The following is a 43811-nucleotide window of genomic DNA, read 5'->3' as shown; positions in this document are numbered from 1 at the left end:
GTGCGGTGCAGTCCTAGACAGCTCCACCACACCGGAGGTCTTCGCCATGATCAAGCCCTGGCGGCGTTAACAACGCTCGTGATCAATACAGCTAGGGCCTCGCACCGGCGCGGTTGCGGGAGAATGGCGATCATGTCCCGACGTGCCTCGAAGCCCCGGCCGCGTGCCGCCTCCTCCTGCCCCTGCGGTCTCGCGGGGACCTACGACGCCTGCTGCGGCCGCTTCCACCGGGGTGAGGCCGCGGCGCCGACCGCCGAGGCGCTGATGCGGTCGCGCTACAGCGCCTTCGTGAAGCTGGAGCGGGAGTACCTGCTGCGGACCTGGCACCCCCGGTCCCGTCCCGGCGCGCTGGATCTCGACGCGGGTATGCGCTGGACCGGGCTCGAGATCCTGGACACGACCGACGGCTCGGCCTTCCACACCACCGGCACGGTGACCTTCCGGGCGTCGTTCGAGGGCGGCTCCCTGCACGAGCGCAGCCGTTTCGAACGGGTCGACGGGGCCTGGGTGTACCTGGACGGGGAGTTCCTGGACTAGGGAGCGAGGATGTCCAGCTCCTGGAGGGCGCCCTCCGCGATCTCGCGGGTCAGCGCCTCGGCATGGCCCGCGTCGCCCGCGCGGACGGCCTCGGCGAGCCGGACGTGGAGGGTGACGGCGGCCGGGTCGGGGTCCTCGAACATGACCTCGTGGCGGGTGCGGCCGGTGAGGACCTCGGCGACGACGTCCCCGAGGCGGGCGAACATCTCGTTGCCGGAGGCGTTGAGGATCACCCGGTGGAAGGCGATGTCGTGCAGGAGGTAGCCCTCCAGGCGGTGGCCCTTGGAGTTGGCGACCATGCCGAGCGCGCACTCGGTGAGTTCGGCGCACTGCTCGGCGGTCGCGTGCTTGGCGGCCAGGCCCGCCGCCACCGGCTCGATCGCCGAGCGCAGCACGGTCAGTGAGCGCAACTGCTGGGGGCGGTCGGCGCCGGCCAGCCGCCAGCGGATGACCTGGGGGTCGTAGACGTTCCACTCGGCCTTCGGGCGGACCGTCACGCCCACGCGGCGGCGGGACTCGACCAGGTGCATGGACTCCAGGACCCGGACCGCCTCACGCATCACGGACCGTGAGACGTCGAAACGCTGGGCGAGTTCGTCGGTGCGCAGAACACTGCCCGGCGGGTACTCGCCCGCTGTGATCGCGGGTCCGAGGGCGTCCAGTACGCGTCCGTGCAGCCCCCGGCCCAATGTGCTCATGCACTCAGCGTACGGGGCGCGTCACGCCCAGAAAAAGTCAGATTTATTTGTCACAGAGTCTTGAATTAGTCCTACCTAATGGGTTTCAGTTGCTCGGCATCGAAGGTGTCGACGAGGACAGCAGACAGTGAGGCAGCGATGAGTACCCCGAAAGTCGTCGTGGTCATGGGCGTCGCGGGCACCGGCAAGACCACCATCGGTCCCCTGCTCGCCGCCCGGCTCGGCGTCCCCTACGCCGAGGGCGACGACTTCCACCCGCCGGCCAACATCGCCAAGATGTCGGCCGGCACCCCGCTCACCGACGACGACCGGTGGCCGTGGCTGGACGCCATCGGCTCCTGGGCGCACGGGCGGGCGGGACTGGGCGGCGTGGTCAGCTGCTCGGCGCTGAAGCGGTCGTACCGCGACCGGCTGCGGGCCGAGGCGCCCGGGGTCGTCTTCGTGCACCTGGCCGGCGACCGCTCCCTCATCGAGGACCGGATGTCGCACCGGCAGGGGCACTTCATGCCCACCGCACTGCTGGACTCGCAGTTCGCCACGCTCCAGCCCCTCCAGGAGGACGAGGCCGGCGTCGTGGTGGACGTCTCCGGCAGCCCGGAGGACATCACCGGGCGGGCCGCGAAGGCGCTCGCCGAACTCCCGTAACACCCCTTTCCGAAGAACGTCCCCGTACCTGCAAGGGAACCCCCCGTGACCAGACTCAGCGTCGAGTTGCTGGCAGCGGACGCACCCGAGCCGATCACCTCGGCCGGTCACGCCCAGCTGGGCATCGCCGTCCTGGCGGGCATCGCCGTCATCGTGCTGCTCATCACCAAGTTCAAGCTCCACGCCTTCCTGTCGCTGACCCTGGGCACGCTCGTGCTCGGCGCGGTCGCCGGAGCGCCGCTCGACAAGGCCATCGCCAGCTTCACCACCGGGCTCGGCACCACGGTCGCCGGTGTCGGCGTGCTGATCGCCCTCGGCGCGATCCTCGGCAAGATGCTCGCCGACTCGGGCGGCGCCGACCAGATCGTCGACACGATCCTCGCGAAGGCGGGCGGCCGTTCGATGCCGTGGGCGATGGTCCTGATCGCCTCCGTCATCGGTCTGCCGCTGTTCTTCGAGGTCGGCGTCGTCCTGCTGATCCCGGTCGTGCTGATGGTCGCCAAGCGCGGCAACTACTCCCTGATGCGCATCGGCATCCCGGCCCTCGCCGGCCTGTCCGTGATGCACGGCCTGGTCCCGCCGCACCCCGGCCCGCTGGTCGCGATCGACGCGGTCGGCGCCAACCTCGGCGTCACGCTGGCACTCGGCGTCCTGGTCGCCGTCCCGACGGTGATCATCGCCGGTCCGCTGTTCTCGCGGTACGCGGCCCGCTGGGTGGACGTGCCGGCCCCCGACCGGATGATCCCGCAGCGCGCCTCGGAGGAACTGGAGAAGCGCCCCGCCTTCGGCCCCACGCTGGCGACCATCCTCCTCCCGGTCGTCATGATGCTGTCCAAGGCACTGGTCGACATCGTGATCGACGACCCCGACAACCTCACCCAGCGGGTCTTCGACGTCATCGGCTCCCCGATGATCGCCCTGCTGGCCGCGGTGCTCGTGGGCATCTTCACGCTGCTGCGCCCGGCCGGCTTCGGCAAGGAGCGGCTCTCCCCGCTCGTCGAGAAGGGCCTCGCGCCCATCGCCGGCATCCTGCTGATCGTCGGGGCGGGCGGCGGCTTCAAGCAGACCCTGATCGACAGCGGTGTGGGTCAGATGGTCCTGGACATATCCAAGGACTGGTCGATCCCGGCCCTCCTGCTGGCCTGGCTGATCGCGGTGGCGATCCGGCTCGCGACCGGCTCGGCCACGGTGGCGACGATCTCCGCGGCCGGTCTGGTCGCCCCGCTCGCGGAAGGCATGTCGACCGGGGAGACGGCCCTGCTGGTCCTCGCCATCGGCGCCGGCTCGCTCTTCTTCAGCCATGTCAACGACGCCGGGTTCTGGCTGGTCAAGGAGTACTTCGGTCTGGAGGTCGGCCAGACGATCAAGACCTGGTCGATCATGGAGACGATCATCTCGGTGGTCGCGGGCGGTCTGGTGCTGCTGCTGTCACTGGTCATCTAGGTACGGCCACGAGGGCACCCGGGGCGGGCGAGGCGCGGTTTCCGGCCTCGCCCGTCGCCGTTGCCGCCGGGGCCTGGGGAACCGGTACCGAGGTGCTCTAGAGTCCCCGCATGCGGCGAAGGACGGGACTGGTGGTGGCCGGGGCCGCGGCTCTGGCCTGGGGCGAGTGGCTGAACCGGCGCTGGTCCCGCGCACTCGTGGGCGACGGCAGGGGCTCCTCCTCGGCCGTGGTGGTGCTCGGGTACCGCAACCCCGGGGACACGGCGAACCTGATCAACCGCTGGCGCGTCCGCGCGGGAGTCCGCTCCCTCACCGCCGACGGTACGCACGAGGGCCGCCTGATTCTCAGCGGCGGGACGACCGGCAGGGGCGCGACGGAGGCCCGTCTGATGGCCGACTACGCGAAGGGGGCGCTCGGGTACGACGGCCCGGTGCTCCTGGAGGACCGGTCCACGACGACGTGGGAGAACATCACGAACGTGATCCCGCTGCTCGAGGACGTGGACCGCATCAAGATCGTCTCCCAGCCGGCCCACGCGCTCAAGGCCCGCGCCTACCTGCGGCGGCAGCGCCCGGATCTGGCGGAGCGGCTGGTGCGCGCGGACGACTACCGCCCCGGCGAGTGGATCGCCGTCAAACCGCTGCTGGCGCTGTACGGACTGTGGTCCCTGCGCGGCCTGCGGGCCGACGAACGGAAGGCCACGCCGTAGGGACCCCGTGCCGGGACGTCACGCTACGGCCGCCACAGCGGATGCTCCCGCTCCGCCCACTCCCGGCTCACCGAGCCCGTCCGCAGGCCGCGTCGGGCCTCCGGGTCGGCCAGCGCCATGCCGATGTGGCCCGCGAGGACGATGCCGATGGTGAGGGCCAGCCAGTCGTGGACGAAGGTCGCGCTGGTGCGCCACTGGATGGGGGTGAGGTGGGTGAACCACATCAGCAGGCCCGTGCCGAGCATCACCAGGGTCGCACCGGCGATCCAGGAGGCGTAGACCTTCTGACCCGCGTTGAACTTGCCCGCGGGACGGGACGTCCGGCGTCGGTCGCGGCGCAGGGCGGCGCGCAGCCAGACGCGGTCGTGGGGGCCGAAGCGGTTGAGGAAACCCAGGTCGGCGCGGAAGGCGCGAGAGACCAGACCCACGAGGGCCGGGACCGGCAGGGCCAGGCCCGCCCACTCGTGAACGCGGACCACCAGCTCGCGGCGGCCGACGAGTTCGGCGAACTGGGGGATGTACAGACAGGCGGCCGTGGCCACGCAGACACCCATCAGGGCGGCCGTCGCGCGGTGCACCCACTTCTGGGAGCGGCCGAAGCGCCGGATCCGTGCCTGGGGCGGGGCGTCAACTCGTAGGTTCATCGTCCCGCCCGTTCGAACGGCCGACCCAGGCGTCCACGTCGTAGCCGCGGTCCTCCCAGTAGCCCGGCTCCACGTCCTCGGTGACGGTGATGCCGGACAGCCACTTGGCCGACTTGTAGAAGTACATGGGGGCCACGTAGAGGCGGACCGGGCCGCCGTGGGAGTGGCCGATGTCCTTGTCCTGCATGCGCAGGGCGACCAGGACGTCCGGGCGGCGGGCCTGCTCGAGGGTGAGGCTCTCGGAGTACGCCCCGTCGAAGCAGGTGAAGCGGACGGCGCCCGCCTTGGCGGTCACCCCGGCGGCGTCCAGCAGCGCGGACAGTCGTACGCCTTCGAACGGCGTGTCCGGGACCCGCCAGCCCGTCACGCACTGCACGTCCTTGACCATCCGGGTCTGGGGCAGCGCCCGCAGGTCGGCCAGGGTGTAGGTGCGGGGGCGGGAGACCAGGCCGTCGATCTTCAGGCGGTAGTTCCCGGCGTTCTTGTGCGGCACCGACGAGGTGACCGAGTAGTAGCGGAAGCCGCCCCCGTTGGGGAGCAGCCCGGTCAGGCCGGTGGGGTCCTTGTCGGCGGCGCTGCCGAGGAAGGCCTCCAGGCCGCGTTGCAGGGTGGGCGCGGCGACGACGCCGAGCGCGCCCAGGCCGAGGGTGCCGAGGAGGACCCGGCGGCCGATCGGCGTACCGCGCTGTTCCTCGGGCTGTTCGGAGTTCACCTCACCATTCGAGCACCCGCGACGCCCGTGGAGCCAGGAGTCGCGGGTGCTCGTCAGACTTCCGTAACCACTTCTCACGGCGCTCTCAACGAGTCACGACGCCTCTTCGGCCGCCTTCTCCAACTGGAACGCCTCGTTGCCGAGCCCGATCCGCGCGTGCGCCTCGGGCCTGCGGGCGCGCATCAGCAGTCCCTGCGCCAGGCCCACCAGCACGGCGAGGCCGACGATGCCCGGCAGCACCCAGCTCAGTGAGGAGCCGGGGCCCGCGCCGACCAGGACGTCGAAGTCCTTCACCGTGTACACGGCGATGACCAGCAGGGCGAGCCCCGCGAGGGCCGAGGTGACCAGCCGCCAGGCCTGGGCGGCCGCCGCGCCGCGCCGGACGAAGAAGACGACGACGGACGCGGAGGCCGCCGCCATCAGCACGATCACGCCGAGCGAGCCGATGTTGCCGAACCAGGTGAACAGGTGCAGGACCGGCACGGTCGGGTCGCCGGTGGGCCTGTCGTCGGCGATCGCGAAGACGGCCACGACCACCACCGACACGGCGGTCTGGAGCAGAGAGCCGGTGCCGGGCGCACCGCTCGCGCTGTTGGTACGGCCGAAGGCGGCGGGCAGCAGGCCCTCACGGCCCATGGCGAAGGCGTAGCGGGCGACGACGTTGTGGAAGCTGAGCATGGCCGCGAACATGCCGGTCACGAACAGGATGTGCAGGACGTCGGTGAACGTGCCGCCGAGGCGTGACTCGGTGAGGCCGAACAGCAGTCCTGCGCTCTGCTTCTGGGACTCGCCCACGATCGCCGAGGGACCGGTGGCGACGGTGAGGGCCCAGCTGCTGAGCGCGAAGAAGACGGCGACGCCGCCGACGGCGAGGAACATCACGCGCGGCACCAGGATGTGCGGGCGGCTGGTCTCCTCGGCGTACACCGGAGCCTGCTCGAAGCCGAGGAAGGCGGCGATGCAGAAGCACAGGGCGGTGCCGACCCCTGCGCCGCTGAGGGTGTCGGGGTTGAAGGCGTGCAGGGACAGGCCCTGGGCCGCCGGGTCGGCGACCGCGGCGATGTCGAAGATGACGACGAGGGCGACCTCGACGATCAGCAGGACGCCGAGCACCCGCGCGTTGACGTCGATCTTCAGCCAGCCGAGCGCGCCGACGACCAGCGCGGCCGTCAGCGCGGGTATCCACCAGGCCACCGACAGGTCGGCGTAGGTGGCGAACAGTCCGGAGACCTCGAAGCCGAAGATGCCGTAGATGCCGACCTGGAGGGCGTTGTAGGCGACCAGGGCGACGAGGGCCGCGCTCGCGCCGGCCGTGCCGCCGAGGCCGCGGGAGATGTAGGCGTAGAAGGCGCCCGCGTTGTGGACGTGGCGGCTCATCTCGGCGTAGCCGACGCTGAACAGGACGAGGACGACCCCGAGCAGGACGAACAGGAGGGGCTGGCCGACGATCCCCATCACCGCGAATGTAGTGGGCATGACACCCGCGACGACCATGAGGGGCGCGGTCGCCGCGAGGACGGAGAGCAGCAGGCCCCCGGTGCCGAGCCGGCCGGCCCGCAGCGCGCGCTCCTGTCCCTTGAACGTACTGATGCCTGGTCTGCTCTTGCTGGAACTCTCGGTGGCCATGGGGACCGTCCTTCTGGGGTTCGGGGGTGTCACACCGTGCCGAGCGCGTGGTCGCGGGCGGCACGGAAGGCTGAGTACGGCTCGCGGTCCGGGTAGGACCAGGGGGCCGGGGTGGGGCGTTCGCCGATGCGGTGGAAGAGGGCGGCGGCCTCGGCGCCGCGGCCCTCGCAGACCTTCGCGTGGGCGAGGAAGTTGAGGTCGACCAGCCGGCGCGGGTGGCCCTCGTGCTCCCACTCCAGCCACCAGTCGAAGGCCGCCTTCATCACCTGCCGGGCCCGGCGTCCGGACCAGTGGCCGGAGGCGGCGGGGTCGTGCGGCTCGTGCCCGGCGGCGGCCAGGGCCCGGTAGCGCTCGGCGTGCGCGATGACCGGCAGGATCGCGAGCGGTGAGTCGGCGGGGGCCTGCTCGGCGGCCCAGTTGGCGAAGTCGTAGACCTCGTGCAGCGGGTCGGGGCCGGTCCCGGCGCGGTGCTCGGCGAGCCGGGCGACCATCAGGTGGTGGGCGTGGTGGTGGTCGGCGTGCCGCTGCCGGACCTCCCCGAAGACGGCGGCGACCTCGTCCGCCGTGCCGTGGTCGCGCTCCAGCAGGAGCAGGCCGAGCCAGGGCGTGGGGTCGGCGGGTGCGAGGCGGGCCGCGGTCCGGCAGGCCTCGCGGGCCGCGGCGGGCTTCCCCTTGCCCCGCCGGACCAGCTGGACCAGGGCGAGAGCGAGCAGCACGGCCGCGTCGGCGGAGTCGGGCTCGGCCACCAGCCACTCCCTCGCCCAGGCGTCGCTGTACGGCTCGGCCGCGAGCACCGTGACGCGGTGGCCGCGCCGGTCCCACTCATCACCCGTCCGGGTGAGCAGCGCCCTGACCGCCTGCCACCTGCCCTGTGCCAACGCGGCGCGCGCGTCGATGAGTTCGGCGTCGTCGAGGGCCGCGTCGAAGGCGTGGGACGCGCGTTTGCGACCGCGGCCGAAGGGGGGTGGGGGCGGGGACACCGTGTGGGTTTTCCTCACGGAACAGGGAGTGCGGTGGGCGGGGGGGTGGTGGATGGGGCGGAAGGGGCGGAAGGGGGTGCCGGGCCGATTCGCAGCGCCATCGGCTGATCACGGACAGCCAACCCTCCGCCAATGGTTTGCGTCAAGGGCCGAAGGCGCGTTACACGCGTCAACTCTCCATACGTGAGGGGAAGTTGTGACGACACGGTGCTGGTGGGAACAGGTCAAGGCCCCGCTTCTGTGGCGTACGCCATGGCGTCGGCCTCCGACGCACCGCACCATGGCGGGACACCCCCCACCGCACCACGGGCGGGACACCCCGGCGCCGAGAAAGGTTCGGCGGCCGAGTCGACGGCCCGGATCCGGGTACTCCCAGGGGCAAGCCGGGCGCTGGGACGCTACAGTCGGCGACTATCACCCCGCCGCCCGGCCGGACGATCGAGGTACGCAGCGTGTCGGTTCTGGTTCTGATTCTCGCCGTGGGTGCTGCCTGCTGCCTGGGCTTCGGCTTCGTGCTGCAGCAGAACGCGGCGCGCCAGGCCCCGCTGAGCGACTTCCTCTCCCCCAGGCTGCTCCTCGACCTGGTGAAGGTGCCGCGCTGGCTCGGGGGCATCGGACTGATGGTGGCCGGCATGGCGCTGGGCGCGATCGCGCTCGGTCAGGGCGAGGTGTCCCTGGTCGAACCCCTCCTCGCCACGAACCTGCTCTTCGCCCTCGCCCTCTCCCGCAAGCAGAGCAAGCAACCGCTGGGCCGCCAGGGCTGGGCGGGACTCGCGCTGCTGGCGGGCGGGGTGACCGCGTTCATCGTGGCGGGCGAGCCACGCGGCGGTACGGCGGTCGCCGACCCCTTCCGGCACTGGCTGATCATCGGCGCGATGATCGGACTGGCCCTGCTGCTCACGACGTACGCCAAGCGCTCCCGCCTCAGTTCCGGCCCGGTGCTGCTGGCCCTGGCGGCGGGACTGCTGTACGGCGTCCAGGACGCCCTCACCCGGGTCAGCGGCCAGCGCTTCTCCGCGGGCGGCCTCGCCGAGCTGCTGACGAGCTGGCAGCCGTACGCCGTGCTGGCACTGGGCGTCACCGGGCTCGTCCTGGTGCAGAGCGCGTTCGAGACCGCGCCGCTGCGGATGTCGCTGCCCGCCCTGACCGCGGCCCAGCCGCTCGCCGGGATCGTGTGCGGGGTGGGCTTCCTGGGCGACCGGCTGCGCACCGACACCGTCGCGCTGACCTGGGAGGCCCTGGGCCTCGCGGCCGTCGTCGCGGGCATCGTCCTGCTGGGCATGCACCCGGCGATGCCCTGCGGAACGAACCGCACGGAACCGACGAGGGACCTCCAGCCGAGCTGACGCCCGCGCCGGCCGGGACGGCTGCTTGGATGGGCCCATGAGCGCTGCTGACGAGATTCTCGACATCGTCGACGAGGACGACAACGTCGTCGCACAGTCGCCCCGCGGGGAGGCCTACGCGAAGGGCCTGCGGCACCGCTGCGTGTTCGTTCAGGCCAGGGACGCGCAGGGTCGGCTCTTCGTGCACCGTCGGACACCCGGCAAGCTGGTCTTCCCGTCCCTCTACGACATGTTCGTCGGCGGAGTGGTCGGGGCGGGTGAGTCCTACGACGACGCGGCCCTGCGCGAGGCGGAGGAGGAGCTCGGGGTGGAGGGCCTGCCCCGGCCGGAGTACCTCTTCAAGTTCCTGTACGACGACGGCGCCGGTCGGACCTGGTGGTCCGCGGTCTACGAGGTCCGCTGCGAGTTCCCGGTCAGCCCCCAGGTGGAGGAGGTCGCCTGGCACGACTTCCTCAGCGAGGACGAGGTGGAGCTGCGCCTTCGGGAGTGGGAGTGGGTGCCGGACGGGCTGGCGGCCTACGAGCGGCTCAGGGCGTACCGGTCGACGGGGTGAGCCCCTGGTCCGGGACCTGTCCCGGATAGGCTCGTGCGCGTGATCGATTTCGCACGGAACGTCCGCGTCTGGTTCGCCCCCGAGGAGGTGCGGCGGGAGGGCCGTACGCCCGACTACCGGTTCTCCCTGGCCAATGAGCGCACCTTCCTGGCCTGGCTGCGCACCGCGCTCGCGCTGATCGGCGGCGGCTTCGCGGTGGACCAGTTCCTGCCGGATCTGCGCTGGGGCTGGCGGGTCGGCCTGGCGCTCGCGCTGCTCGCCGCGGGCGTGCTGTGCTCGCTGCGGGCGGTCAACCACTGGGTGCGGTGCGAGCGGGCGATGCGCAAGGGCGAGGACCTGCCGGTGTCGCGGTTCCCGGCGCTGCTGAGCCTGGTGGTCGCGGTGGTCGCCGTGGCCATGGTCGTGGTCGTGCTCGTCGGGTGGGAGGGATGAGCGAGGACGCGGCCGCCGAGCGCGATCCGGGGCTCCAGCCCGAACGCACCCGGCTCGCCTGGCGCCGTACGACCCTCTCGGGCACCGTCTCCGCCGTACTCGCCGTGAAGACGGCCCTGCACGGCGGCCCCTCCCCCACCGCACTCGTGGCCTGCGCCCTGTGCTGCGCGCTGTGGCTCGGCTTCCTGTACCTCGCCCACCACCGCATCCGCACCCTGACCTCGTCCGACACCCCACCGCCCCTCGTCCCGCGAACCGCCGCGACGGCGGCGCTGTGCACGGTGGCGCTGGCTGCCTGCGGGACGGCGCTGGTGTTCTGAGCGACCACACGCCTCTGCCGGACCCCGGGGTACGCCTCGCCCCGAGCCCGACCTCACGCACACCGACTCCGCTCGGCAGCCCACCGGAGTGGGGCCGAGCACCCCTGCCCGGTCCGGCCGCCGACCGTCGGCCCCAGGACAGCGCGCCCACCTGAGCATGGTCGCCGCACCGAGCCCGACCGCACGCACACCGAGTCCCGCCCCGCGTCCCGGCGGAGCGGCCCGGCACGCTGCCCGCACAGCCCCCGGCCCTGAGCTCGGACGGAGCGCCCGCCCAGGGCAGGTCGCCGCGCCGCCCAGCGCCCCGGCCCAGTCCGGCCGACCGACATCAGCCCTCCCCACCTGAGCCCAGACAGCGCGCCCACCTGAGCACGGTCGCCGCGCCTCACCACCACGCCCACACCAGAACCCGGCCACCGCGTCCACTCCAGCCCGACCACCGAATCCGAACCGAGCGCCGCCTGCGCGCCTGCTCGCGCGTCCCAGCCCGACCGCCGTACCCGCTCGAAGCGGGCCGGCTCGTCCTCGCCCGCGCCCCACCACCGCCCCCCAGACCCGACCGCCCCTCCCACCGGAGCCCCACCACCGCCCCCGCTCAGATCCGACTACTGCGGCCCCACCTGAGCCCAGCCGCCATGACCCCTCGGGCCCAGCCCACCCCCCGCCGCCACGACCGTCCTCGCCCCTCCGGGGTACTCGTGCGCCACGCAGGTCGGAATGTCCGTGCGTGCACCCTTCGCGTGGCAGCCTGTGCGACGTCATCACCCCTCGCTTCGAAGGTGAGCACCATGACCACCCTCCACCACGAACACGCCTCTCACGCGCACACGCACGGCTCGGGCTGCGGGCACGCCGAGGTGCGGCACGAGGACCACGTCGACTACGCGCACGACGGGCATCTGCACCGCGAGCACGAGGGTCACTGGGACGAGTGCGAGCCCGGCGGGCACGTCTCGCACGAGGGGCACGACCACCGGCACGGCCAGGACTGCGGTCATGAGAGCGTGCTGCACGGCGATCACGTCGACTACCTCCACGACGGCCACCGGCACGCCGCCCACGAGGGCCACTGGGACGACCACTGAGCTGATCGCGACCTGCCGACGGCTCCCCGCCGCAGCACGCGGGGAGCCGTCGGCCTATCGTGGGCCGGATCACGTTCACCGTTCCCCCTGGACGACATACCGACCAGTCGGCATGATGGTCGGTACCCGTTCCCGCGCGCGTAAGGAGCCCTGATGAGCCCCGACCATCCGCCAGGCCTCGATCTCGACCGGCTGCGCGGCCTGCTCGACCGTGAGCGGCCCGGCCTGGTGCAGGGCCCCCTGACCGGCCGGCTGATCGAGGGCGGACGGTCGAACCTCACGTACGCGGTGTCGGACGGCACCACGAAGTGGGTCGTACGGCGGCCCCCGCTCGGCCACGTCCTGGCCACCGCGCACGACATGAAGCGCGAGCACCGGGTCATCAGCGCCCTGCACCCCACGGACGTGCCCGTGCCGAACCCGGTCCTGCTCTGCGAGGACGAGGAAGTGCTCGGATCGCCGTTCTACGTCATGGAGTTCGTCGAGGGCACCCCGTACCGCACCGCCGACCAGCTCGCCCCGCTCGGCCCCGAGCGCACCCGCGACGCCGTGCTGTCCCTCGTCGACACCCTCGTGGAACTGCACGCGGTCGACCCGGCGGAGGTCGGGCTCGCCGACTTCGGACGCCCCGAGGGCTTCCTGGACCGTCAGCTGCGCCGCTGGGGCAAGCAACTGGACGCCTCCCGCAACCGCGACCTGGCCGGCATCGACGAGCTGCACGCGACGCTCGGCCGGCGCCTCCCCCAGTCCCCGACGGCCACGGTCGTGCACGGCGACTACCGGCTCGACAACGTCCTGATGGGCGACGACGACCGCATCAGGGCGATCCTCGACTGGGAGATGTCCACCCTCGGCGACCCGCTCACCGACCTCGGCCTGCTGGTGATGTACAGCCTGCCGCTGGGCATGCCCGACTCCCCGGTCTCCACGACCGCCGAGGCCCCGGGCCACCCGGCCCCGGCGGAACTGGTGGCGCGGTACGCCGAGCGTTCGGGCCGGGACGTCTCGGAGGTGTCCTGGTACACGGCGTTCGCCTGGTTCAAGCTCGCCGTGATCCTGGAGGGCATCCACTACCGCTACACCAAGGGCCAGACGGTCGGCCGCGGTTTCGACCGCATCGGCGACCTCGTCCCGGTCTTCATCCGGCACGGTCTCACCACTCTTCGCGACGGCATCCAGGAAGGCTGATCCGCATGGACTTCGCGTTCGACGCACGCACCGAGGAGCTGCGCGCCAAGCTGCTCGCCTTCATGGACGAGCACGTCTACCCCGCCGAGGCCGTCGCGGAGGAGCAGCGCGCACGCCTGGCCTCGCCGTGGGACACGCCGGCCGTGGTGGAGGAACTGAAGGCGGAGGCGCGCAGGCAGGGGCTGTGGAACCTCTTCCTGCCCGACTCCGAGTACGGCGCCGGGCTGACCAACCTCCAGTACGCGCCGCTCGCCGAGATCACCGGCCGTTCCCCGCAGCTGGCGCCGACCGCGCTGAACTGTGCGGCGCCGGACACCGGCAACATGGAGGTGCTCTCCCAGTTCGGCGACGAGCAGCAGAAGAAGCAGTGGCTGGAGCCGCTGCTGGCCGGTGAGATCCGCTCGGCGTTCGCCATGACCGAGCCGGAGGTCGCGTCCTCCGACGCCACGAACATCACCACGCACATCGAACGGGACGGCGACGAGTACGTCGTCACCGGCCGCAAGTGGTACATCTCCGGGGCGATGAACCCGGACTGCAAGATCTTCATCGTGATGGGCAAGACCGACCCGGACGGCGAGGACATCCGCCGCCAGCAGTCCATGATCCTGGTTCCCCGGGACACCCCCGGCGTCACGGTGACGCGCGCGATGCGGGTGTTCGGCTACGAGGACCACTACCACGGCGGCCACGCCGAGGTGGTCTTCGACCACGCGCGCGTGCCGGCCGCGAACCTGATCGGTGAGGAGGGCGGCGGGTTCGCCATCGCCCAGGCCCGGCTCGGTCCCGGCCGGATCCACCACTGCATGCGGCTGATCGGCATGGCCGAGCGGGCGATCGAGCTGATGTGCCGGCGGGCCGTCTCCCGCACGGCCTTCGGCAAGGCGCTGGCCCAGCAGGGCGTGGTCCACAACTGGATCGCCGACGCGCGCGTGACCGTCGAGCAGCTGCGTCTGCTGGTGCTGAAGACGGCCTGGCTGATGGACACGGTCGGCAACAAGGGCGCGCACACCGAGATCCAGTCCATCAAGATCGCCACGCCCCGCGCGGTCGTCGACATCATCGACCGGGCGATCCAGCTCCACGGCGCGGGCGGGGTCAGCCAGGACTTCCCGCTGGCCGAGCTGTACGCCGGCGCCCGCACCCTGATGATCGCGGACGGCCCGGACGAGGTCCACCAGCGCTCGCTGGCGCGCCGGGAGCTGAAGAAGTACCTCTGACAGTCCCTCTAGGGACGCAGGGACCGCAGGAGGAGGTCGGCCAGGTGGTCGGCGACCTCCTGCGGGCCCATCGGGCCGTCGGGGCGGTACCAGGTCGACAGGTGGTGGACGGAGCCGAAGTGGTAGTCCACGACGAGGTCGGCCGGGGTCGCCTTCGAGAAGACGCCCGCTTCCTGGCCCTCCTCGATGAGCGCGCGGAAGCGCTCGTGGTACTTCCGCCGCTCGGCCCGCACCTGCTTGTTCTTCTCCGGGCTCAGATGGTGCATCGAGCGGAAGAAGATCGACGCGTCGTCGAGGTTCTCGATCGTGGTGACCACGACGTCCGCGGCGGCGGCCCGCAGCCGCTTCTCGATCGGCTCGTCGGCGCCCGCGAGCGCGTCCAGGCGTTCCTGCTGGACGCGCAGCACGCGCGCGTACACCTCGTGCAGGAGGTCGTCCTTGGAACCGAAGTAGTGGTACAGCGCCCCCTTGGTGACGCCGGCCGCCTCGACGATCTCCTGCACGGAGGTGCGGTCGTAGCCCTGCTCGGCGAAGAGCCGGGTGGCGGCGGCCAGCAGCCGCTGCGGGACGGGCGTACCGTCTCCGTCCGTCGTCCTGGGCACTGTGCCGCCACCTGCCTTCCGTAAGGTCATTCGCCGTCGTGCGGTCGGGAACGGAGTTCCCGACGGAGGATCTTGCCACTGGCCGTCTTCGGCAACTCGGGCAGGATCTCCACCTGTCGCGGGTATTTGTAGGCCGCCAGTCTCTCCTTGCAGTACGCGGCGAGCGCATCGGGGTCGGTTTCGACACCCGGACGGAGGCTGATGTACGCCTTGACGGTCTCCCCGCGGTACCCGTCGGGCACCCCGACGACGGCGGCCTCGCGCACCGCCGGGTGCGTGTAAAGGACGTCCTCGACCTCGCGCGGCCACACCTTGAAGCCGGACGCGTTGATCATGTCCTTCTTGCGGTCGACGACGTACAGCCAGCCCTCGGAGTCCATGAACCCGATGTCACCGGTCCGCAGTTCGCCGTCCGGGAAGGTCTCGGCGGTCGCCTCCGGCCGCCGCCAGTACCCGGGCACGACCTGCGGCCCGCGCACGACGATCTCGCCCTGCTCGCCGAAGGGCACCTCGGCGCCGGTGTCGTCGACGATCCGTACGACCGTGTCGGGCCCCGGCACCCCCACCGCGAGCGTCCCGGACACCGGGTCGACGGGCGCCTCCCGCTCCGGCGGCACGGACGCGCAGGGCGCGGAGCACTCGGTCAGCCCGTAGCCGTTGCGGATGTACGGGCCGAAACCGGCCCGGAACTTCTCCACCAGGGCGGGCGGCAGCGGGGCCCCGCCCGAGGAGATGTTGACGAAGGACGAGAAGTGTCCGGGGGTGACGTCCGGGTGGGCGGCCAGGGCCATGAAGGCGGTCGAGGGGCCGACCGTGTAGTGCGGCCGGTGCTCGGCGAAGGCCTCCAGGACCACGCCCGCCTCGAAGCGGTACGTCAGCACCAGCGTGCCCACGCTGTTCAGGCACGCCCCGAGCTGGCAGACCATGCCGGTGATGTGGAACAGCGGGGCCAGGGCGTAGTAGACGGGCCCTTCGGGCAGCGCGAGCCCGGTCCGCTGCCGCTCGGCGTTGTACATGATGTTGCCGTGGGTGTTGGTGGCGCCCTTGGGGGTGCCGCTGGTGCCGGAGGTGTAGCTGATCAGCGCGATGTCCGAGGGCGTGACGTCCCGTCCCTCGGGCGCCTTGTGCCCGGCCCGCGCGACCGCGGCCAGGTCGTCGGCGTCCTCGGCCTGCGGCAGCCGCTCGAAGGCGAGCACGCGCGCGTCGCCGCGGGTCTGGAAGTCCAGCTCGCACCCGGTGAGGACGATGCGCACCGGCGAGCCGGCCGCCGTCTCGCGCAGGTACGACTCCCAGGCCCGGTCGGAGCAGATCAGTGCGGCCACCTCGCCGTCCCGCAGGACATGGCCGACCTCCCCCGACTTGTACATGGGGTTGACGGGCACGACGACCGCGCCCGCCTTCCAGGCGCCGAGCAGCGCGAGCACGAACAGCGGCGAGTTCTGGAGCAGGATCGCCACCCGGTCCCCGCGCTCCAGACCGCGGGCGGCGAGGTGCCCGGCGACGGAGTCGCTGAGCTCGTCGACCTCACGGTAGGTGAGCCGCCCGTCGAAGTAGGCGAGGAAGGGCCGCTCCGGTGCCTCGGCGACGGCCCGGCGCAGGGCGTGCACCAGGGAGTCGTCGGGGTCGATCGGACCGCGCTGGGCCTCGCTGAGCAGCGCGAGCCAGGGCTTGGCGGCGTACCGGGACTCGCTCATCGGACCTCTTCCCACTTGCGCTGGAGGTGGTTCATGCCGGACAGCCAGCGGTCGGGCTCGGCGGCCCGCACCTGGTAGTACTCGGCGACCTCGGGGTGCGGCAGGATCAGGAAGCGGTCCTCCTCGATCCCCCGGAACAGCGCCTCTGCGACATCCTCCGGCTCGACGGCGGTCGGCCTGAGCACCAGGTCACCCGCGGTCCCGGTGGCCGCGAGCATGTCGGTCCGCACGCCCTGCGGGCAGATCGCGTGCACCTTGATCCCGCGGTGCCGGTACGTCAGCGACAGGTACTCGGCGAAGGCGTACGCCCCGTGCTTGGTGACGGCGTAGGGGGCGGCCCCGATCATGGTCAGCAGCCCGGCGGCGGAGACGGTCGACACGAACCGCCCGCTGCCCCGCTCCAGCCATCCCGGAAGCAGCGCGTGGGCGGCCCGGACGTGGGCCATGACGTTGACGTCCCAGGAGGTGGCCCAGCCGGTCTCGTCGAGCGGCTCGTCGGCGTTCCCGCCCGCGAAGGCGACACCGGCGTTGGCGCAGTAGACGTCGACGACGCCGTTCAGGGCGTCGCGCGCCTCGGAGATCACGGCGGAGGCATCCCCGGCGACGGCGATCCCTCCGACCTCCTCGGCGACCGCCTTGGCCCGCCCGGCGTCAAGGTCGTTGACGACGACCCGGGCCCCTTCCGCAGCGAAGCGCCGCGCAAGCGCGGCCCCGATGCCACCTCCCGCTCCGGTCACGACCACTCCGGCACCTTGCAGGGCTTCCACCATCGGTCTCCTTCGACTGCGGCTCGACTGCACCGTCAGACTAACCGGTCGGTATGTGGGAAGGAAGGGTGATCGGAGCGCTCCTGCGGGGGCGCGGGGAACCGCGCGCCGAGCCACGTACCGCTCGCAGCCTCCCGACAGCACGCGGGAGCGCATACCGTGCCCCCCATGCGCCTATCCAGACGAGCTCTCCTCGCAGCGACAACGGCAGCAGCATCCCTCTCCTCGGCCCCACCGGCCTCCGCCGCCCGAACAAGGAAACGCACCGGTTTCGAGAACCTCGCCGCGTCCGGCTACGCACAGCTCCACGGCCAGAGGGTCGGAGTCGTCACCAACCCCACCGGCGTCACCCGCGACGTCCGCCACATCGTCGACGTGATGCACGCCGACGAGCGGGTGAACCTCACCGCCGTGTTCGGGCCCGAACACGGCTTCCGCGGCACCGCCCAGGCCGGCGGCTCCGAGGGCCGCCACGACGACCCCGCGACCGGCCTCCCCGTCTACGACACGTACCTGAAGAGCGGCCAGGCCCTCGCCGACGTCTTCACCGCCTCCGCCGTGGACACGGTCGTCTTCGACATCCAGGACGTCGGCGCCCGCTTCTACACCTACATCTGGACCCTGTACGACTGCATGGAGGCGGCCCAGCTCGCCGGCAAGCGCTTCGTCGTCCTGGACCGCCCGAACCCCGTCACCGGCCGCGCGGCCCTGGGCCCGGTCCTGCACCGGGAGTTCGCGTCCTTCGTGGGCCGGCAGCCCGTCTCCCAGGCGCACGGCATGACCGTCGCGGAGCTGGCCCGCCTCTTCAACGGCGAGTTCCTCACCACGCCCGTCCCCCTGGACACGGTCCTGATGACGGGCTGGCGGCGCTCGGAGTTCTACGACGACTGGGACCTGCCCTGGGTCCCGCCGAGCCCGAACATGCCGACCCCCGACACCGCGCTGGTGTACTCCGGCACCTGTCTCTTCGAGGGCACGAACCTCTCGGAGGGCCGCGGCACCACCCGCCCCTTCGAACTGCTCGGCGCGGAGGGCCTGGACGGCCGCTGGGCCGCCGCCGCGAACGAACTCGGCCTGCCCGGTGTGCACTTCAGGGAGGCCTATTTCACGCCCACCTTCTCCAAGTTCCAGGGAAGGACGATCGGCGGGGTGCAGATCCACGTCCACGACCGGCCCGCGTACGACCCCGTCCGCACCGGTGTCGCCCTGCTCGTGACCGCCAGGCAGACCTGGTCCGGATTCGCCTGGCGCGCGGACAACTGGATCGACAGGCTCACCGGGTCCGCCCTGGTCCGCACGATGATCGACGCCGGCGCGAGCACCGACGAGGTCGTGGCGGGCTGGCGGGAGGAGCTGAGCGCCTTCCGGCGGATTCGGAAGAACCATCTCCTGTACGGATGAGCCGCCGGGTGCCGGCGGCGGGCCGTCGTCCACGGACCCGCCGCCGACCGCCGTACCGCCGCCGGTGCCGCTACCGGTGCGAGGTGAACTCCACCACCTGCTGGTAGGTCGGACGGTTCTGCCAGCTGATGTTGTAGTGCTTGATGCCGCCCAGGGTGCGCTGCACGATCGAGTCGGCGCACCACTGGTCGCCCGCCGAGCACACGTCGTCGCCGGGGTAGACCTGGGCCGCGGTCCTGCCGGCCGCCGTCTTGAGGGTGCTGATGAGGATGTCCCGGCAGGCGCCGAGGCTGCCGCCGCCGCAGTACTTGTCCGCCAGCGGGCCCCGCACGCTCTCGCCGAGCACCGCGCGGACGTCCTTGTCGACGTAGCTCCACCAGCCGTACTGGAAGGAGCTGCCCGCGTGGGCGCCGGTGGGGCCGTGCGCCGCCGACGGGGACTCGTCGACGGGCAGGTTGGCCTGCATGGCGGTGTACAGGCCGGTGCCGAGGCCCGGTTCGAAGATGCCCTTGGCCAGCAGCGGCCACCACGCGTCCAGGATGCGGATCGCGTCGGAGTCGGCGTACTTCTTCGAACCGGCCGACGTCTCGGTGCGCTTGCCGCCCGCCGTCAGCCACGCCTGGAGCCTGCTCACCGCGGCCGCGGCCGTGGAGTCGGTGACCGTGGAGCTGTTGATCACCTTGAGCAGGTCCGGCAGGACGTCCTCCGCGCGCAGGTCGGCGAGGGACGCGTCGGCCATGGCCTTCACCAGCGAGGCCCGGGTGACCCCGCCCGCGGCGACCAGCTTCTTCACCCGGTCCTCCAGCAGGTTGCCGCGGTGCACCGAGCCGTCGCCCCAGGGCGCGGTCGTGTAGTCCTCGGCCTGCTTGTTGTTCCAGGAGATGTAGTAGTCCTGGTCGATGGAGTTGGGGTGCGCGGAGGGCGGCGTGTAGTCGGCGGTGTTGGTCGCCGGGTTCCAGTTCCGCCATTCGTACGCCGACCGCGCCCACACCGGGAACTCGGCGTCGACCCCGGACGCGCGCACCGGGTTGTCCCCGCTGTTGTAGTACGCGGTGTGCGTGGAGTCGGCGTAGAACCAGTTGAAGGTGTAGTTGATGTGCTGCACCGCGCTCTGGAAGGTCTGCGGGCTCTTGACGTGGTCCGGGTCGTTCAGCATCTGGAAGCCGATGATCGAGTCGGCCTCGTGCATGAAGGAGGAGCGCAGGGTGGTGTAGGCGACCTTCTTGCCGCCGACGGTGGCCCGGTACTCGACGGGGCCGTACTTGGTGCGCCAGACCCGCATCGTGTACGACCCCGCGGCGGTGCCGTCGGCCGTGGTCGGGGTCCAGGAGTTCCTCTGCTCGATCTTCTCCATGGCCGTGCAGGTGCCGTGGTACAGGTAGTGATAGTCGTCCTGGCACAGTTCGACGGCGTAGGTGTCGATGATGTCCTGGCCGGAGGTGGTGGCGGACCACGAGTAGTCCTGGCCGCGGCCGAGTTCGACGTACATGCTCAGGCCCGCGAAGGAGGCGCCGCGGGCGCTCAGGCCGGGGCCCTGGATCTCCTGGAGCATGAGGAGCTGCGGGGCGAAGTAGCCGGTCTGGGGGCCGAAGACGGCGACCGGGTGTCCGCCGGCGGTGTACTTCCCGCTGACCACAAGGGCGTTGGACATGCCGCGCTTGGCCGAGGTGAGGGCGTTCGCGGTCGCCGTGGCGGAGGCCGCGCTCGCGCTCTGGTCGGCGCCGGTGCCCGTGGCGTCGTGGACCAGGGGCTCGGTGGTCAGCGAACCGGCGTCGGGCAGCGCCCCGCCCTGGGGGTTCGCGGGCTTCGTGGCGTACGGGAAGCTCTCGCCGTTGTGGACGGTGAGGACGGCCTCGGGGTCGTTGCGCTCGCGGAAGGACTCCCAGACCTCGGTGCCCTTCGTCACGCCGTACCGCTCCTGGGCGGCCATCAGGGAGATCGCGTTGTTGACCTCGCCGCCGCCCCCTGAGCCGAACAGGGCGCCGATGACGGAGGCCAGTGCGACCAGGTCGGTGAGCTTGAAGTGGTCGATGGTGCCGGCGTTGGTGATCGAGTCCTTGTGGCCGGTCAGGACGTACTCGCCGGGGAAGTAACGGCCGCTGTCGGAGGCGTCGATGTACGCGTTGATGCCGGCGAGATAGGCGTTGGCGTCGGCGAGTGCCTGTTGGCCGCGGGCTCCGTTGGCCGCGACCGCGTTGTCGATCTGCGCCTGGAGGTCGGCCTCGCTGTAGGGCGCGTTGCGCCAGAACTGCTGCTCCAGCCCCTGGTTGGAGGGGGCGCCGCCCGCGAAGGCGGTCAGCTGTCCCCGGCCCACGTGCCGGAAGACGTCCATGAGCCACAGCCGGTCCTGTGCGGCCGCGTAGCCCGCGCCGAACTCGGTGCCGTACCGCGTGGTGCCGGTGATGTGCGGGACGCCCGTCTTCTTGTCACGGACGATCTTCACATCGGTGCGGCCGGCCGGGCTCAGAGTGGAGGCCACCTGATCGGACGGGACCCCGAAGGAGGCGTCGTTGAAGAAGGTGTTGATGGTGGAACTGGTGAGCGTGGGGTACCCCTTGGCCAGGTTGGCGTAGGGGCCGAGCTGGTCCTCGGCGTGGTCGGGCTGGGTGCCGAAGGCCTGGTTGAGGAGGATCTGCGCGAGGGTCGCGTTGCCGTTCTGACCGGGCGGCAGGATGTCGGAACACTGGCCGCCGCAGTAGTCGTTGGGCGCCGCGGTCCCGGCGGCCGAGGCCGTCTGGGCAAGCGGGGACAAAAGGCCGGCAATCAGGACGCATACGGATGCGGACTTCAGGAACCCGGTGAGCCTGCTGGGAGTTCTCAGTCTGTCGAGTGCGGTGCGTGAGGTGCGCCGTGGCATGGCAGCTCCAACCGACGGGGGTGTGGCCGGACGTTACCGCCGGTATCCCCGGGATTGAAGATGAACATGCGTCAAGTTTTGGCAGGGGTTCTTGAGCTTATGGGGGGCATCGGAAATCGGATGGAGCCGAATCGCTTGTCGATACGTCTATTCGGCAACGCCGTGCGAAGTCCGTGCGGCGACGCCGAAGTGACCGAAGTACAGGTGCAGGTGTGACGGAGGTGCAGGGCGATGGCCGGTTTCCGGAGTCTGGCGAGACAGGTGCGGGATCCGCGGTGCGATTTGGCGCTTCGGCGCTACTCGCTGCGCAAGTGCCTTGAGCGGTTCGCCCCTTACGGGCACAGGGCGACCTGGGACCACTTGTGCTCCCGGGCGGGATTCGGTCCCGAGGACCGCTCCCCGGACCCAGCGCGGCTCGTGGCCGCACTGGAGGAACTGGAGGAGGCGCGTTCGGTCTGGCTGGCCTACGAGGTCGAGTTCGCCGAGCGGCGCAAGAAGGAGAAGCACGACGGGTTGCGCAGGCCGGGCAGTGTGGACGACTGGCACCGGCTGACCTGGGGCGGGTTCGGAGTCGCCTGGTGCGACGACCCCCGGGTGCACCCCGATGACTCGCTGGCCGAGGTGTTGCGCAGGCTGATCTCCGCGCTGGAGCGCGAACCGGGCGCGGTGTGCCCGGTGTGCGACGGGGAGCGGCTCGTCTGGAGGTACGAACTGGACCATGAACCCTCGACCGGCCCGGTCTGCACGGACTGCGGAATCCTGGTACCGCGGCCCGTGCTCACACCCGAGGCCCTGGCGGACGCCAGGCGCGGACGGTTGCTGATGTCGGCCTAGAGCGTGTGGGCGCGCCGGGGGTGCGCCGGGGATGCCGCACCCCCTGTGGAACAGGCTCGGAATGTCAGTGCCGCCTGGCACCATCGAGGAATGGTGCAGGTGTGTCTCAACGGTCCGCGCGGGGCCGCCGACGGGTCGGCGGTGCCTCTCACGCCCTTGGCGATGGCCCAGTCGGCGGCCGAGGCCGTGGCCGCGGGCGCCACGGACCTCCATGTCCACCCCAAGACACCGTGCGGGCGGGACAGTCTGTCGCCGCGGGTGGTCGCGGCGACGCTGGAGGCGATCCGTGCGCGGGTGTCGGTGCCGGTCGGCGTGACGACCGGCGCCTGGGCGGAACCGGACCCGGCGGACCGGGTCGCCCGCGTCCGGAGCTGGACCGCGCTGCCCGACCACGCCTCGGTGAACTGGCACGAGCCGGGGGCCGAGTCGCTCGCCGCGGCGCTGATCGACCTGGGCGTGGGCGTGGAGGCCGGCATCTGGTCCGGTACGGACGCGGCAGAGCGGTTCGCGCGGTCCCCGATCGGGCCGAAGGTGCTGCGCGTCCTCGCGGAGGTGACGGACACCGACGCGCCGGAGGCCACCGCGCGCTCGCTGCTCGCCGAGCTCGGCGGGGCCCACGGCCGTCCCGTGCTGCTGCACGGCGAGGACGCGGGCGCCTGGCCGGTGCTGCGGCTGGCCGGCCGGCTGGGGCTCGCGACGAGGGTGGGCCTGGAGGACATGCTGGTCCTGCCGGACGGCCGACGGGCCGCGTCCAACGCTCAGTTGGTGGCCGAGGCGCTGGCCCAGTACGGGTGTGCCCAGCGGTCGCCGTAGGGCAGGGCGAGGAGTTCGGCCTGGACGGCCAGGCCGGGAGCGCGGTGACCACGGGGCCTCGGCCGGGGGCGGGACGGACGCCGCTCCCGGCCGTACGGCTCAGCGGCAGCGTTCCTGATCGCGGCGGCCGTTCTTCTGCCCGCCGCCGCCCCGCTCCACCAGCAGCCGCGAACCGGTCAGCCGGTCGCCGAAGACGTCGTCCGGGTTGGACAGGACGCAGGTGTCGAGGGAGAGGCAGCCGCAGCCGATGCAGTCGGTGAGGTGGTCGCGGAGGCGGTTCAACTGCTTGATGCGCTCGTCGAGTTCGGAGCGCCATGCCTCGGAGAGGCGGGCCCAGTCCTCGCGGGTGGGGGTGCGTCCCTCGGGGAGCTGGGAGAGGGCGTCGCGGATCGTGGCCAGGGGGATGCCGACGCGTTGGGCGGCCCGGATGAACGCGACCCGGCGCAGCGCGTCTCGGGAGTAGCGGCGTTGGTTGCCCGTGGTGCGACGGCTGCTGATCAGGCCCTTGGACTCGTAGAAATGCAGGGCGGAGACGGCGGCGCCGCTGCGGGCGGCGAGCTGACCGACCGTGAGTTCATGGATCTTCTCGGGAATCTGGGGCACCCCTCGAAGCCTACCCATGCCGTCACCCTCGCGGTCCGTTGACAGGGGCTTCCCGGCCGACCATGCTAAGCAGTCGCTTAGACATCATGTGGCGAGGAGGCCGGGACATGGCAGAGCCGAGGATCTTCACGGGCGCCGACGACCTGAAGGCGGCGGTCGGCGAACAGCTCGGGTACACCGACTGGCTGGAGGTCGACCAGAAGCGCATCGACCTGTTCGCGGACGCCACGGGTGACCACCAGTGGATCCACGTCGACCCGGAGAAGGCCGCGCAGGGCCCCTTCGGCACGACCATCGCGCACGGCTATCTCACCCTGTCCCTGCTGCCGCTGTTCGGACCGCAGCTCATCAAGGTCGAGGGCGTGCGGATGGGCGTCAACTACGGGACGAACAAGGTGCGTTTCCCCGCACCGGTGCCCGTGGGCTCCCGTCTGCGCGCCACCGCGCGGATCACCGGCGTCGAGGACGTGGCGGGCGGCGTTCAGGTCGCCGTCGCCTTCAGTGTGGAGCGCGAGGGCGGGGACAAGCCGGTGTGCGTGGCGGAGTCGGTGTCCCGGTACTACCTCTAGGCGCTCACCTGGACGCGCCCACCATCCGCAGCACGAGGTCGGCGTCGAGCGCGCCGACCTCGTCGGGCGTCCAGGGGCCGTCGACGTTGAACCAGCGGGCCACGTCGATGCAGAGCGACATGACGGCGAGGGTGGTGCCCTTCACGTCGAGCACGTCGAACTCGCCGGAGGCCACGCCGTCCTCGATGATCCCGCGCACCACGGCGTCGCACTGCCGGCGCAGGTCGAGGATCTCGGCGCGGGCGTCGGGGCCGAGGGAGTCCAGTTCGTACTGGACGACCCGGGCGGTGGTACGGCCGCCGGCGTGCCAGCGCACGAAGGAGCTGACCGCGTCCGCGAGCCGCTCGGTCGCGGTGCCCTCGCCGCGGGCCGCGACCTGGAGGATCTCCAGCGCCTTCGCGTGGCCGATCCGGCTGATGCGGTGCAGCAGCTCTTCCTTGGTCTTGTAGTGGATGTAGAGCGCGGCGGGGCTCATCCCGGCCCGGCCCGCGATGTCCCGGGTCGTGGTGGCGTGGTAACCGCGCTCGGCGAACGCCTCCACCGCGGCGACGAGCAGCCGCCGCGCCGCGTCGGGCGTGACCTCGCCCCACGCCGACGTCTCGCCGCCGGCCGTCTCCTCCGCCGTACTCATCGCACGCCCCTCTCCACTGTCAGAACCCCCACCATACCGCCGAACCTGAGCGAGCGCTTAGCACCCCCGCTCAGGGGGTGCCGGCAGGAGGGAAGGAGCTTGGGGGTGGCGCCGGATTCGCCGGCCCGGGGCCGGGCCTCCGGGCCGACCGGACCGCGGCACCGCGAGCCGGCGCGAGGATGGAGAACTGCGGGGCAAGGCCATACGCAGGGGCGAGGGGGGCGGGCAAGTACCGGAGCGGCGGCCTGAGCTGCCCGGGACGGGCAAGGTCCCGACCCCACGGACACCGAGGCACGACTCCGCAGCCGAGCAGGGGCGGGGCGACGCCGAACCCCGGGCACCGAAGGCAGTGGTCGCCTGCCGCGACCCGGGTCTCCTGGACGGGCCGGGTCACGACCCCGCGAGCCCGAGCGAAGGCGGAAACCTGAGGGCGGGGCCGAAAGCGGTGGGCGACTAGCGTGGGCCGAGCCTCCGCGGGCCCCGGCAGGGCGCCTCGGTCGTCCCCGTCACAGCTTCTCGAAGGGGTCGTGTTCCGCCAGCAGCTTTTCCAGGCGGGCCTGGTCGACCCGGCTGACGATCTGGCCCGCCTCCTGGCGGTCGCGGATGACCTTGGCGAGGGTGAACGCCGAGGTGACCAGGTACAGGACGGCGATCGCGAGGAAGCCCCGCACCCAGGCGTCGGCGTTCAGCCGGAAGATGCCGACGGCCGTCGCGGCCATGGCCACGGCGAAAGAGGCGACGGCCTGGCCGTAGAAGGCGGCCGTGTTCTGCTGCTTGACCGGTGTGTCACTCATGGCCAGAGTCTCGGCCAGGAGCGGCAGGGGCCACATCCGCTCAGGTACTCAGACGAGTACTCAGAACGCCGACACCCCCGTCAGCGCCCGCCCGATCACCAGCTTCTGGATCTGGCTCGTGCCCTCGTAGAGGGTCATCACGCGGGCGTCCCGCAGCAGTTTGCCCACCGGGTACTCGTCGATGTAGCCGTAGCCGCCGAACACCTGAAGCGCGTTGTTCGCGGCGCGCACCGCCGCCTCCGAGGCGAAGAGCTTGGCCTTGGAGGACTCGACGGCGAAGGGCTCGCCGCGGTCGATCAGGTCGGCCACCCGCCAGGTCAGCAGCCGGGCCGCGTCCACGTCCACGGCGATGTCGCTGATCAGCTCCTGGACGAGCTGGTGCCTCGCGATCGGCTTGCCGAACTGCTCGCGCTCCCCGGCGTACCGGACGGCCGCGTCCAGCGCGGCCTGGGCTATGCCCACGCACCCCGCCGCCACCGACATCCGCCCCTTGGCCAGCGCGGACATGGCGACGGAGAACCCCTTGCCCTCCTCGCCGAGCATCGCGGAGGCGGGCACGCGGACCCCCTCCAGGATGAGTTCGGCGGTGGCCTGGCCGCGCAGGCCGAGCTTGCCGTGGATCGTGCGGCGGGTGAGGCCGGGGGTGTCCGTCGGCACCAGGAAGGCGGAGACACCCTTGTGGCCGGGCGCGTCCGTGGACCGGGCGAACAGCAGCACCACGTCGGCCCAGGTGCCGTTGGTGATGAACATCTTGGTGCCGTCGATGACGTAGTCGTCGCCGTCCCGCACCGCACGCGTGGCGAGGTTGCCCGCGTCGGAGCCGGTGCCGGGCTCGGTGAGGCCGAAGCAGCCGACGTACGCGCCGGAGGTGAGCCCGGGGAGCCAGCGGCGCTTCTGCTCCTCGCTCCCCCACGCGGCGACCGTCTTGGCGACCAGCCCCAGCGAGACGGACACGATCCCGCGCACGGACGAGTCGCCCCGCCCCAGCTCCTCGGTGACCAGGCAGTACGCGAGGTGGTCGCCGCCCGAGCCGCCGTACTCCTCGTCGATCGTCAGCCCGAGGAAGCCGACCTCGCCGAGCTTCTTGACGATGGACCGGTCGACGTCCTCCGCGCGGTCCCAGGCGACGACGTGGGGGGCGATCTCCCGGGACACGAAGTCCCGCGCCAGCCGCCGGACGGCGGTCTGCTCCTCGCTGAGCCCCAGGTCGACCACGAGATCACCTCACTTGAGAAGGACACCTTTAAATTAGCACTGCTAGTTTCTGGTCCGCAGCCCTACTATGTGCGCCATGGCCCGACCGCGCAAGCCCCTCCTCAGCACCGACCGGATCGTCGAGACGGCCCGCGCGCTCGTGGACGCGGAGGGCCTGGCGGCACTGTCCACGCGCCGGCTGGCGGCGGAACTCGGGGTCAGCGGCCCGTCCCTCTACAACCACTTCCGGACGAAGGACGAGATCCTGGAGGCCGTCGCCGACTCGGTGAGCGCCCAGGTCGACCTGTCGATGTTCGAGGACGGGCGGGCCTGGCGGACCGCCCTGCACGACTGGGCCGTCTCCTACCGCACCGCCCTGCGCGACCACCCCAACATCGTCCCGGTCCTGGCCCGGGGCCCCGGCCGGCGCCCCGCCGGACTGCGCCTGGCCGACGCGGTCTACGGCGCCATGGTCGACGCGGGCTGGCCGCCTGCGCAGGCCACCTCCATCGGCGCGCTGATGCGGTACTTCATCATGGGCTCGGCGCTCGGTTCGTTCGCCGCGGGCTTCGTGGACGACGCGAGCGCGTACGACCCCGCCGACTATCCCCACCTCGGCCAGGCGCACCTGCTCGCCGAGCAGCAGGAGAAGATCGACGAGCGGGCGTTCGAGACCGGGCTCCGGGCCCTGCTGGACGGTCTCGCCCAGCAGTACGAGCAGGTCGGACGCCCCGCGTAGCCCCGCTCCGGCGGGTGCCGCGCTTGTTTCGGTGGGCGCCGAAACATTCCTGCCCCATGCTGGACCGCATGACCAAGGACCCGCAGGCACCCCGACTGGCGAGGCTCGCCGCCCTGATCGCCGACGAGACCCGGGCCGCCTGCCTCCTGGCCCTCCTCGACGGCCGGGCCTGGACCGCGGGCGAGCTCGCCCGCCACGCGGGGGTCGCCGCGTCGACCATGAGCGAGCACCTCGGCCACCTGGTCGCGGGCGGACTGCTCGCGCAGGAGCGCCAGGGGCGCCACCGGTACGTGCGCCTCGCCGACGCGAGGGTGGCACACCTGGTGGAGGACCTGGCGGCACAGGTCTCCCCGGACCCGGACCGACGTCCGCGGAACCTGCGGGAGTCGAGCGCCGGTTCGGCGATGGCCCGGGGCCGCACCTGCTACGACCACTTCGCGGGCCGGCTGGGCATCGCCCTGACGGACGCCCTGACGTCCCGTCGTCTCCTGCGCCAGGACACGGGGTTCGCCCTCACGGAGGCGGGCCTCGCGTGGTTCGAGGACGCGGGCATCGCCCTCCACCGCACGGGCCGCCGGCCCCTGGCCCGGGCCTGCCTCGACTGGACGGAACGCCGACCGCACCTGGCGGGCGTGGCGGGAGCGGCTCTGTGCCGGCACGCACTGGAGGAGGGCTGGTGCGTGCGCATCGGTTCGGAGAGGGCGGTGAAGGTGACGGCGACGGGAGAACGGATGTGGGCCGATCTCCTGGGCCTCGACACACGAACGCTGCGCTGAACGCCCGCGAACGGCGCGTCCGAAATCCGCGAGCCCGGGCTCGCCCCCGTCCCTAACCTCAGGAGCATGATGCACCCCCGCCGCACCGAACTGTTCGCAGCCGCCGCAGCCACCGTCACCGTCGTCCTCTGGGCCTCCGCCTTCGTCTCCATCCGCAGCGCGGGCGCCGCCTACTCCCCCGGCGCGCTCGCCCTCGGCCGGCTTCTCTCCGGCGCCCTCGCCCTGGGCGTGATCTGCCTGATACGCCGGGAGGGGCTCCCCCCGCGTTCCGCCTGGCGCGGCATCGCGATCTCCGGCGTGCTGTGGTTCGGCTTCTACATGGTCGTCCTGAACTGGGGCGAACAGCAGGTGGACGCGGGCACCGCGGCCCTGGTCGTGAACATCGGCCCGCTCCTGATCGCCCTGCTCGGCGCGCGTCTGCTCGGCGACGCGATGCCGCCCCGGCTGCTGGCCGGGATGGCGGTGTCCTTCGCGGGCGCGGTCACCGTGGGCCTGTCGATGTCGGACGACGGCGGCGCCTCGGTGCTCGGTGTGGTCCTGTGCCTGCTCGCGGCGATCGCCTACGCCGGCGGAGTCGTCGCGCAGAAGCCGGTTCTGGGCTCCGCGTCCCCGCTTCAGGCGACGACCTTCGGCTGCCTCGTGGGCGCCGTCGTCTGCCTGCCGTTCGCCGGCCAACTCGTGTCCGAGGTCGCCGACGCCCCCGCCTCGGCGACCCTCAACATGGTCTACCTGGGCGTGTTCCCGACCGCCCTGGCCTTCACCACCTGGGCCTACGCCCTTGCCCGTACGACCGCCAGCCGCATGGGCGCGACCACCTACGCGGTCCCCGCCCTGGTCGTCCTGATGTCGTGGCTGGCGCTCGGCGAGGTCCCGGGGCTGTTCACGCTCGCGGGCGGGGTGCTGTGCCTGGCGGGCGTGGCGGTGTCCCGCTCCCGCGCACGGGCGGCCGCGGTTCCGGTGACGGCACCGGAACCGCGGCCCGAGAAGGCGTCGGACCCCGCGTGAACCCGCCCCGCTCGCCGGCATTTTGATGCAGAGCACGGCCTGAGGTTGTGCCCGGAGACGGTGGGCCGGGTGCGGTTCTCGGGCGGCTGCGGGTGAGTGGGGGCTGGTCGCGCAGTTCGCCGCGCCCCTGGGTGGGTCATGCGGAGGCTCGTGCGCACGCCGACGGCGGCAAGGGGGCGGGGTGGGGTGGCCGCGCGGGAAGGTCGCCCGGACTCCGTGTGGCGGGCTCCGGGCGACCGGCGGTCAGAACACCACGAGGGCCCTGCCGCCCTTGCCCGCCAGCATGTTGTCGAAGGCCGCCGGAATGCCGTCCAGGGCGATCCGCTCGGTCACCAGCATCCCGAGGTCCAGGCGGCCCTCCCGGACGTGCTCGGCGAGCACCGGGAGGTCCGCGGCGGGGTCGGAGTCGCCGTAGACGCAGCCCGCGAGGGTGCGGCCCCAGTGGAAGATCTCCAGGGCGTTGAAGGTGACCTGCTGGTCCTTGCCGCCGATGCCGACGACCGTCGTACGGCCGCCGCGGCGGGTGGAGTCCCAGGCCGTGCGGATGGTCGACGCGCGGCCGACGCACTCGACGGCGACGTCGACACCCTGCTTGCCGGTGAGACCCCTGATCTCGCGGGCGGTGTTCTCGGAGGCGATCACGTAGTCGGTGGCTCCGGCGGCGCGCGCCAGCTCCTCCTTCTCCGGCGAGACGTCGACCGCGACGATCTTCGACGCGCCCGCGATCCGGGCGGCCTGGAGCGCGGCCAGGCCCACTCCCCCGACCCCGTACACCGCGACCGTCTCGCCCTCGCGGACCCGCGCCGAGTGGTGGACGGCGCCGTAGCCGGTGAGGACCGCGCAGCCCAGCAGGGCGGCGTCGGTGAGCGGGATGCCCTCGGGGAGGGGCAGGAGGCAGGACTCGGGGACGACCGTCTCCTCGGCGAACGCGGCGACGTTCAGGCCGGGGTGCAGGTCGGTGCCGTCGGCGGTGCGGGCGTGGACCTCGGCGGCGCCGTTCAGCGCGTTGGCGCACAGCCAGACCTCGCCGAGCGAGCAGGCGTGGCAACCACCGCAGGAGGGGGCCCAGTTGAGGACGACCCCGGCGCCGGGCGACACCCCGGTGACCCCCTCCCCCACGGCGACGACGGTGCCCGCGCCCTCGTGGCCGAGGACGGCCGGGACGGGGACGCGCATGGTGCCGTTGGACAGGGACAGGTCGGAGTGGCAGACCCCGGCGGCGGCGAGACGGACCCGGACCCGGCCGGGGCCGGGGTCCGGGAGGTCGATGTCCACGACCTCCAGGGGAGCGCCCACGGCGGGAAGGACGGCGGCACGAACCACGGGAAGACTCCTCAGAACTGGAGGGACTTGGTCTGGAGGTACTCGGCGAGACCGTGCGGGCCGAGCTCGCGGCCGACGCCCGACTGCTTGTAACCGCCGAAGGGGGCAAGGGGGTTGAAGCGACCGCCGTTGATGTCGACCTGCCCGGTGTCCATCCGGCGGGCGAAGGCCACCGCCTCCGCCTCGTCACCGGCCCATACGGCGCCCGCGAGGCCGTAGACCGTGCCGTTGGCGATGCGCAGGGCGTCCTCCTCGTCCTCGTAGCGCAGGACGGACAGGACCGGGCCGAAGATCTCCTCCTGGGCGATCGTCATCTCGGGGGTCACGTCGGCGAAGACGGTCGGGGCGACGAAGTAGCCCTGCTCGCGGGGGGATTCGGGACCGCCGGCGACCAGCCGGGCGCCCTCGGCGACACCCTTCTCGATGTAACCCCGCACCCGTGCCTGCTGCTTGGCGTTGACGACGGGTCCGATGCGCTCGCCGTACTTCGCGGCCGCGGTGGCGGCGAGCTCGACGGCCTCGTCGTACTGGTCGCGGTGGACGAGCATCCGGGTCCAGGCGCTGCACGTCTGGCCGGAGTTGGACATCACGTTGGCGACGCCGACGTTGACCGCCTTGGCGAGGTCGGCGCTGGGCAGGATGACGTTGGCGGACTTGCCGCCCAGCTCCAGGGCGACCTTCTTCAGGGCGGCACCGGCGGTGGCGCCGATCTTCCGGCCGACCGCGGTGGAGCCGGTGAAGGAGACCAGGTCGACGTCCGGGTGCTCGGCGAGGGCCTGCCCCGCGACCGGGCCGAGTCCGGTGACCAGGTTGAGGACCCCGGCCGGGACATCGGCCTCGTGGACCGCCTCGGCGAAGAGCTGGGCGACCAGCGGGGTGTCCTCGGCGGGCTTGAGGACGACCGTGCAGCCCGCGGCGAGGGCCGGCGCGACCTTGGCGACGATCTGGTGGAGGGGATAGTTCCAGGGCGTGATCGCGGCGACCACGCCGACCGGCTCCAGGTGGACGGTGGAGTTGCCCAGCTTCTCCTCGAAGGAGTGCGTCGCGGCGAGCTCGGCGTAGGAGGCGGCGACCGCGACGGGGACGGCGGCGTGGACGTTCTGCGAGAACTTCAGCGGTGAGCCGAGTTCCGCGGTGACCGTCTCGGCGATCTCGTCCTTGCGGGCGGCGAGGACGTCCCGGAGGGCGGCCAGCCGGGCGGCCCGCTCGGCCGGAGCGGTCGCGGCCCAGGCCGGGAGGGCGGTACGGGCGGCCCGTACGGCGCTGTCGACGTCCTCGGCGGTGCCGGCCGGAACCCGGGCGATGACCTGCTCGTCGGCCGGGTTCACGACCTCGATCACGTCCGGGCCGGCGGCCGGGCGCCACTCGCCGTCGATGTACATGCCGTCGTGCGCCTTCATGGTGCGTCCTCCCGGGCTGGGCCGTGCCGTGTCGTCGTCCGGCCTCATAAACTAGCGACGATAGTTTTTTCGCGCCAGAGCAGGACCGGACCGTCCACGGACATCAGAAGTCCACACGGGCCCGCCCGTCCACCCGCGCCACGGCTTCCCGGCGGAAGGGGCGCCGGCGAGGAGGCCCTTGGGCGTGGTGAGGTCGCGCACCTGCCCAGCGGCGAGGAGGCGGCCGGGTACGAGTGCCGCGCCCCCGGTTCACTCCGCCGGACCGTAGAGACCCCTTCGCCCCGTCGCCCCCGCGTCCGCCCTCACTCGTCCAGGTCCGGCAGATGGTCCGGAGACGGGCAGATGCGGTCGCCGTGCTGGTCGAAGACGAAGAGGTGGGAGATGTCGACGAGGAGCGGGACCTGCATCCCGCGGCGCAGGTCGATGTCCGGGGTCGTGCGGACGACGAGGTCGCCGGGGAGACGGGGGTCGGCGGAGGCGGGCTCGGGAGCAGGGGCCGGGGGGTCCTCCAGGACCACGACGGGGCCCGCACGGCGGGAGATCGCGCGCTCTCTCAGGCGGTCCAGGACCGTGCCCTCGCGGCGGCGGCGCCGGGGCGGGCGCGCGGCGGGGCGCGGGGCCTCCAGTTCGGGGACGACGGCGGGGCGGGAGCCGGTGTTGAAGTGGACGAGGACCTCGTGCCCCTGGAACTCCACGTGTTCCACCAGACCGGTGATCGGCATCTCCCCGGGTCGGGCCGAGGTTCGCTTGGCGATGCGGATCGCCTCCGAGCGCAGGCCCACGATCACCTCGCGGCCCTGCTGGACGCGGAGCAACTGGTGGTCCAGGGACAGGGGTTCGGGCAGCCGCAGGTACTGCTTGCCGAGGCTGATGGTCATCGCGCCGTCCAGCGGGGCCCGGACCACCCCGCGCAGGAGGTTGATGCGGGGGGTGCCGATGAAGGCGGCGACGAAGACGTTGCGGGGCAGCGCGTACACCGAGCGCGGGGTGCCGACCTGCTGGAGGACTCCGCCGCGCAGGACGGCGACCCGGTCGCCGAGCGACATGGCCTCGGCCTGGTCGTGGGTGACGTAGACCGTGGTGACACCCAGCTCCCGGGTCAGCCCGGCTATTTCGGCGCGCAGGTGGTTGCGGAGCTTGGCGTCGAGGTTGGACAGCGGCTCGTCCATGAGGAAGGCGGAGGGGCGGCGGGAGATGGCCCGTCCCATCGCCACGCGCTGGCGTTCCCCGCCGGAGAGCTGGCCCGGGTAGCGGTCGAGGAGGTCCTCGATGCCCAGCATGCGCGCGGTGGCGTCCACGCGGGCCCGGGGGTCCTCGTCGGGGGCCTCGATGCGCAGCGGGAAGCCGATGTTCCCCCGGCTGGTCATGTTGGGGTAGAGGGCGAAGTTCTGGAACACCATCGCCATCCGGCGCTCGGCGGGCAGCAGGTCGTTGGCGTACTCGCCGTCGAGCCTGAGCTGGCCCTCGGTGATCTCCTCCAGCCCGGCGATCATCCTGAGCACGGTGGACTTCCCGCAGCCGGAGGGGCCGAGCAGGACGAGGAACTCGCCGGGCGCGATGTCCAGCGAGAGCCGGTCCACCACCCGGGCGCCCCGGGTGTAGGTCTTGCTCACGTCGTGCAGGGATATGGCGCGTGTCATGACGGTGCCCCCGGGGGCTGGTTCAGGCGCTGGTGCTCCGCGGTCGGGAGGCCCCGTGCGGGTCGTACGGGGCTGTGAGTCACGGAAGTTAACGGAATGCGTGCGGCCGGGGGAAGAGACTGGGCGAGATCGGGAGCTACGGTCCAGCCCGCGAGAAAACGGACTCCCGGATTCAGTACGCCGGTCCGCTCACCGGGAGCCCCCGCTCCCCTCAGCGCACCGCCGTGCTCCCGGCAACTCCTGTGCCCGCCGCACCGCTTGCGCTTCCCGGCACGGTCCCGCTCACGGGCGTCCCGGCCCGGCTCGCCGGCATCCCGCCACCTTGCGGCACCGCCCCGCCCGCACCCGGCGGGGTGCCACTCGCCGACACTCCGTCATTTCCCGGCACACCGACCGTGGTTTCTCCGCCCGCCTGGGCACTCCCGCCTCCCGGCTCGGCTGCGGCCCGCAGCGGATCCCCGCTCGCCGGTGCACCTTCGCTCCCCGGCACGCCCCCGCTCGTCGGCGCAGCCCGACTCCCCGGCGCGTCCCCGGCCTTCAGCGGATCCCCGCTCGCCGGCACGCCCCCGGTCTCCGGCGGGCCCTCGCTCTTCGGCGCCGGCGTGTTCCTCGGTGCTCGTGGCTCGCGGGTCTGGGTGAGGTGGGCGAAGACGACGACGTTACTGCTGTAGCCCGTCCGCCGGTTGAAGAGGCCGCCGCAGGTGATCACGCGGAGCTCCGGGCGCCGGGCCGGGCCGTAGACCTCCTTGTCGGGGAAGCCGGACTTGTCGAAGATCTTGACGCGGTCCACGGTGTAGACGGCGGTACGGCCGTCCGCGCGCACCGCCTCGATCACCTTGCCGGGCTTCACCTGGCCGAGTGCGGCGAAGACGGCGGGGCCGGTCCTGGTGTCGCGGTGGCCGACGGCGATCGCCGTACCGGACTCGCCGGGCGTGGCGCCGCCCCGGTACCAGCCCACGAGTTTCGGCTTGTCGACCGGCGGGGTCGCGAGCTCCCGGCCCTTGGTGAGCCCGAGGCCCATGACCGGGGCGTCGATGCCGAGGGACGGGATGCGGAAGGCCGTCGGCCGGGACCGGGACAGCGGGCGGGGCGGGGGCGTGCGGGTGCGCGTGGGGCGGGCGGAGGGGGCCGGCTCGTCGGCCGGCTCCGCTTCCGGGCCGGCGGCCGCCACGGCGTCCGGCCGGCCGGGCCCGCCCGGCGCGGTCGACTCGCCGTCACCCGTGCACCGGACCCCCACCGTCACCAGGACGACCGTGAGCAGGGCCGTCCTGGTGAGGCGGTAGGCGCGGGTCCGGTACCAGGGCCTGCGTCTGCGCCTACGCGGCGCCATTGGGCCGACGGCGGTTCATCCGGAAGTACGCGGCAGCGCCGACCGCCACCAGGCCGACGGCCCCCGCGGCGGTGACCGGCGCGAACGCGGCCGCGGTGTCGACGAGACCGCCGCCGCCCGCGTGCACACCGCCCTTGGGGCCGCCGGCCTCGTTGTGCCCCCAGCCCCCGCCCTGCTGGTCCTCGATCTGGTCGCCCGCCCGGCGTTCGCCGTCGCGCTTGCCGTCGTGGCAGTTGACGCGGAAGACCTTCTCCTTGGGGGCTCCCGCCACGATCCAGGTGAGCTTGTACTGGCCGTCCGCCACCCCCAGCGGGTCGGTGTGCCCGGCGCCCCCGGCGAGCTGGATGGTGCCGGCGACGGTGGCGGCGGTGGGCAGCGGGGGCTGGGGCGTGATGGTGTACGCGATGGTCGTCAGGACGTCGAAGTTGACGGCGTCCAGGTAGAACTTGCAGACCCGGGGATCATCCTTCGAGACGCCGAAAGGCACGCCCACGTGATGGATCCGGATGTCGCCGTTCTCGCCCGCGGCGGACGCGGTCGGTGCCGCCACCCACGACGCGCCGGCCGCGGCGAGGGCGGTGAGGACGACCGTGGCGCCCGCTCGGACGCGGAAGGTACGTGGGAGTGTCAGGGTGGGCATGCGCGCTCCTCCGATTCAGACGATTTCCATACAAATCGCTCTTTCGGCAGCACTCTCCTTCATGCGCGCGACGGTGGACCGCATCGGTGCCCGGCGCGCCGTCAGATATCGCTCGTGCGGCGCAATCCCCGGCGTTCCGGCCGCTTCCCGGCGGTCGGCCCGGCGCCTTCGGACCGTCCGGGTGACCGCAGGGCCACCCCCGCCGACAGCAGCAGCAACGTCCCGAGCATCACGAACGGCGCGGCCACGCCCACGAGTCCCGCGACCAGGCCCGCGGTGGCCGGTGCCGCGACCTGGCCGAGGCGGTTGCCGGTCAGCCGCAGGGCGAGGGCGGTGGAGCGGGCGCCCTCCGGGGCGGCCTGGACGACCGTCGTCATGGACAGCGGCTGCCCCACGCCGAGGCAGAAGCCGAGCACCGTGAGCATGACGGCCAGCGCCCACACCGGGACCGGCAGTGCGATGCCCGCGCACAGCAGCGCCGCCAGCAGACACGTCACGGTGAGGAGCAACGCGCGCCCCAGCAGCCGTAGCAGGGGCGTCAGCACCAGACGGCAGGCGATCGTGGCCGCCGCACGCAGACTCAGCAGCAGGCCGATCATCGAGGGGGCGATGCCCCGGTGCTCGCCGACCACCGGGAGGTACGCGGTGAGGATGTCCGTGGCGGACAGCACGGACAGGCTCACGAAGATGCCCCCGGGCACGCCCCGGGACCGCAGGATGCGTCCGACCGGAACCCGGTCGCCCTGCCCGGTACGGGACTTGGCCGCCGTGTCGCGGTGCTCGATGCGCCACAGCGACGTGCACGCGACCGCCGCCCCGGCGCCCGAGACGAGCAGCGCGAGCGCACTGGTGCCCGCCATGTCCGGACCGCCGATCAGCGCGCCCGCGGCGACCGGGCCGATCAGTTGGCCGAGGGAGGCGCCGATGGTGAAGTGGCCGAAGTTGCGGTCCTGTTCGTGCGGGGCGGACTGACGGGCGACGAGGGACTGCGCACCGATGACGAAGCAGAGGTGGCCGAGGCCCATCACCCCGCTCCAGACGGCCATGACCCACAGGGAGTCCGCGAGGCCGCTGAGGGCGCAGCCGCCGGATATCAGCACCACGCCGACCGGCAGCAGCGGCGCGCACCGCCCGTGGTCCGTACGACGGCCGAGCGGTACGGCGGCGAAGAGGGGCAACAGTGCGTAGACACCCGCGATGACACCGATCGCGCGCTCGTCCGCACCCAGCGCCAGGGCCCGGTAGGAGACGGCGGGCCGTGCCATCGACACCGCCCCCTGCGCGAAGCTGAAGGCGATGACGAGGCGGAGCAGCCAGCCGCGGTTCCCACCGGGCGCCATGGTCTTGTCCTCCTGGATGTACAGAAGCGGATCAGATGATTCCGAAGAGGATTCCTGCCCCGAGGATCAACAGGCATGTGAGCGCCGCCCACTTGACGACGAACCTGGTGTGGTCGCCGAACTCCACCTTGGCCATGCCGACCAGGACGTACACGGCCGGGACGAGCGGGCTCGACATGTGCAGCGGCTGGCCGACGAGCGAGGCGCGGGCCATCTCCAGCGGCGAGACGCCGTGCGCCGCGCCGGCCTCGGCGAGGACCGGCAGGACACCGAAGTAGAAGCCGTCGTTGGACATGAAGTAGGTGAGCGGCAGGCTCAGGACGCCGGTGACCAGGGCCATGTGCGGGCCCATGCCCTCGGGGATGACGTCCACCATCCAGCGGGCCATGTGGTCGACCATTCCGGTGCCCTGGAGGACGCCGGTGAAGACGGCGGCGGCGAAGACCATGCCGGAGACGTTGAGGACGTTGTCGGCGTGGGCGGCGAGACGGGCCTTCTGGTCGGGGATGTGCGGGAAGTTCACGGTGAGCGCGAGCGCGGCGCCGAGCAGGAACAGCACCGGGATCGGCAGCCACTCCATGATCATGGAGGTGAGCAGGGTGGCCGTGAGCAGCGCGTTGAACCAGTACAGCTTGGGACGCAGGGTGGGCCGGCTGGGGTCCAGGACCTGGAAGCGCTCCGCGTCGCCCTCCTCGGGGGCGTCGGTGCCGGAGCCCGCACCACCCGTGGCCACCGGGGCCTTCCTGTCGGCGGAGCCGGAACCGGTGCCGGAACCCGCGCCGACCAGGACCGTCTCGGCCTCCGCCGGCTCCAGGACCTCCTCCAGCGTGAGCGTGCCGAGCCGCTTGCGCTCACGCATGCCGAGGACGTACGAGAGGACGAAGACGCCCAGCAGGCCGACGGCGAGGGCCGGGATCATCGGGACGAAGATGTCGCTGGCGTCGAGCTTCAGCGCGGTGGCCGCGCGGGCCGTCGGACCGCCCCAGGGCAGCGTGTTCATCACGCCGTTGGCCATCGCGGCGACACCGGTCATCACGACCAGGCTCATCTTCAGGCGCTTGTACAGCGGGTACATCGCCGAGACGGTGATCATGAAGGTGGTCGAGCCGTCGCCGTCCAGCGAGACGATCGCGGCGAGGATCGCCGTACCGACGACGATCCGCATCGGGTCGGCCTTCGCGAACTTCAGGATGCCGCGCACGACCGGGTCGAAGAGGCCGACGTCGATCATCACACCGAAGTAGACGATCGCGAACATGAGCATCGCCGCGGTGGGGGCGAGGCTGGTGACGCCTTCGATGACGTAGTCACCGAGCTTGGCGCCCTTCCCGACGAAGACGCAGAACAGGGCCGGGATCAGTACGAGCGCCGCGATCGGCGACATCTTCTTCATCATGATCAGGACCAGGAAGGTCGCGATCATGGCGAAGCCGAGGATGGTCAGCATGAGTGGATACCTAACGTTCGCCCTTGAACTCCCACCGGAGTCGGCAGTGCGATGACGTTAGGACCCGTCAAGTGGCGTTAACAAGACGTTGACATGCGAGCAATAAGCGCAAAACTGCTGGTCACAGCTTTGCACTGCTCACAGCGTCGCCGCGGCGGCCAGTTTCACCGGCACGCCGTTGAGGACCGCGTTGCCCGACAGGGGGTCGAGCAGGCTGCCGTCGAGGAGCTGGTTGACGTTGACGCCGGGGTTCTTGGCGGCGTGGCCGAGCCGGGTGCCGGGGCGGTCGTGGCCCCAGCCGTGCGGCAGGCTGACCACGCCGGGGCGCACGCCGTCGGTGACCTCGGCCTCGGTGACCACCTCTCCCCCGGCGCCCTTGATCCGCACCGGGGAGCCGTCCTTCAGCCCCAGCCGCTCGGCGTCCTCGGGGTGGATGTGCAGGGTGCAGCGGTTGCTGCCGCCGGTGAGGGCGGGGACGTTGTGCATCCAGCTGTTGTTGGAGCGCAGATGCCGACGGCCGACGAGAACCAGCCCCTCGGCCCTGTGACTCAGGGCCTCACGCAGCCGGGGCAGGTCGTCCGCGATCGGCCGCGGCAGCAGTTCGACCTTGCCGCTCCTGGTCTTCAGCGGCTGCGGGAGCCGGGACTCGAGCGGCCCGAGGTCGATGCCGTGCGGATGCGCGAGCAGCCTGGCGAGGCTCAGCCCGTCCGGTCGTACGCCGAAGCCGTCGCCGTAGGGGCCGAGGCGCAGCATCATGTCGAGCCGCCGCTCGGGGCCGGTCTCGCCCTCCAGGAGTGCCGCCAGCTCGTGCGGCTCGCGGCCGTGCACGGGCGAGTGGGCCTCCTTGACCGCCTTGCCGAGGGTCTGGCCGATGACGAGGTCGTCCACGGCGGACGGGTCGGCGCCGTGCATGCCGGTCGCGGCGAGGACCAGCCGGGCGAGGATCTCGGTCTCCGCCATCCGGCCGGGCTCCAGCGGGACGGCGGGGCGGGTGTAGCGGACCTGGTTGCGCACGGCGAGGGTGTTGAAGGCGAAGTCGTGGTGCGGGCTCTGCGAGGGCGGGGGCGGCGGCAGCACGACGTGGGCGTGGCGCGAGGTCTCGTTCAGGTACGGGTCCACGCTGACCATGAAGTCGAGCGAGCCGAGGGCCTTGTCGAGCCGGTCGCCGTCCGGGGCCGAGAGCACGGGGTTGGCGGCGACGGCGACGAGCGCCCGGATCGGCTCGCCCTCCTCGGTCGCGGTGTCGATCTCCTCGGCGAGCGCGGACAGCGGCAACTCCCCCTTGGCCTCGGGGTGCCGGCTCACCCGGGAGTGCCAGCGGCCGAGCGCGAAGCCGTGGCTGGGGCCCGCGGGCCGGGGCGTCCGGTCGGTGGCCGCCTGCGGGAAGAGCGCGCCACCGGGCCGGTCGAGGTTGCCGGTGAGGATGTTGAGCACGTCGACGAGCCAGCTCGCGAGGGTGCCGTGCGGGACGGTGCAGCTGCCGATGCGGCCGTAGACGGCGGCGGTGGGCGCGGCGGCGAGTTCGCGGGCGAGGGTGCGGATGGTGTCGGCGTCGACGTCGCAGGTGCCGGCGACGGCCTCCGGGGTGAAGTCCCCCATGGCCGCCCGGAGTTCCTCGACCCCCTCCAGATGCGGGGCCAACTCCCCCGTGTCCACGCGTCCTTCCTCGAAGAGGACGTGCGCCATCGCCGCGAGCAGCAGCGCGTCGGAGCCGGGCCGGACGGCGATGTGCCGGTCGGCGAGCTTGGCGGTGCGGGTGCGGCGGGGGTCGATGACGGTGAGGGTGCCGCCGCGGGCCTTGAGCGCCCTGAGCTTGCCGGGGAAGTCGGGGGCGGTGCACAGACTGCCGTTGGACTCCAGGGGGTTGGCGCCGATGAGGAGCAGGTGGTCGGTGCGGTCGAGGTCGGGCACGGGGATGGCGTTGGCGTCGCCGTACAGCAGTCCGCTGGAGACGTGCTTGGGCATCTGGTCGACCGTGGAGGCGGTGAAGACGCTGCGGGTGCCGAGGCCGGCGAGCAGGACCGGCGGGTAGAGGGCACCGGCCATGGTGTGGACGTTGGGGTTGCCGAGGACGACGCCGACGGAGTTCGCCCCGTGCCGGTCGACGACCGTCCGGATCCCGGCGGCGACCGCGTCGAAGGCCTCCTCCCAGGTGGCCTCGCGCAGTTCTCCGTCCCGTCGCACGAGCGGGGTGCGCAGCCGGTCGGGATCGCCGTCGACGGCCCCGAAGGCGGCGCCCTTCGGGCAGATGAACCCCTTGCTGAACACGTCGTCGCGGTCGCCTCGGGCGCCGGTGACCCGGGTCCCCTCGACGGTGAGCGTCAGACCACAGGTGGCCTCGCACAGGGGGCAGATACGCAGAGCGGTGCGGGACACGGGTCCTCCCGGGGCAGCGGTGCCTGTCCGGGCGAGCATACCGACCGGTACGGATGGAGGGGAGGGGGTTTCGGGGGCGGGCTCAGTCCAGGACCCGCGCGAGATAGGCGCGCAGCAGCTCCCGGGCCTCCTGGATGATCCGCTCGTCGCCCTCCGGGGCCATCCGGAAGGCCAGGTGAACCAGGGTGTCGGCGGTCTCCACTGCGATGAGGAAGGTGCGGCGCAGGTCGTCGTCCGGTTCGCGGGAGAGGTAGCCGGAGAGGAGCTCGGTGAGACGGTCGGCGACGCGGTGGTTGGGCTCGGCGTGCCGGGCGCCGACCGGGATCTGGTTGCCGAAGTCGACGAGGGAGAAGCCGGGCGCGGTGCGCTTCATGGCGAGGTACTCGTCAAGGACGACGTCCATCGCCGTGCGCCAGCCTCCGTCCTGGCCCGACTCCTTGAGCCGGTCGGTGACGCCGGCCGTGAAGCGCTCCAGGTTGCGCTGGGCGAGGGCGTCGGCCATCTGCCGCTTGTTGCCGAAGAAGCGGTAGACCGAGCCGATGGGCACGCCCGCGCGCTGGGCGACGGCACGGGTGCTGAGGGCGTCGTAGCCGACCTCGTCGAGCAGGTCGGCGCAGGCGTCGAGGATTCTGGTCAGCCGTTCGGCACTGCGCCGCTGCACGGGGGCGCGGCGGAGCGAGGTCGCTTGGGGCACGGGCTTCATGATGCCTTTCCGCCGTCGTCCGGTGAACCCTGCCACCAGGTACGGGCCGGGGAGCCCACGTCACTCACGACCACCGCCGATGCTGCCGCGGGCCGCATTTCCGGGGTTGTGCCGGTGTGGGTCCGGGTGGGCCGGGGTTCGGGGGTCGCGCTGGTGCGGGTCTGCGTTTGCTGGGGTTCGGGGGTCGCGCTGATTTGGGTCTGCGTGAGCTGGGGTCGGGGGGTGGGTCTGGTGTGCGGTTGCGGGGACCGAGGTGCCGGGGTCGGGCTCGTCTGGGCCTGCGAGGGCCGGGGGTGCGAAGTCCTGTTGGTGTGCGATGGGCCCGCACTGCCAGCAGCTGGGTGGGCCTGTGAAGCTGGGACGCCACCGCCGGTACCGGACGTGAGCTGCGGATCCTGGGCTGCGACGCCGGAAGCCGCACCCGCCTGCACGGGTCGGGAACCAGGGCTCGCGCCACCGGCAACGGCCTCGGCCTCGGCCTCGGCCTCGGCCTGCGAGGCGGGGATCCAGCCGCCGGTACCGAAACCGGCCCCCCACTCCTCGGCCGCGTCGCCGATGACCGTGTCCGCCTGCACGCTCGCGGGGCCGTCGTCGACCGCGGGCCGCCCGCCCACGGCGGTAGTCCCGGTGCCGATTCCGGTCTGCGGGGCCGGGACGCCACCTCCGGTGCCCCTCGCGAGCCGCGACGTCCAGGGCGAGCCGTCGGTGTCCCTCGCGGTCGTCCGAGGCGGGGTGCCGCCGCCGGGCCGGGCCTCCCCTACGGCTCCCCCGGCATCCCTCGCCGACACCCGCCCCATGACATCGTTGCCCATGCGCCTGACCAGGGACGATCGCAGGGCACTGCCGGTCGCGGCCCCGACCGTCGGCCAGGCTGACGCGGCGCCGCCCCCGCCCGTCCCGCGCGCGTCCCTCGGGGTGCCGGCGGACACGACACCCCCCGTGTCGCCCATCGCCAGCGGCTCCGACGCCGTCACGTCCGCCGTGCTCTCCACCGGGGCTCCGTCGACGGCCCAGACGGTGCCGTCGTCGGCGTAGAGGCGGGCGGTGACCTTGTGGGTGCCCTGCGGGACGTACGCGGCCGCGAGGCGGTAGGACGGGGTGCGCAGGGTGGTCACGGGGCAGTCGTCCACGAAGAGGACGGCGACCCCGCGGCCGGGGACCGCCTTGGCCGACGCACCGGGGGACGAGAAGGTGAAGTTCTCGACGGTCAGCCGCACGGTCCAGCCGTCGTCGGCGTCCGGCTGCACCACTATGCCGACGTCGGGGGCGTTCTCCTGGTCGACCTCCCGGTAGTGCCGTCCCTCGTGATCGGTGTCGTCGAGGACCTTGCCCACCGGTGACACCGACTGTCCGTCCCTGCGTTCCTGTGCCCCATCGGCGCCACAGCTCACGGGTCCGGTCACCAGCAGGACACAGACCGCGAGCAGGGCAAGGAGTCCCCGCGTCCACGACATGCCGGGGAGCGTAGAACACCGGTCCGACAACGCGAATCCCCCTCGGGTCTGGTTCTCCTGGTCCTCCCTGAGGAGGTCACGGCGGGGGAATCGGTTCCAGGGAATGACCCCTTGCGCCGATGAAACCGCAATCCTACGGTGTCCCATAGGAATCAGACCGCAAGGGAGCGATCATGAACGGGGACGCACGAAAGACCGCCGAGGGCCTGGCCCACCTCTCCGGTTTCGGCAACGAGCACGCCTCGGAGGCCGTCCCCGGCGCCCTCCCCCAGGGCCGCAACGCCCCGCAGCGCGCCCCCCTCGGCCTCTACGCGGAACAACTCAGCGGTACGGCGTTCACCGAGCCCCGCGCCCACAACCGCCGCTCCTGGCTCTACCGGATCCGCCCCTCCGCCGCCCACCCGGCGTTCACCCACACCCACAACGGCCGGATCCGCACCGCCCCGTTCACGGAGTCGGTCCCGGACCCCAACCGGCTGCGCTGGAACCCGCTGCCGGAGCCCCCCGAGGGCACCGACTTCCTCGCCGGCCTGTGGACCCTCGGCGGCAACGGCGACGTCACCCAGCGCACCGGCATGGCCGTGCACCTCTACCACGCCACCGACTCCATGGACCGCGTCTTCAGCGACGCCGACGGCGAGCTGCTGATCGTCCCGGAGCGCGGCGGACTGCTGCTGCGCACGGAGTTCGGGCTGCTGCACGCGGAGCCGGGACACGTGGCGCTGATCCCCCGCGGGGTG

The 43811-nt window shown here is 72.2% G+C and carries 41 protein-coding genes and 1 pseudogene (1 of these 42 only partly in view); 19 read left to right on the top strand and 23 right to left on the bottom strand.

Features of this window, described 5'->3' with window-relative positions:
- Positions 1-132: 132 nt before the first annotated feature.
- Positions 133-537, top strand: coding sequence for a YchJ family protein (locus ACIQJT_RS38935; RefSeq protein ID WP_402650292.1), 405 nt, complete (start codon positions 133-135; stop codon positions 535-537).
- Here the strand turns inward: ACIQJT_RS38935 and ACIQJT_RS38930 are convergent.
- On the bottom strand, positions 534-1235 hold the full coding sequence (locus ACIQJT_RS38930) for a FadR/GntR family transcriptional regulator (RefSeq protein ID WP_365457604.1): 702 nt from the start codon (positions 1233-1235) through the stop codon (positions 534-536). The two genes, ACIQJT_RS38935 and ACIQJT_RS38930, sit on opposite strands and share 4 nt — an antisense overlap.
- A 138-nt stretch (positions 1236-1373) precedes the next feature.
- On the opposite strand from ACIQJT_RS38930, the gene ACIQJT_RS38925 reads away from it, so the two are divergent.
- From ACIQJT_RS38925 to ACIQJT_RS38915, 3 genes are all read left to right on the top strand, one after another.
- Positions 1374-1880 carry a gluconokinase gene (locus ACIQJT_RS38925; RefSeq protein WP_053848735.1) on the top strand — a complete coding sequence of 169 codons (507 nt, stop codon included), beginning with the start codon at positions 1374-1376 and terminating at the stop codon, positions 1878-1880.
- A 45-nt stretch (positions 1881-1925) separates the two neighbouring features.
- Positions 1926-3323, top strand: coding sequence for a gluconate:H+ symporter (locus ACIQJT_RS38920; protein ID WP_365457601.1), 1398 nt, complete (start codon positions 1926-1928; stop codon positions 3321-3323).
- Between the two features lie 110 nt (positions 3324-3433).
- On the top strand, positions 3434-4033 hold the full coding sequence (locus ACIQJT_RS38915) for a YdcF family protein (protein ID WP_402650291.1): 600 nt from the start codon (positions 3434-3436) through the stop codon (positions 4031-4033).
- 23 nt (positions 4034-4056) lie between these two features.
- On the opposite strand, the gene ACIQJT_RS38910 is transcribed toward ACIQJT_RS38915, so the two are convergent.
- The 4 genes from ACIQJT_RS38910 to ACIQJT_RS38895 all read right to left on the bottom strand — a co-directional run bounded on the left by ACIQJT_RS38910 (position 4057) and on the right by ACIQJT_RS38895 (position 7995).
- The gene (locus ACIQJT_RS38910) at positions 4057-4677 is read right to left on the bottom strand and encodes a cytochrome b/b6 domain-containing protein (RefSeq protein WP_402650290.1); all 621 of its coding nucleotides are present in this window, start codon (positions 4675-4677) and stop codon (positions 4057-4059) included.
- A complete protein-coding gene (locus ACIQJT_RS38905; RefSeq protein WP_365457592.1) occupies positions 4661-5389 on the bottom strand; it encodes a molybdopterin-dependent oxidoreductase in 729 nt (242 codons plus the stop codon). The genes ACIQJT_RS38910 and ACIQJT_RS38905 overlap by 17 nt, the downstream gene beginning before the upstream one ends.
- 93 nt (positions 5390-5482) lie before the next feature.
- A complete protein-coding gene (locus ACIQJT_RS38900; RefSeq protein ID WP_365457589.1) occupies positions 5483-7015 on the bottom strand; it encodes an APC family permease in 1533 nt (510 codons plus the stop codon).
- 29 nt (positions 7016-7044) lie between these two features.
- Entirely contained in the window at positions 7045-7995 is a 951-nt protein-coding gene (locus tag ACIQJT_RS38895; RefSeq protein ID WP_365457586.1) for a hypothetical protein, read from the bottom strand.
- A 452-nt stretch (positions 7996-8447) separates the two neighbouring features.
- Between ACIQJT_RS38895 and ACIQJT_RS38890 the strand changes: the two genes are divergently transcribed.
- The 7 genes from ACIQJT_RS38890 (at position 8448) to ACIQJT_RS38860 (ending at position 14139) form a co-directional block, all read left to right on the top strand.
- Positions 8448-9341: a DMT family transporter gene (locus tag ACIQJT_RS38890; protein WP_365457583.1), complete on the top strand. Its 894-nt coding sequence runs from the start codon at positions 8448-8450 to the stop codon at positions 9339-9341.
- A 37-nt stretch (positions 9342-9378) separates the two neighbouring features.
- Positions 9379-9894 (top strand): NUDIX domain-containing protein, encoded by a 516-nt coding sequence (locus ACIQJT_RS38885; protein ID WP_365457580.1) that lies wholly within the window; start codon positions 9379-9381, stop codon positions 9892-9894.
- A 39-nt stretch (positions 9895-9933) separates the two neighbouring features.
- On the top strand, positions 9934-10326 hold the full coding sequence (locus ACIQJT_RS38880; protein WP_365457577.1) for a DUF202 domain-containing protein: 393 nt from the start codon (positions 9934-9936) through the stop codon (positions 10324-10326).
- Positions 10323-10646, top strand: coding sequence for a DUF202 domain-containing protein (locus ACIQJT_RS38875; protein ID WP_402650289.1), 324 nt, complete (start codon positions 10323-10325; stop codon positions 10644-10646). The genes ACIQJT_RS38880 and ACIQJT_RS38875 overlap by 4 nt, the downstream gene beginning before the upstream one ends.
- A 788-nt stretch (positions 10647-11434) precedes the next feature.
- Positions 11435-11731, top strand: a complete 297-nt coding sequence (locus ACIQJT_RS38870) for a hypothetical protein (RefSeq protein ID WP_365457571.1) — start codon at positions 11435-11437, stop codon at positions 11729-11731.
- A 153-nt stretch (positions 11732-11884) separates the two neighbouring features.
- The gene (locus tag ACIQJT_RS38865; protein WP_365457568.1) at positions 11885-12919 is read left to right on the top strand and encodes a phosphotransferase family protein; all 1035 of its coding nucleotides are present in this window, start codon (positions 11885-11887) and stop codon (positions 12917-12919) included.
- A gap of 5 nt (positions 12920-12924) precedes the next feature.
- A complete protein-coding gene (locus ACIQJT_RS38860) occupies positions 12925-14139 on the top strand; it encodes an acyl-CoA dehydrogenase (RefSeq protein WP_365457565.1) in 1215 nt (404 codons plus the stop codon).
- Positions 14140-14147: 8 nt separating this feature from the next.
- Here ACIQJT_RS38860 and ACIQJT_RS38855 read toward each other — a convergent pair whose 3' ends face one another.
- The 3 genes from ACIQJT_RS38855 to ACIQJT_RS38845 are packed head-to-tail and all read right to left on the bottom strand — an operon-like array spanning position 14148 to position 17205.
- Positions 14148-14741 carry a TetR/AcrR family transcriptional regulator gene (locus ACIQJT_RS38855; protein WP_053850262.1) on the bottom strand — a complete coding sequence of 198 codons (594 nt, stop codon included), beginning with the start codon at positions 14739-14741 and terminating at the stop codon, positions 14148-14150.
- Between the two features lie 26 nt (positions 14742-14767).
- Positions 14768-16435: an AMP-binding protein gene (locus ACIQJT_RS38850; RefSeq protein WP_365457559.1), complete on the bottom strand. Its 1668-nt coding sequence runs from the start codon at positions 16433-16435 to the stop codon at positions 14768-14770.
- Positions 16432-17205 carry an SDR family oxidoreductase gene (locus tag ACIQJT_RS38845; protein WP_402650288.1) on the bottom strand — a complete coding sequence of 258 codons (774 nt, stop codon included), beginning with the start codon at positions 17203-17205 and terminating at the stop codon, positions 16432-16434. Before ACIQJT_RS38845 ends, ACIQJT_RS38850 begins: the two co-directional genes overlap by 4 nt.
- A gap of 165 nt (positions 17206-17370) precedes the next feature.
- Between ACIQJT_RS38845 and ACIQJT_RS38840 the strand changes: the two genes are divergently transcribed.
- The gene (locus ACIQJT_RS38840) at positions 17371-18603 is read left to right on the top strand and encodes an exo-beta-N-acetylmuramidase NamZ domain-containing protein (protein ID WP_402650287.1); all 1233 of its coding nucleotides are present in this window, start codon (positions 17371-17373) and stop codon (positions 18601-18603) included.
- 70 nt (positions 18604-18673) lie between these two features.
- Here ACIQJT_RS38840 and ACIQJT_RS38835 read toward each other — a convergent pair whose 3' ends face one another.
- Positions 18674-21460: a penicillin acylase family protein gene (locus ACIQJT_RS38835; protein WP_402650286.1), complete on the bottom strand. Its 2787-nt coding sequence runs from the start codon at positions 21458-21460 to the stop codon at positions 18674-18676.
- Positions 21461-21691: 231 nt separating this feature from the next.
- Here ACIQJT_RS38835 and ACIQJT_RS38830 point away from each other — a divergent pair, with 231 nt between their 5' ends.
- The gene (locus ACIQJT_RS38830) at positions 21692-22294 is read left to right on the top strand and encodes a hypothetical protein (RefSeq protein WP_365457547.1); all 603 of its coding nucleotides are present in this window, start codon (positions 21692-21694) and stop codon (positions 22292-22294) included.
- 90 nt (positions 22295-22384) lie between these two features.
- On the top strand, positions 22385-23107 hold the full coding sequence (locus ACIQJT_RS38825) for a 3-keto-5-aminohexanoate cleavage protein (protein WP_402650285.1): 723 nt from the start codon (positions 22385-22387) through the stop codon (positions 23105-23107).
- A 99-nt stretch (positions 23108-23206) separates the two neighbouring features.
- Here the strand turns inward: ACIQJT_RS38825 and soxR are convergent, their stop codons facing one another.
- Positions 23207-23710, bottom strand: a complete 504-nt coding sequence (gene soxR / locus ACIQJT_RS38820; RefSeq protein ID WP_365457541.1) for a redox-sensitive transcriptional activator SoxR — start codon at positions 23708-23710, stop codon at positions 23207-23209.
- A 107-nt stretch (positions 23711-23817) separates the two neighbouring features.
- On the opposite strand from soxR, the gene ACIQJT_RS38815 reads away from it, so the two are divergent.
- Positions 23818-24279 (top strand): MaoC family dehydratase, encoded by a 462-nt coding sequence (locus ACIQJT_RS38815; RefSeq protein ID WP_365457538.1) that lies wholly within the window; start codon positions 23818-23820, stop codon positions 24277-24279.
- 4 nt (positions 24280-24283) lie between these two features.
- Here the strand turns inward: ACIQJT_RS38815 and ACIQJT_RS38810 are convergent, their stop codons facing one another.
- From ACIQJT_RS38810 to ACIQJT_RS38800, 3 genes are all read right to left on the bottom strand, one after another.
- Positions 24284-24910 (bottom strand): TetR/AcrR family transcriptional regulator, encoded by a 627-nt coding sequence (locus ACIQJT_RS38810; RefSeq protein ID WP_402650284.1) that lies wholly within the window; start codon positions 24908-24910, stop codon positions 24284-24286.
- Positions 24911-25416: 506 nt separating this feature from the next.
- A complete protein-coding gene (locus tag ACIQJT_RS38805) occupies positions 25417-25704 on the bottom strand; it encodes a YiaA/YiaB family inner membrane protein (RefSeq protein WP_020117785.1) in 288 nt (95 codons plus the stop codon).
- A 60-nt stretch (positions 25705-25764) separates the two neighbouring features.
- Positions 25765-26919 carry an acyl-CoA dehydrogenase family protein gene (locus ACIQJT_RS38800; protein WP_365457531.1) on the bottom strand — a complete coding sequence of 385 codons (1155 nt, stop codon included), beginning with the start codon at positions 26917-26919 and terminating at the stop codon, positions 25765-25767.
- Between the two features lie 76 nt (positions 26920-26995).
- Between ACIQJT_RS38800 and ACIQJT_RS38795 the strand changes: the two genes are divergently transcribed.
- From ACIQJT_RS38795 to ACIQJT_RS38785, 3 genes are all read left to right on the top strand, one after another.
- Entirely contained in the window at positions 26996-27637 is a 642-nt protein-coding gene (locus tag ACIQJT_RS38795; protein WP_365457528.1) for a TetR/AcrR family transcriptional regulator, read from the top strand.
- 56 nt (positions 27638-27693) lie between these two features.
- Entirely contained in the window at positions 27694-28413 is a 720-nt protein-coding gene (locus ACIQJT_RS38790; RefSeq protein ID WP_402650283.1) for an ArsR/SmtB family transcription factor, read from the top strand.
- Positions 28414-28482: 69 nt separating this feature from the next.
- Positions 28483-29418, top strand: coding sequence for a DMT family transporter (locus ACIQJT_RS38785; RefSeq protein ID WP_365457986.1), 936 nt, complete (start codon positions 28483-28485; stop codon positions 29416-29418).
- Between the two features lie 243 nt (positions 29419-29661).
- Here ACIQJT_RS38785 and ACIQJT_RS38780 read toward each other — a convergent pair whose 3' ends face one another.
- The 10 genes and pseudogenes from ACIQJT_RS38780 to ACIQJT_RS38735 all read right to left on the bottom strand — a co-directional run bounded on the left by ACIQJT_RS38780 (position 29662) and on the right by ACIQJT_RS38735 (position 43071).
- The gene (locus ACIQJT_RS38780; RefSeq protein WP_365457522.1) at positions 29662-30741 is read right to left on the bottom strand and encodes a Zn-dependent alcohol dehydrogenase; all 1080 of its coding nucleotides are present in this window, start codon (positions 30739-30741) and stop codon (positions 29662-29664) included.
- Positions 30742-30752: 11 nt separating this feature from the next.
- A complete protein-coding gene (locus ACIQJT_RS38775; RefSeq protein WP_402650282.1) occupies positions 30753-32141 on the bottom strand; it encodes an aldehyde dehydrogenase family protein in 1389 nt (462 codons plus the stop codon).
- Between the two features lie 302 nt (positions 32142-32443).
- Positions 32444-33781 (bottom strand): ABC transporter ATP-binding protein, encoded by a 1338-nt coding sequence (locus tag ACIQJT_RS38770; RefSeq protein ID WP_402650281.1) that lies wholly within the window; start codon positions 33779-33781, stop codon positions 32444-32446.
- A 622-nt stretch (positions 33782-34403) separates the two neighbouring features.
- Positions 34404-35111 (bottom strand): annotated as a pseudogene (locus ACIQJT_RS38765) (class F sortase); the annotation flags it as partial.
- Entirely contained in the window at positions 35098-35751 is a 654-nt protein-coding gene (locus ACIQJT_RS38760; protein WP_402650280.1) for a hypothetical protein, read from the bottom strand. The gene ACIQJT_RS38760 and the pseudogene ACIQJT_RS38765, both read right to left, overlap by 14 nt.
- 101 nt (positions 35752-35852) lie before the next feature.
- The gene (locus ACIQJT_RS38755; protein WP_402650279.1) at positions 35853-37091 is read right to left on the bottom strand and encodes an MFS transporter; all 1239 of its coding nucleotides are present in this window, start codon (positions 37089-37091) and stop codon (positions 35853-35855) included.
- A 31-nt stretch (positions 37092-37122) separates the two neighbouring features.
- Entirely contained in the window at positions 37123-38538 is a 1416-nt protein-coding gene (locus ACIQJT_RS38750) for a citrate:proton symporter (RefSeq protein WP_365457510.1), read from the bottom strand.
- Positions 38539-38676: 138 nt separating this feature from the next.
- Positions 38677-40914 carry a molybdopterin oxidoreductase family protein gene (locus tag ACIQJT_RS38745; protein WP_402650278.1) on the bottom strand — a complete coding sequence of 746 codons (2238 nt, stop codon included), beginning with the start codon at positions 40912-40914 and terminating at the stop codon, positions 38677-38679.
- Positions 40915-40996: 82 nt separating this feature from the next.
- Positions 40997-41617 carry a TetR family transcriptional regulator gene (locus ACIQJT_RS38740; RefSeq protein ID WP_402650277.1) on the bottom strand — a complete coding sequence of 207 codons (621 nt, stop codon included), beginning with the start codon at positions 41615-41617 and terminating at the stop codon, positions 40997-40999.
- Positions 41614-43071 carry a hypothetical protein gene (locus ACIQJT_RS38735; protein WP_402650276.1) on the bottom strand — a complete coding sequence of 486 codons (1458 nt, stop codon included), beginning with the start codon at positions 43069-43071 and terminating at the stop codon, positions 41614-41616. The genes ACIQJT_RS38740 and ACIQJT_RS38735 overlap by 4 nt, the downstream gene beginning before the upstream one ends.
- Before the next feature lie 173 nt (positions 43072-43244).
- Here ACIQJT_RS38735 and hmgA point away from each other — a divergent pair, with 173 nt between their 5' ends.
- Positions 43245-43811, top strand: the beginning of a protein-coding gene (hmgA, locus tag ACIQJT_RS38730) for a homogentisate 1,2-dioxygenase (protein WP_365457501.1). It continues 750 nt past the right edge of the window; the window shows 567 of its 1317 coding nt (coding positions 1-567); it begins with the start codon at positions 43245-43247; its stop codon lies off the right edge, out of view.

Source organism: Streptomyces sp. NPDC091972, from assembly GCF_044756385.1.
GTDB lineage: Bacteria > Actinomycetota > Actinomycetes > Streptomycetales > Streptomycetaceae > Streptomyces.
The sequence above is the reverse complement of the archived record's forward strand: the minus strand, read 5'-3'. Positions and strand labels throughout refer to the sequence as shown.

Bases quoted from the DNA above. Each gene is read 5' to 3' on its own strand.
- ACIQJT_RS38935 (WP_402650292.1), top strand. From the start codon at position 133: ATGTCCCGACGTGCCTCGAAGCCCCGGCCGCGTGCCGCCTCCTCCTGC.
- ACIQJT_RS38900 (WP_365457589.1), bottom strand. From the start codon at position 7,015: ATGGCCACCGAGAGTTCCAGCAAGAGCAGACCAGGCATCAGTACGTTC.
- ACIQJT_RS38885 (WP_365457580.1), top strand. From the start codon at position 9,379: ATGAGCGCTGCTGACGAGATTCTCGACATCGTCGACGAGGACGACAAC.
- ACIQJT_RS38845 (WP_402650288.1), bottom strand. From the start codon at position 17,205: ATGGTGGAAGCCCTGCAAGGTGCCGGAGTGGTCGTGACCGGAGCGGGA.
- ACIQJT_RS38870 (WP_365457571.1), top strand. From the start codon at position 11,435: ATGACCACCCTCCACCACGAACACGCCTCTCACGCGCACACGCACGGC.
- ACIQJT_RS38835 (WP_402650286.1), bottom strand. From the start codon at position 21,460: ATGCCACGGCGCACCTCACGCACCGCACTCGACAGACTGAGAACTCCC.
- ACIQJT_RS38860 (WP_365457565.1), top strand. From the start codon at position 12,925: ATGGACTTCGCGTTCGACGCACGCACCGAGGAGCTGCGCGCCAAGCTG.
- ACIQJT_RS38910 (WP_402650290.1), bottom strand. From the start codon at position 4,677: ATGAACCTACGAGTTGACGCCCCGCCCCAGGCACGGATCCGGCGCTTC.
- ACIQJT_RS38825 (WP_402650285.1), top strand. From the start codon at position 22,385: ATGGTGCAGGTGTGTCTCAACGGTCCGCGCGGGGCCGCCGACGGGTCG.
- ACIQJT_RS38790 (WP_402650283.1), top strand. From the start codon at position 27,694: ATGCTGGACCGCATGACCAAGGACCCGCAGGCACCCCGACTGGCGAGG.
- ACIQJT_RS38925 (WP_053848735.1), top strand. From the start codon at position 1,374: ATGAGTACCCCGAAAGTCGTCGTGGTCATGGGCGTCGCGGGCACCGGC.
- ACIQJT_RS38815 (WP_365457538.1), top strand. From the start codon at position 23,818: ATGGCAGAGCCGAGGATCTTCACGGGCGCCGACGACCTGAAGGCGGCG.
- ACIQJT_RS38740 (WP_402650277.1), bottom strand. From the start codon at position 41,617: ATGAAGCCCGTGCCCCAAGCGACCTCGCTCCGCCGCGCCCCCGTGCAG.
- ACIQJT_RS38840 (WP_402650287.1), top strand. From the start codon at position 17,371: ATGCGCCTATCCAGACGAGCTCTCCTCGCAGCGACAACGGCAGCAGCA.
- ACIQJT_RS38805 (WP_020117785.1), bottom strand. From the start codon at position 25,704: ATGAGTGACACACCGGTCAAGCAGCAGAACACGGCCGCCTTCTACGGC.
- ACIQJT_RS38755 (WP_402650279.1), bottom strand. From the start codon at position 37,091: ATGGCGCCCGGTGGGAACCGCGGCTGGCTGCTCCGCCTCGTCATCGCC.
- ACIQJT_RS38865 (WP_365457568.1), top strand. From the start codon at position 11,885: ATGAGCCCCGACCATCCGCCAGGCCTCGATCTCGACCGGCTGCGCGGC.
- ACIQJT_RS38775 (WP_402650282.1), bottom strand. From the start codon at position 32,141: ATGAAGGCGCACGACGGCATGTACATCGACGGCGAGTGGCGCCCGGCC.
- ACIQJT_RS38770 (WP_402650281.1), bottom strand. From the start codon at position 33,781: ATGACACGCGCCATATCCCTGCACGACGTGAGCAAGACCTACACCCGG.
- ACIQJT_RS38735 (WP_402650276.1), bottom strand. From the start codon at position 43,071: ATGTCGTGGACGCGGGGACTCCTTGCCCTGCTCGCGGTCTGTGTCCTG.
- ACIQJT_RS38795 (WP_365457528.1), top strand. From the start codon at position 26,996: ATGGCCCGACCGCGCAAGCCCCTCCTCAGCACCGACCGGATCGTCGAG.
- ACIQJT_RS38760 (WP_402650280.1), bottom strand. From the start codon at position 35,751: ATGCCCACCCTGACACTCCCACGTACCTTCCGCGTCCGAGCGGGCGCC.
- ACIQJT_RS38850 (WP_365457559.1), bottom strand. From the start codon at position 16,435: ATGAGCGAGTCCCGGTACGCCGCCAAGCCCTGGCTCGCGCTGCTCAGC.
- ACIQJT_RS38930 (WP_365457604.1), bottom strand. From the start codon at position 1,235: ATGAGCACATTGGGCCGGGGGCTGCACGGACGCGTACTGGACGCCCTC.
- ACIQJT_RS38810 (WP_402650284.1), bottom strand. From the start codon at position 24,910: ATGAGTACGGCGGAGGAGACGGCCGGCGGCGAGACGTCGGCGTGGGGC.
- ACIQJT_RS38830 (WP_365457547.1), top strand. From the start codon at position 21,692: ATGGCCGGTTTCCGGAGTCTGGCGAGACAGGTGCGGGATCCGCGGTGC.
- ACIQJT_RS38785 (WP_365457986.1), top strand. From the start codon at position 28,483: ATGCACCCCCGCCGCACCGAACTGTTCGCAGCCGCCGCAGCCACCGTC.
- ACIQJT_RS38875 (WP_402650289.1), top strand. From the start codon at position 10,323: ATGAGCGAGGACGCGGCCGCCGAGCGCGATCCGGGGCTCCAGCCCGAA.
- ACIQJT_RS38750 (WP_365457510.1), bottom strand. From the start codon at position 38,538: ATGCTGACCATCCTCGGCTTCGCCATGATCGCGACCTTCCTGGTCCTG.
- ACIQJT_RS38915 (WP_402650291.1), top strand. From the start codon at position 3,434: ATGCGGCGAAGGACGGGACTGGTGGTGGCCGGGGCCGCGGCTCTGGCC.